This window comes from Enterococcus sp. DA9, from assembly GCF_008000875.1.
Classification (GTDB): Bacteria; Bacillota; Bacilli; order Lactobacillales; family Enterococcaceae; genus Enterococcus_B; species Enterococcus_B lactis.
The window spans coordinates 2,002,230-2,059,900 of record NZ_CP042839.1 but is presented as its reverse complement, the minus strand read 5'-3'; the positions used below and the strand labels follow the sequence as shown (position 1 = coordinate 2,059,900).

At 37.4% G+C, this 57,671-nt stretch carries 54 protein-coding genes, 1 pseudogene and 1 riboswitch (2 of these 56 cut by a window edge); of the genes and pseudogenes, 15 read left to right on the top strand and 40 right to left on the bottom strand.

All coding sequences use genetic code 11. From position 1 onward, the window contains the following. The 11 genes from FTX43_RS10875 to FTX43_RS10825 form a co-directional block, all read right to left on the bottom strand. Positions 1-30, bottom strand: the beginning of a protein-coding gene (locus FTX43_RS10875; protein ID WP_002290778.1) for a DUF6530 family protein. It extends 450 nt beyond the left edge of the window; the window shows 30 of its 480 coding nt (coding positions 1-30); its start codon is at positions 28-30; its stop codon lies beyond the left edge, outside the window. 234 nt (positions 31-264) lie between these two features. After that, a complete protein-coding gene (locus tag FTX43_RS10870; RefSeq protein ID WP_147607058.1) occupies positions 265-1,113 on the bottom strand; it encodes a DegV family protein in 849 nt (282 codons plus the stop codon). A 157-nt stretch (positions 1,114-1,270) separates the two neighbouring features. Continuing rightward, complete coding sequence (locus FTX43_RS10865) at positions 1,271-2,881, bottom strand: polysaccharide biosynthesis protein (protein WP_002306714.1); 1,611 nt, start codon at positions 2,879-2,881, stop codon at positions 1,271-1,273. A 242-nt stretch (positions 2,882-3,123) separates the two neighbouring features. Continuing rightward, a complete protein-coding gene (locus FTX43_RS10860; protein ID WP_002290769.1) occupies positions 3,124-3,441 on the bottom strand; it encodes an AzlD domain-containing protein in 318 nt (105 codons plus the stop codon). Then, a complete protein-coding gene (locus tag FTX43_RS10855; protein WP_002306712.1) occupies positions 3,434-4,213 on the bottom strand; it encodes an AzlC family ABC transporter permease in 780 nt (259 codons plus the stop codon). Before FTX43_RS10855 ends, FTX43_RS10860 begins: the two co-directional genes overlap by 8 nt. A gap of 132 nt (positions 4,214-4,345) precedes the next feature. Continuing rightward, entirely contained in the window at positions 4,346-5,281 is a 936-nt protein-coding gene (locus FTX43_RS10850) for a cation diffusion facilitator family transporter (protein ID WP_002306710.1), read from the bottom strand. A 74-nt stretch (positions 5,282-5,355) separates the two neighbouring features. Then, complete coding sequence (locus FTX43_RS10845; protein WP_002316261.1) at positions 5,356-5,748, bottom strand: DUF4430 domain-containing protein; 393 nt, start codon at positions 5,746-5,748, stop codon at positions 5,356-5,358. After that, positions 5,729-6,247, bottom strand: coding sequence for a membrane protein (locus FTX43_RS10840; RefSeq protein ID WP_002309234.1), 519 nt, complete (start codon positions 6,245-6,247; stop codon positions 5,729-5,731). Before FTX43_RS10840 ends, FTX43_RS10845 begins: the two co-directional genes overlap by 20 nt. 147 nt (positions 6,248-6,394) lie before the next feature. Continuing rightward, a complete protein-coding gene (locus tag FTX43_RS10835; RefSeq protein WP_002344237.1) occupies positions 6,395-7,468 on the bottom strand; it encodes a hypothetical protein in 1,074 nt (357 codons plus the stop codon). Then, on the bottom strand, positions 7,461-8,378 hold the full coding sequence (locus FTX43_RS10830; RefSeq protein WP_002306703.1) for a hypothetical protein: 918 nt from the start codon (positions 8,376-8,378) through the stop codon (positions 7,461-7,463). The genes FTX43_RS10835 and FTX43_RS10830 overlap by 8 nt, the downstream gene beginning before the upstream one ends. Before the next feature lie 213 nt (positions 8,379-8,591). Further along, positions 8,592-8,783, bottom strand: a complete 192-nt coding sequence (locus FTX43_RS10825) for a hypothetical protein (protein WP_002290760.1) — start codon at positions 8,781-8,783, stop codon at positions 8,592-8,594. 158 nt (positions 8,784-8,941) lie between these two features. Here FTX43_RS10825 and FTX43_RS10820 point away from each other — a divergent pair, with 158 nt between their 5' ends. The 3 genes from FTX43_RS10820 (at position 8,942) to FTX43_RS10810 (ending at position 12,664) form a co-directional block, all read left to right on the top strand. Beyond that, positions 8,942-10,450: a DUF1846 domain-containing protein gene (locus tag FTX43_RS10820; RefSeq protein WP_086307267.1), complete on the top strand. Its 1,509-nt coding sequence runs from the start codon at positions 8,942-8,944 to the stop codon at positions 10,448-10,450. 386 nt (positions 10,451-10,836) lie between these two features. Beyond that, a complete protein-coding gene (locus tag FTX43_RS10815) occupies positions 10,837-12,018 on the top strand; it encodes a NupC/NupG family nucleoside CNT transporter (protein ID WP_002313745.1) in 1,182 nt (393 codons plus the stop codon). A gap of 88 nt (positions 12,019-12,106) precedes the next feature. Beyond that, entirely contained in the window at positions 12,107-12,664 is a 558-nt protein-coding gene (locus FTX43_RS10810; protein ID WP_147607057.1) for a guanylate kinase, read from the top strand. A 193-nt stretch (positions 12,665-12,857) separates the two neighbouring features. On the opposite strand, the gene FTX43_RS10805 is transcribed toward FTX43_RS10810, so the two are convergent. The 14 genes from FTX43_RS10805 to FTX43_RS10740 all read right to left on the bottom strand — a co-directional run bounded on the left by FTX43_RS10805 (position 12,858) and on the right by FTX43_RS10740 (position 27,779). After that, positions 12,858-13,370 (bottom strand): GNAT family N-acetyltransferase, encoded by a 513-nt coding sequence (locus tag FTX43_RS10805; RefSeq protein WP_002335053.1) that lies wholly within the window; start codon positions 13,368-13,370, stop codon positions 12,858-12,860. 6 nt (positions 13,371-13,376) lie between these two features. After that, positions 13,377-14,372 (bottom strand): sce7725 family protein, encoded by a 996-nt coding sequence (locus FTX43_RS10800; protein ID WP_147607056.1) that lies wholly within the window; start codon positions 14,370-14,372, stop codon positions 13,377-13,379. A 5-nt stretch (positions 14,373-14,377) separates the two neighbouring features. Beyond that, positions 14,378-15,067 carry a hypothetical protein gene (locus FTX43_RS10795; protein ID WP_002336404.1) on the bottom strand — a complete coding sequence of 230 codons (690 nt, stop codon included), beginning with the start codon at positions 15,065-15,067 and terminating at the stop codon, positions 14,378-14,380. Between the two features lie 123 nt (positions 15,068-15,190). Then, positions 15,191-15,850: an amino acid ABC transporter permease gene (locus tag FTX43_RS10790; RefSeq protein WP_002306693.1), complete on the bottom strand. Its 660-nt coding sequence runs from the start codon at positions 15,848-15,850 to the stop codon at positions 15,191-15,193. Continuing rightward, complete coding sequence (locus FTX43_RS10785) at positions 15,850-16,686, bottom strand: transporter substrate-binding domain-containing protein (protein ID WP_002306692.1); 837 nt, start codon at positions 16,684-16,686, stop codon at positions 15,850-15,852. The genes FTX43_RS10790 and FTX43_RS10785 overlap by 1 nt, the downstream gene beginning before the upstream one ends. Positions 16,687-16,707: 21 nt before the next feature. Then, a complete protein-coding gene (locus FTX43_RS10780) occupies positions 16,708-18,159 on the bottom strand; it encodes an amidase (RefSeq protein ID WP_002306690.1) in 1,452 nt (483 codons plus the stop codon). A 134-nt stretch (positions 18,160-18,293) separates the two neighbouring features. Beyond that, a complete protein-coding gene (locus tag FTX43_RS10775; RefSeq protein WP_147607055.1) occupies positions 18,294-19,238 on the bottom strand; it encodes a dihydroorotate oxidase in 945 nt (314 codons plus the stop codon). 83 nt (positions 19,239-19,321) lie between these two features. Beyond that, entirely contained in the window at positions 19,322-19,969 is a 648-nt protein-coding gene (locus tag FTX43_RS10770) for a PepSY domain-containing protein (protein ID WP_002336406.1), read from the bottom strand. A 233-nt stretch (positions 19,970-20,202) separates the two neighbouring features. Then, positions 20,203-21,369 carry a cyclopropane-fatty-acyl-phospholipid synthase family protein gene (locus tag FTX43_RS10765; RefSeq protein WP_147607054.1) on the bottom strand — a complete coding sequence of 389 codons (1,167 nt, stop codon included), beginning with the start codon at positions 21,367-21,369 and terminating at the stop codon, positions 20,203-20,205. A gap of 150 nt (positions 21,370-21,519) precedes the next feature. Beyond that, positions 21,520-22,335, bottom strand: a complete 816-nt coding sequence (locus tag FTX43_RS10760) for a maltodextrose utilization protein MalA (protein ID WP_002309215.1) — start codon at positions 22,333-22,335, stop codon at positions 21,520-21,522. A gap of 12 nt (positions 22,336-22,347) precedes the next feature. After that, the gene (locus tag FTX43_RS10755) at positions 22,348-23,199 is read right to left on the bottom strand and encodes a sugar ABC transporter permease (RefSeq protein ID WP_002290731.1); all 852 of its coding nucleotides are present in this window, start codon (positions 23,197-23,199) and stop codon (positions 22,348-22,350) included. A 3-nt stretch (positions 23,200-23,202) separates the two neighbouring features. Then, positions 23,203-24,504: a carbohydrate ABC transporter permease gene (locus FTX43_RS10750; protein ID WP_002290728.1), complete on the bottom strand. Its 1,302-nt coding sequence runs from the start codon at positions 24,502-24,504 to the stop codon at positions 23,203-23,205. 147 nt (positions 24,505-24,651) lie between these two features. Beyond that, entirely contained in the window at positions 24,652-25,911 is a 1,260-nt protein-coding gene (locus tag FTX43_RS10745; protein WP_002306680.1) for an extracellular solute-binding protein, read from the bottom strand. Positions 25,912-26,012: 101 nt separating this feature from the next. Then, on the bottom strand, positions 26,013-27,779 hold the full coding sequence (locus tag FTX43_RS10740) for a glycoside hydrolase family 13 protein (protein ID WP_147607053.1): 1,767 nt from the start codon (positions 27,777-27,779) through the stop codon (positions 26,013-26,015). A gap of 407 nt (positions 27,780-28,186) precedes the next feature. Here FTX43_RS10740 and FTX43_RS10735 point away from each other — a divergent pair, with 407 nt between their 5' ends. The 5 genes from FTX43_RS10735 (at position 28,187) to FTX43_RS10715 (ending at position 31,844) form a co-directional block, all read left to right on the top strand. Then, positions 28,187-29,035, top strand: coding sequence for a YitT family protein (locus FTX43_RS10735; protein ID WP_147607052.1), 849 nt, complete (start codon positions 28,187-28,189; stop codon positions 29,033-29,035). A gap of 103 nt (positions 29,036-29,138) precedes the next feature. Continuing rightward, complete coding sequence (locus FTX43_RS10730) at positions 29,139-29,573, top strand: VOC family protein (RefSeq protein WP_002306675.1); 435 nt, start codon at positions 29,139-29,141, stop codon at positions 29,571-29,573. A gap of 176 nt (positions 29,574-29,749) precedes the next feature. Beyond that, on the top strand, positions 29,750-30,160 hold the full coding sequence (locus FTX43_RS10725; protein ID WP_002290719.1) for an organic hydroperoxide resistance protein: 411 nt from the start codon (positions 29,750-29,752) through the stop codon (positions 30,158-30,160). A 56-nt stretch (positions 30,161-30,216) separates the two neighbouring features. After that, the gene (locus FTX43_RS10720) at positions 30,217-30,657 is read left to right on the top strand and encodes a MarR family winged helix-turn-helix transcriptional regulator (RefSeq protein ID WP_002290718.1); all 441 of its coding nucleotides are present in this window, start codon (positions 30,217-30,219) and stop codon (positions 30,655-30,657) included. A gap of 149 nt (positions 30,658-30,806) precedes the next feature. Continuing rightward, complete coding sequence (locus FTX43_RS10715) at positions 30,807-31,844, top strand: AI-2E family transporter (protein ID WP_002319949.1); 1,038 nt, start codon at positions 30,807-30,809, stop codon at positions 31,842-31,844. A gap of 134 nt (positions 31,845-31,978) precedes the next feature. Here the strand turns inward: FTX43_RS10715 and FTX43_RS10710 are convergent, their stop codons facing one another. Continuing rightward, a complete protein-coding gene (locus FTX43_RS10710; RefSeq protein WP_047937572.1) occupies positions 31,979-33,151 on the bottom strand; it encodes an LPXTG cell wall anchor domain-containing protein in 1,173 nt (390 codons plus the stop codon). A 147-nt stretch (positions 33,152-33,298) separates the two neighbouring features. On the opposite strand from FTX43_RS10710, the gene FTX43_RS10705 reads away from it, so the two are divergent. Next, entirely contained in the window at positions 33,299-34,852 is a 1,554-nt protein-coding gene (locus tag FTX43_RS10705; RefSeq protein ID WP_002345939.1) for a helix-turn-helix domain-containing protein, read from the top strand. Positions 34,853-34,962: 110 nt separating this feature from the next. Here FTX43_RS10705 and uxuA read toward each other — a convergent pair whose 3' ends face one another. Then, complete coding sequence (gene uxuA / locus FTX43_RS10700; RefSeq protein ID WP_002306671.1) at positions 34,963-36,048, bottom strand: mannonate dehydratase; 1,086 nt, start codon at positions 36,046-36,048, stop codon at positions 34,963-34,965. Further along, positions 36,048-37,685, bottom strand: a complete 1,638-nt coding sequence (locus FTX43_RS10695) for a mannitol dehydrogenase family protein (RefSeq protein ID WP_147607051.1) — start codon at positions 37,683-37,685, stop codon at positions 36,048-36,050. Before FTX43_RS10695 ends, uxuA begins: the two co-directional genes overlap by 1 nt. 183 nt (positions 37,686-37,868) lie before the next feature. Here FTX43_RS10695 and FTX43_RS10690 point away from each other — a divergent pair, with 183 nt between their 5' ends. The 6 genes and pseudogenes from FTX43_RS10690 (at position 37,869) to FTX43_RS10665 (ending at position 43,333) form a co-directional block, all read left to right on the top strand. Next, a complete protein-coding gene (locus FTX43_RS10690) occupies positions 37,869-38,528 on the top strand; it encodes a GntR family transcriptional regulator (RefSeq protein ID WP_002316279.1) in 660 nt (219 codons plus the stop codon). Between the two features lie 144 nt (positions 38,529-38,672). Next, a pseudogene (gene ahpC, locus FTX43_RS10685) lies at positions 38,673-39,235 on the top strand (alkyl hydroperoxide reductase subunit C). A 9-nt stretch (positions 39,236-39,244) separates the two neighbouring features. Continuing rightward, entirely contained in the window at positions 39,245-40,774 is a 1,530-nt protein-coding gene (gene ahpF, locus FTX43_RS10680) for an alkyl hydroperoxide reductase subunit F (protein ID WP_147607050.1), read from the top strand. A 277-nt stretch (positions 40,775-41,051) separates the two neighbouring features. Continuing rightward, complete coding sequence (locus tag FTX43_RS10675; RefSeq protein ID WP_147607049.1) at positions 41,052-41,402, top strand: DUF2200 domain-containing protein; 351 nt, start codon at positions 41,052-41,054, stop codon at positions 41,400-41,402. A gap of 98 nt (positions 41,403-41,500) precedes the next feature. Next, entirely contained in the window at positions 41,501-42,028 is a 528-nt protein-coding gene (locus FTX43_RS10670) for an HdeD family acid-resistance protein (protein WP_147607048.1), read from the top strand. A 153-nt stretch (positions 42,029-42,181) separates the two neighbouring features. Then, positions 42,182-43,333: a cation:proton antiporter gene (locus tag FTX43_RS10665; RefSeq protein WP_002319954.1), complete on the top strand. Its 1,152-nt coding sequence runs from the start codon at positions 42,182-42,184 to the stop codon at positions 43,331-43,333. 96 nt (positions 43,334-43,429) lie between these two features. Here the strand turns inward: FTX43_RS10665 and FTX43_RS10660 are convergent, their stop codons facing one another. The 12 genes from FTX43_RS10660 to FTX43_RS10605 form a co-directional block, all read right to left on the bottom strand. Then, positions 43,430-45,466 carry a penicillin-binding transpeptidase domain-containing protein gene (locus tag FTX43_RS10660; protein WP_047929759.1) on the bottom strand — a complete coding sequence of 679 codons (2,037 nt, stop codon included), beginning with the start codon at positions 45,464-45,466 and terminating at the stop codon, positions 43,430-43,432. A 130-nt stretch (positions 45,467-45,596) separates the two neighbouring features. Beyond that, positions 45,597-46,481, bottom strand: a complete 885-nt coding sequence (locus FTX43_RS10655; RefSeq protein ID WP_002309184.1) for an LCP family protein — start codon at positions 46,479-46,481, stop codon at positions 45,597-45,599. Positions 46,482-46,573: 92 nt separating this feature from the next. Beyond that, positions 46,574-47,737, bottom strand: a complete 1,164-nt coding sequence (locus tag FTX43_RS10650) for an FtsW/RodA/SpoVE family cell cycle protein (RefSeq protein ID WP_047929758.1) — start codon at positions 47,735-47,737, stop codon at positions 46,574-46,576. A 124-nt stretch (positions 47,738-47,861) separates the two neighbouring features. Next, positions 47,862-48,028: riboswitch (M-box (ykoK) riboswitch) on the bottom strand. Between the two features lie 223 nt (positions 48,029-48,251). After that, positions 48,252-48,458 (bottom strand): hypothetical protein, encoded by a 207-nt coding sequence (locus tag FTX43_RS10645; protein WP_147607047.1) that lies wholly within the window; start codon positions 48,456-48,458, stop codon positions 48,252-48,254. Between the two features lie 15 nt (positions 48,459-48,473). Further along, on the bottom strand, positions 48,474-49,088 hold the full coding sequence (locus tag FTX43_RS10640; RefSeq protein ID WP_002306657.1) for a flavin reductase family protein: 615 nt from the start codon (positions 49,086-49,088) through the stop codon (positions 48,474-48,476). Between the two features lie 147 nt (positions 49,089-49,235). After that, on the bottom strand, positions 49,236-49,919 hold the full coding sequence (locus FTX43_RS10635; protein ID WP_002316285.1) for an N-acetylmannosamine-6-phosphate 2-epimerase: 684 nt from the start codon (positions 49,917-49,919) through the stop codon (positions 49,236-49,238). A gap of 114 nt (positions 49,920-50,033) precedes the next feature. Further along, positions 50,034-50,492 (bottom strand): ASCH domain-containing protein, encoded by a 459-nt coding sequence (locus FTX43_RS10630; RefSeq protein ID WP_002336418.1) that lies wholly within the window; start codon positions 50,490-50,492, stop codon positions 50,034-50,036. Positions 50,493-50,576: 84 nt separating this feature from the next. After that, positions 50,577-52,340, bottom strand: a complete 1,764-nt coding sequence (locus tag FTX43_RS10625) for a 1-deoxy-D-xylulose-5-phosphate synthase (protein WP_047929757.1) — start codon at positions 52,338-52,340, stop codon at positions 50,577-50,579. Between the two features lie 232 nt (positions 52,341-52,572). After that, the gene (locus tag FTX43_RS10620) at positions 52,573-54,033 is read right to left on the bottom strand and encodes a hypothetical protein (protein WP_002316287.1); all 1,461 of its coding nucleotides are present in this window, start codon (positions 54,031-54,033) and stop codon (positions 52,573-52,575) included. A 206-nt stretch (positions 54,034-54,239) separates the two neighbouring features. After that, a complete protein-coding gene (glsA, locus tag FTX43_RS10615; protein ID WP_002309179.1) occupies positions 54,240-55,166 on the bottom strand; it encodes a glutaminase A in 927 nt (308 codons plus the stop codon). A 22-nt stretch (positions 55,167-55,188) separates the two neighbouring features. Continuing rightward, entirely contained in the window at positions 55,189-56,616 is a 1,428-nt protein-coding gene (locus FTX43_RS10610; protein WP_002336421.1) for an amino acid permease, read from the bottom strand. Between the two features lie 30 nt (positions 56,617-56,646). Beyond that, a protein-coding gene (locus FTX43_RS10605) for an ammonium transporter (RefSeq protein ID WP_002313728.1) crosses the window boundary here: on the bottom strand, positions 56,647-57,671 show its 3' portion. Its footprint extends 190 nt past the window's final position; 1,025 of the gene's 1,215 nt are visible here — the last part of the coding sequence; its start codon lies beyond the right edge, outside the window; it ends in the stop codon at positions 56,647-56,649.

Here is a 57,671-nt window from a genome sequence, read left to right as displayed (position 1 = left end):
TTTATGTTTTAAATTTGTAGGTATTTCCATGATTTTAACTCCTCGTCTTTCTATTTTTAGTAAATTAGTAAATCAGTAGTTTACTAATTTACTAAACTATATACGACATTATAAATGACTGAAGAGAGAAATGCAAAGAAAAAGAGCCTGTTTGTTAGAAACACATAAAAACATCATCTTGCTCTTCTACACGTACATTTATCACGTGAATAAAGAGCAAGCTGATGTTAGAATATTTTTGGTATGTTTTTTGAATAAAAGGAATTATTGCGCTGAAATGGCGATGCCGATGGCTTTTTCGCCTAAATGTGTACCAATGACTGGTCCAAAATGACCAACTTCGATTTCTGCATTTGGATACTTTTTCTGCAATTTCTCTTTTTCCGCAATCGCTACTTCTAAATTGTTTGCATGTATCACATAAAGTTTGACTGGCGGTTGTATTTCGTTATTTCTTTTGCCAATGATTTCTTCAGCCCGAGCAAATGCTTTTTTACTTGAACGGATTTTTTCGAATAAAACAATTTTTCCTTCAGAAAATGTCAGGATCGGTTTGATTTTCAATAGGCTACCAATCAGTGCAGCGCCATTGGTCAATCGCCCTCCCCGTACTAAATTGTTCAAATCATCTACAATTAGATAAGCGTAAGTATTATCTCGAATTCGATCGACATGCGCAAGTATCTCATCAAGTGGCTGACCTTCATCATTTAAGTCTAAGGCAGCTTCTACCATATGTCCCATCGGCATACTAGTGATCTTAGAGTCATAAGGAATGACCGTTACTCCACTGATATCGTCTTTCATCGCAAATAAGGTGTTGACGAAACTAGAAATACCTGAAGAAAGATGGATACTTAAAATCGTGTCATAGCCTTTCTCTTTCAATTCCTCATATAAAGCCAAAACTTCCCCTACGACAGGTTGTGAAGTAGTAGGAAAATCTTTACTGTTTTTTAAAAGTCCATAATATTCATCCGCTTCGATATCGATTCCTTCGTTATAAATTTTCCCATCCATAATCAAAGGGATTGGAATCACGAATAAGTCGGGATGGTTCTTGATACGTTCCGGCAGATACGCCGAACTATCTGTAACTACTGCAAGTTTCATGTGTTTAATTTCCTCGTTTCAAAGAATTTTTCCAGACCTCATAACTATATCATAAGTAAGATTAGATATGAAACTAAAATTGGAAAATAGAAAAACGACAAGCGTAATCATACGAGTTGCCGTTTTTCTAGTGACAGCAAAAAGACGACTAGTTAGCCTATTCTTTGCTTCCGCTACGATGTTTAACATTTTTCAACATTCGGAACCCATTTTTTCCGAATTGAGAAAATAAAAATACTAAACCCCCAATACTTCCTAAAGCCACACAATAAACCATTGCATAACTTTTTGATTCCATTGGCAATCGCTGATTCAGCAAAAAGAAAATGATGAAACATACCGCAAGCATAATCAAGGTAGATCGGAAAGTTTTTAAGAAAAAACTGCTGATTTTTGCTAAAGGTGCTATTCGGTATTCTTTGCACATAAAGTGATACCCACGAACAAAGACGATACCGAATGCCAAGCCATTTGATAAGCTCATCCCGTATCCGCCAACTAGACCTAGTCCGATTACTTGGAAGATGACTTTCAGGATAATTGCTTCTACAGTTAGTCGAATCGCAAAACGATGGTGGTTCAGAGATTGAAGCATCGTTGATAGGATCGTGAATAATGAGAAAAACAAAGAAGCTAACAAAGCCATTTGGAAATAACCAACACTTTCAGGATCATAACCAAAAAACAATGTGTATAACGGTCCAGCTAATAAAGACATCCCGGTCAATGAAGGAAGAAGGATCAATAACGCAATCGAAAAACTGTCTCCTACTGTCTTTTCGATTTGTAAACGATCTTTTTTCTTCATTGTGCTTAGTATTGGCAAACTACTTATAGCAACTGTTCCTACCATGGAAATCAGGATCAATGTCAGTTTGTTTGGATTAACAGAAGCACGACTGAATAAGAATTCCAGTTGCTGATCTGCAATCTCTGGACGGAAAAAGTGAAGCAGTGGTTTCATCGTTACTTGGTCGATCATTTGAACGATAGTAATGACGGAGCCGACAAAAATGAACGGTAGTGTTTCCCGAATGATAGAGACAGAGGCAGATCGGTTTTCTCTTTCGAAGTAACGACTGGAAATCAAAAAGTCTTTAAGTTCAAAGAAGTCTTTTCTGCGTCCGACGATATACATATGGATAATCGCAGCTAACCCACCGAAGAAAGAAGCAACTGTACTGATCAATACAGCTTCTAATATGGTTCCGTCAGTCAATACGCGCAAGTAATAAGTACCAGCCAAGATAACGATCACTCGTACAGCTTGTTCAATAATCAAAGAAGTTCCATAAGGTCGTAAATCGTTTTTCCCTTGGAAGTATCCTCTCATTGCACTCAAAATCGGGATAGCAACCAAAGATGGGCATAAACTTCGGATAGCTAATATCCCGTTGTTAACGTTAGCGATTGGACTGATTCCGGCTAATAAAGGAGCAAATAAATACATCAACGCAGCAGAGGCGATACCGATGACGAACATGATATTGATCGTACTTCGAAAAATCAGCCGACAAGCAGCGTTATCTCCTTCTTTTGTTGCTACAGCTACTTTTTTTGCAATCGCATTTGGAAATCCGACTGTACCAAGCATCAGGAACAATCCATATGGAAGATAGCCAACATTGTATAATGTCGTAGCAAGCATACCATCTTGATTGTTCCCCATCATACTTAGCCAGGGAATCAAATAGACTACCCCTAAAACTTTACATAGAAGATTAGCAAAGGTTAGCCAAAATGTTCCTTGCATCAATTTTTTATTCATCTAATTTCCCTCAACTATTCTTTCATAAAATAAACATCTTCCCTATTATAGCAAAAAAACATAGAAGGACAAATCCCTCTTTAATTCTTAAAACAAAAAAGAGCTTGCATCATAAGTCAACACTAATCTTTTTATCCGAACAAATGAACTTGCATCCACAATTGGCTGATGCAAATGCAGTTTGGATAGATCAGTTTGAACAACTTATGTCGCAATCTCTGTTTTTTAGGGAATAAAACAGTTTAAAGCATGGACAGTAAAAAGACAGACGCAAGTCCTGTCAAAACTGACAACGCCATCGAACGTGTTTTGTAAGCCACACCTGCTACTAGAATCATTGCAGCTATTTTGATATTCCAAGCAATATCCAGATGTTCATGAGTAATGAAGACATCTTTGAAAGCTAACGCCGCAAACAATGCTACTGGTACATACTTCATCCAGTCACTAAACCAAGATGGCACTTTTCGATGAGTAAAATAAAGCATCGGGAACAAGCGCGGGATATACGCAACGATGAACAGACAAGCAACTAAAAACAGCAAATATAGTTTAGTCATGATGGTTGGCCTCCTGTTCTGGGAAGTTGAAGAGCGGTTCATTGACATCTTTGCCGCGATCCCTTAGTTTCTTGGCTTTTTCTTTTTTAAATGCCTTCTCCAGCATGAATCCGGCAAATGAAGCAATAACAGTAGCTGCAATCAAGCCGAATGTGTTTTGGAATAATACCATGAAGATCACCCCTAATACACCTGAAAACAAACCTGTAAAGATCAGTAGTGCGTTTTTCATTTGCATGACAAACATAAAAATGAACATAGCAGTCAAAGCAAAATGGACAAGGTCAGCATCTACTCGAATCACCGAGCCAAAAAAATTACCGATCATGTTGCTACCGGCCCATGCAGCCATTGAGAACCAATTGACATATAAAGCCTTTCTTTTGTTCCAAGAGGGGTCAGTTGAGAACTTTAAGTAGTTCACCGCATAGTTTTCATCATTCAGTGATTGAGAAAAGACAGCTAAAAACGTCCGCTTTTCTTTTTTCATAAAACCGGCAAGACTTGCTCCTAATAATGTATAGCGTAATTCTAAAAAGAAAACCATCAATAATGTCGTTGCAAATGATGCTTGCGTCGTAAGCATAGATGCAACTAAAAACTGCGCGCCGCCGGAAAAGACCAGAATCGATAACAGCCCTGATAAGAGAGGATCAAATCCAACTTTTTGCAACAATACTCCACAAGCTAATCCCACTGGTATATAGCTTATACAAAGCGGCATCACTGCATGCAAAGCTTGAAGCCATGGCGCACTCTTCTTTTTGTTCATTAAAATATCTCCTTTAATTACAACAAATAAACAGCGGACTCATTGTAACATAAATTCGCTAAATTGTAGCCGTTTTATTTAAAAACAAGATTATATTTTTCTCATTTTTGCTTCAATTCATGAACATACGTTTTATTTGTGAGAATAATTTGGGTCATATTTATCTGTTTCAATGTATATATACATCTTCTTGTCAGGAAGAGACTGGCGCATATTTTTTTCAATATCATTGATGATCGAATACGTTTCATTTTCTTTGTTTCCAACAATATCTGCTTTTGCAGCGACTAAAATTTCCGTTGGACTTAAATGAACGGTTTTGATATCAATTAGCCGACTGATCTCAGGTCGTTCAAAGGCTAACTTGATTTTTGATAAATCGCTTGCTGTCACACTTTCACCAATGATCAGACTATAAAATTCTTTTGCTAGGAAAATCGCAGCTCCCATCAGTAAGAAACCGATCATTAATCCGCTGATAGCATCAAATGCAGCGATCCCGGTTGTATAAGTCAAGATTGTTCCCGCTAAAGCCAAGACCAAACCGATTACAGCACACAAGTCTTCCGTAAATATAATCAGTATTTCACTATGTCGACTTTCGCGCAAAAAGCGCATCGTGGAAAGATTTTCAGTATTCAATTCTTTGATTTCCTTCATTGCGACACGCAAAGAACTTCCTTCGATTACCAAACCAAATAACAAAATGGCAATGACAATGATTGGATTACCAACTTCATGGGATGGATGCGTCAATTTTTCAAAAGCTTCCATCACCCCTAGTGCTCCCCCACCGAAGAAAAGCATCATTGCGACGATCGTACTAAAAAAGTATTTTGCTCGACCTTCACCAAATTGATGCAAGTCGCTCTGACCTTTATTAGCTTGTTTATCGCCAAATAGCAGCAAAATCTGATTACTACAATCAACGATACTATGGATGCTTTCATTCAGCATGGCGGCACTGCCACTGATTGCATAGCCGACAAATTTGCTGATAGCAACTAGAATATTAGCCCCTAGAGCAGCAATTACGGAAAACATTCCGCTTTTTTTAAAATTTTCCATATTCTTTTCCTTCTTTCATCAAGTGAACTGACTAAAGAGTAGCAATATCCGCCCTTTAACAGTTTTTATGAAACTTATAATTTAGATAAATTGAAAATGACCGATTGTCCATTGTTCAATTCGATCTCTTTTGCCCCAGTAGTAGCACTTTTCCCATCCACAGTAAACATCCAATAGGTTTGATTCTTTTCATCCTGAGAATGCCCTTCAAGCGAAGTGATGAAGCCATCATTTTCCTCGACTTCAAAATTTTGTTTCAAAATAGTCAGTAAAGTTTCTCCTTTTTTGAAAGTCACTTCTTTTTTCAAAAAGTTTTGACCATTTTCTTGTAACGTGATCGTTGCTTTTTGCGATGTTTTTACTTCCTCCTTTTGGTTTGAAGTCGATGGTGTTTTGGTTGTACTACAACTTGTCAACATGAGTACACTGACACTCATTGCAAGCAGACTATAAATTATTTTTTTCATTTTTTCCTCCTGAATGATTGTAAAAACGTTTGACGACTGGCAGAAAAATAAGGAAGAACACAACATTACCTATACTGTGCATCAGATCAAACGACACCCCTTGAAGGTAATAGACCCAAGGTTGAGGTAAATGATAGAGCAGCGTATCGAAAACAGTCATCCCTATTCCATAAACTATACCTGCTAGAAAAAAGCAGGTTCCTTTTAACCAGAGACTCCTTTGAATTGTTCTTCTCGAGTAGAAAATTGAAAACAACGCCAGAACGACGGTATAGCTGAGCCACTGACCGATGACCCATGGACCCACACCAAAATAAAAACTGCTGATTGCGATAGAAAGACTCATGACAATTAGCGCATCTTTCAAGCTTAAGTAAAGTACTATAAATAAAAAAATAGCAGTCATTGGCTGGAAATTCGGAATAAATTGAAAAGCGATCCTACCTGCTACACAAGCAGCAGACAATAAGCTAAGCTGGGCGATTTTATTTGTGGTCATTCTTGATGTAACTCCTCCTTCACCAGCAGATGATTCACGTTCATTCAGTACATACAGAAAAGACTTGTGACAATTATTCTGGATAACTGCCGCAAGTCCTTTGGAACAGAATTATCTGAATGACCTCTGGTAATCCAACTTATCCAATCAGGACTTTCTCACCATTAACGGAACCAAGAATTCGTAATTGATAAAGAAATCAATGACGGATCGTGGGTAATCTCCAGATGAGATCGACAAGACCGTTTGATCTTTTTCGTTTGTTGCTATCGTTAAAGACTGTCCTTTATCTAATCGTACTTGATAAGTAGTTTCGTTGATCTTTTCCATATCATAGGAGGGATTTTTCATCGCCACGATAAAAATATCATCCAATACTTCATTCGTCAATTCAAATTCGCTCTGAAGGTTCAAACGAAGTGGCTTCGTATTGTCTAGTAGTGTCTGATTAACTGTAAAACCAAGCATTCTAGCATGGGCTAATAATTGATTCAATTTGTGATTGAAGATCGTAATCTGTCCTGCTGAGAATACTCGATCAACTGACCAGTATCGGATCAAAGAAAGCACTCGATCATCCTGGACATCGATTTCCATCGTCTCTGGTGATACATTTAGAAGACTCATCGATTCCACTTGGTATCGTTGATCGATGGTCGGTAATACAAAGGAAAAGACTAATTCGTTTTGTCCATTCAACGTATAATTGATAGAGAAATGTCTTGTTTTCCATGTGTCATAAGCTGAATTTGATCGTTCCAGACCAATATCATTCAACGGTTTCAGTAATTCATATGTGAAGTATTCGATCAGACTTGTTTTTCCAATCGTTGAGATCGGTTCTTCATTCAATATAAAGCGGTCATATGATTCTAATAATTCGGGAAAATCTGATTCAATCAAATATTTTCTCATACGTAAATCCGCTAATTCTGCTTCCGCTGTTTCAATCAAACTGACGATATCTTGATAATCTTGCTCTTTTCCTTCTAAATATCCGGGATTTTCAGATACTTCATAAGCATGGGTGTTTTCTGAAGTATCCGTATTTGTCGGAGTTACTTTTTCTTTTTCATGGATTTTTGTTTCTTCTGGCATAGGGACTTCTTCTGTGTCATCCAGTGGCTTACTGGTTTGTTCCTCTAATGAAGTGTTCGTTTCTTCATGATCTTCTGTCTGTGATTCATTTTTTGTCCATTCTGCTTCATCGTGTTCATTCATACTCGGAACCTCCTTCATTAGATTGATTATTAGGATTTTCATTACCAAGATAATTCATCAAGAATTCATGGATTGCTTGACCAAACCCCTCTTTGCTACCGAAATAGCGACTGATTTGCCGTTGCTCTTTTTCTACGATGGCTGCGCGAAGTTGGTCCGCTCTTGCTTCTTGTTTCAATGCTTCTTTTTGCTGTTGGATTGTTTCAGGTGTCTCGATATAAGGAAGCCAGCCTAATTTTTCATTAGATAGCACTTGCTTCTTCTTCTCTAATTCTTGAATTTCTTCCTCGATTTTCTTACGATTCAAGAATCCTTTATTATCGTCCAAATCAGTCATCTGCCGATTGATTTCTTTTATCTGTTCGTTTAGACGTTCGATCTCTGTCTGAGCTGTGATCACCTTTGCGTCTAGCTCATTGATTTTTTTGTCATAGTCCGTTGTCTCCGGTTGGGAATATTTCTCCCACTCTTCATCGATCTTAGGCAAAACAAAAATTTCTGGCAAACTTGCATCGATACCAATTGTAGGGCGATCATGGTAATAAGTGCCGATTTTGTAATAGCTCATCGTTGGTGAGATGCTTTCTACTTGTTCCATAAAAGGAAATTCTTGCAAAAAACGATCATGGATCTTACGCATCAGCAATTGGTCAATCTCGTGATTTTCATTTGAGCTTCGTTTTAATTCTTCGTTCAATCTGCCGTTGTACAAACGGTAGATCTCAGGAATATCTTCTTCGCGGACAGCTTTTTCAAAAGCTTGTAAATCTTCTAATAATTGGGAAAGATTCATGCTTGCTTTTTCTTTGATATCATAAAAAGAAGACGATTCTTTTGCTGTATCCTGATTCGTGCTCGTCTCCTCTAGTTCGCCTTGCTCGTAATTTGTGTTTGTATCTGGCTCTTTCATACTACTTGCCTCCTCTTACTCATCTGATTTTCACTTATTAATACTTCAATAGTACCATTTTCTGTAAAAAATTGTTATAAAAAAGAGCGGGCAATGCTCCATAAAACAGGCTGCACCAAAATTTGGCACAGCCTTTTTTTCGATCAACTAGTCTTTGATATCTGATTCATCTGATAGGACAGAATCGAATACAATGACTTTTATCATATTCTTTTATTTACTAGGCAGATCTCTTGTTGTGAAATGAATGCGCTGATGGTCATCACGAGTTAGTTGCGTTTCTTCGTTTAAATAAGTAAACGTCAATTGTTCTAATTCGGGATCTTCAAGCATTTTTTCATAACCGGTAAAAATCGAACGGATATAGTGTTTATATGCGTTTTTCTTTTTCTGTCTTTTTTTCATGTAGCACCTTCCTTATCAAAAACTATCATACCAATGAATAACTATCTAGACAAGTTGGTTTAAATCATTTTCTTTGTTTTTTTGAGGAATTTTACTCTTCCAGTTGACGAATCCAAAAAAAAATGAAAAAATGCTTTAGTACTTAAGGAGGGAACCCAGTGAAAAAAATTGGTTTTGATTCAGAGAAATATATTGAAGAGCAGTCCGCGTATATTTTGGAACGAGTGAACCACTATGATAAATTATATTTGGAATTTGGTGGAAAGCTAGTGGATGACAAACATGCAAAACGTGTACTTCCAGGATTTGAAGAAGATGCGAAAATCAAATTGCTACAAAAATTAAAAGATCAGGCTGAAATACTGATTTGCGTCTATGCCGGAGACATTGAACGTAATAAGATCCGCGGTGATTATGGGATTACTTATGATATGGATATCTTGCGACTGATTGATGAATTACGCGGTTATGGATTATTGATCAACAGTGTCGTTATCACTCGCTATAGCGGCCAGCCTGCCACGAAAGTCTTTATCAATAAACTAGAAAGACGAAATATCAAAGTCTATAAACATTCAGAAATCGAAGACTATCCAGTCAACGTAGAAAAAATCGTTTCAGAAGATGGGTTTGGGAAAAACGAATACATTGAAACAGCTAAACCAATCGTTGTAGTGACAGCTCCTGGACCAGGAAGCGGAAAACTCGCTACTTGTTTGAACCAACTGTATCATGAAAGCCAAAAAGGACATGCAGCTGGTTACTCCAAGTTCGAAACTTTTCCAGTATGGAACGTTCCGTTGAAACATCCATTGAACATTGCCTATGAAGCAGCCACAGTCGATTTGAAGGATGTCAATATGATCGATTCCTTCCACTTTGACGCCTACAATAAAGTAGCTGTAAATTATAATCGAGATGTTGAAACCTTCCCTGTAATCAAACGTATTATTGAAAAAATTACTGGTAAAGAATCTGTTTATCAATCTCCTACTGACATGGGTGTGAATCGTGTAGGATTTGGTATCGTGGATGATGCGGTTGTCCAAGAAGCTTCTAAACAAGAAATCATCCGCCGCTATTTCCAAACAGAGTGTGACTTCAAAAAAGGATTGATTGACGAAGAAGCAGTTAATCGAATCAAACTGATTATGGAAGAAGTCGGATTACGCCCTGAAGACCGAAACGTTGTCGTTCCTGCCCATGATTATGCAGATAAAATTCAAGCACAAAGTCCTACAAAAGATCCTTCTGCTGTGATTGCCATCGAATTACCAGATGAAATCATTATTACTGGACGTACAAGCTCATTGATGGATGCGTCAGCGGCAGTCATCTTAAATGCAGTAAAACATTTAGCGCATATTGCAGATGGCATTCCTTTATTATCACCATTAGTTCTTGAAACAATACAAGGATTGAAGTCAAAGACACTTCATTCCTCTTTGGATGCACTAAGCATCAATGAGGTTTTGATCGCTTTATCAATCAGTGCAGTAACGAATCCAATCGCTCAAGTTGCTTATGATAAACTAGCTGAACTTGAGGGAGCACAAGCCCACTCCACTGTGATGGTCAATAAAAATGATGAACAAACATTGAAAAAACTAGGAATCGATATTACTTGCGCACCTGTTTACCCTTCAGAAAATCTATACTACCAATAGAAAAAACTCACTTATAAAGGTTGAAAACGAAACTATTAGCATTAGCTTAAACAATAGTTTCGTTTTTTTATAGCCATTACTAAGTGGATACACTTCTTGTCCCTTCTTGAGGGATATTCAGTTTGAAAGAAAAAACAAGAATAGGATAAATTTTATTTCTCATACTTTCACTTACTTTCCCTCTCTATTTGAAATACGAAAAAACAATGGAACATCAGTTTTTTTAGCGTCTTTTATCTGTTTTTTTAATTTATTTTGGTTGCTTTGTATTCTAATGGGAAATGAATGCGTTTTACTCTAAAAAAGTAATGAAAATTTCACTAAAGATTAGTATTTTATTTACAAAACAGGTAAAATAAAACGGAATTTGGAATAGGAGTGATTATTTGAGTTATTTATTAGGTATGATTGGTTTATTTGTCACATTAGGTCTTGCTTTTTTGATCAGCAGCAACAAAAAAGCAATCAAATTGAAACCACTAATTGTGATGTTCGTTTTACAGCTTGTTCTTGGTTTCGTATTATTACGTACAACTTTTGGTACAGCGGTTGTTTCTGTATTGGCAAAAATGTTTGATCATCTTCTTGCTTTTGCTGGGCAGGGTGTTGACTTTGTTTTTGCCGGTGTAGCAAATAAAGGAAGTGCACCTTTCTTTCTTTCCGTATTGATGCCAATCGTATTTATTTCTGCTATTATCGGGATTTTACGTTACATCAAAATTCTTCCATTGTTTATGAAAGCCGTTGGTCTTGGGTTAAGTAAAATCAACGGAATGGGCAAATTAGAATCCTACAATGGAGTAGCTTCTGCTATTTTAGGGCAATCGGAAGTATTTATTTCCATAAAGAAGGAATTACCTTTCTTATCTGAGAAACGTTTATTCACCATGAGTGTCTCGGCTATGTCTACAGTGTCTATGTCAATCGTCGGATCTTATATGGCACTAATCGATTCTAAATATGTGATCACTGCCCTTGTTTTGAATTTATTTGGCGGATATATTCTGGCTTCGATTGTGAATCCCTATGTATTAGAAGAAAAAGAAGACGAACTAATTATTGAAGAAAACAAAGAACAGACCTTTTTCCAAATGTTGGGAGAATACATTCTTGATGGTTTCCATGTGGCAATCACGGTTGCTGCTATGCTTATCGGATTCGTTGCCTTGATTGCCATGATCAATGCTATCTTTCACGGGATATTCGGTATTACTTTCCAAGAGATCTTAGGTTATATCTTTGCCCCCCTTGCCTTCATCAGTGGAATCCCATGGAAAGAAGCAGTGGATGCTGGTAGTATCATGGCGACTAAATTGGTTACAAATGAATTTGTTGCTATGACAGAATTAGCTAACGGTCATTTCCATTTTACTGAACGCACAACAGCGATCATATCTGTTTTCCTTGTTTCATTTGCCAACTTCTCTTCTATCGGGATCATTTCTGGCGCGATGAAGGGATTAAATGAAGAAAAAGGAAATCTTGTCGCAAAACACGGATTGAAAATTTTGCTAACAGCGACTTTAGTCAGCTTTTTAAGTGCTATTGTGACTGGATTACTGGTATAATAAACAAAAAAAGCGACGTTGCTTTCAAAAGCTTTGGAAATATTTCCAAAGCTTTTTCAGTTGCTCAAATATCAAAGGAGAAATGATGATGAATTATTGCTATGTGTTTATCGGACCTTCTGGTTCTGGGAAAACTTCACTCGCAGAAGCTGTTTTTCAGCCCGAACAAAAGATCATTACTTACACGAATCGATCACCAAGACCTGGAGAAAAAGATCAAGAGGATTATTATTTTGTATCTGACGATGCATTCAATCAGATGATCAAGCGAGACGAGTTTGCAGAGTGGGATCAATATGCTCAATATAAATATGGTTCCAGCAAAGCAGAGATTACCAAAAAACTGAAGGAAGGAAATTGTTATGCCGTTTTGACGGCAAATGGTTTTTGGCATTTATACGAGTATTTTGGCACGGTAGTCCGTCCGATCTTTATTACGATTTCTAAAGAAACATTACAATCGCGCCTGAAAAAGCGTGGAGATTCACCCGAACAGATTTTGGCCAGAATGGCAGTTTATGCGAAAGACTTAGCTCAACTGGAACGGTTGGCAGCTATTCCCACACTTTTAGTCGTATCAAACGATGGAGCGTTCCAAGAAGCAGTAGATAAAATAAAAAAAGGATTATTGATAGAAACAGATTAGCTAAATAGCCATAAGATAAGCTGAGAGGCCGCGACAAAAATGGTGTCACGACCTCTCGATGAACGGTGTTTCAGAAGTAGCTTCATCGAAAATTATTTCTTGAAGCTCACCACTACTGTCCCAATCTCTTAGCAATCAGCTAGTTGTTTTTTCATATTATTAAGTCTTCATCCTTGTGAAGATGCTTTTATACTCACTTGATTATTTTTTGATACGCTTTTCTTTCACCATGTTCAAAAGGGAATTCAATCATTCCTTGATAAGTGAATCCAGCAGAATAGATGGTCTTTTCCATCGGTTCATTAGCTGGATAAGTATCGATACGGACATCTTGAATATCTTTGCTGGCTGCAATCGTCAACAAATGTTCTAAGAACGGTTTTGCTAGTTTTTTTCCTCGAGTACTTTCTGCTAAAGCAACACGATGAATCGATAAATAAGGACCAGTTGATTCTTTCCAACTACCATCTATTTTTGTGTAAACGGGATCCACGCCTGAGACTAATGCAGCTGTTCCAACAATTTGATCTTCGACTATTAATACATAGCTTTCTTTTCTTTCAATATCGTTCAAAATCGTTTCTTTTGTTGGTTTCTGCCCGTTCTGCCATTGGGGAGAGCCTTGCGAAGCAATAAATTCCGCTGCAGCATCAATAATTTTTACCACTTCTTCTACTTCTTCTTTTCTTGTTAACCGAATATACATATCCAGTTACCTCTTTTCTGTTTCTTTTTCATTTATATTCTCTAATTTTTGAATCACTTCATACAGTTCAGGAACTTTTGAATAACTTCTAAGCCAATTTTTTGGATGATCCAGTAGTTGACTGATAAGTTCCAAATGATGCATTAGGGACCATTTTTTCAATACTCCGAGTCCTGGAAATTTTTGTTGCTGGTAGAGAGCCAGTAATTCAATCATTCCTGATGTGATTAAGAGCTGATGATGGTGACGCATGATCCATTTTTTCATTTTATCTCCTGCTTCAAGAAACTTCAATGCTTGATCTTTAGCGGAATCATTACTGTCAGAGACAAAATGCTTTACGCGGATATTACCGTAAGCATCGATATACGTTAGATGGATAGCAAGCGCTCGGCTAGGAAACCCTTTATCGAAATAACGGCTGCCTTCGATCGTGAAATCAGAAAATCCACTATATCCGTCTTCGTGGAAAAAAAGATAGTCATCACTAAAAAAAGCGTCTGCTTTATCTGTATAACTTTCAACATGCTTTCTCGTTCGAAAAGAGTCACGGATCACAATTTTGTTTTCGGGCAGCCAGATACGAAAGCGACTAGCATCTGGTATCAAGAATTTCGAATCGACTCCTGCCAGCTGTTTCCACACCTCTGCGTCTTTTGGATAGTGTTGTCCATCGAATACAAGAAATGTTGGAGGTGAATCCAGTACGTCGTTAAGATTTTCTGGCGTTAAAATCTGTGCAGAGACGACAGAGCTATGTTCTTTGACTGTCCAACTGTGCACATGCTGATCGAATAATTTGAATTGTCCTACTTGGGGATTTTGGATCACAGCAATTGGATGGTGCTTTTTTTGAAATAATTCGATCACGTTTTTAAGCGTAGCGGAATCACGTACTGGTTCGATTACCGGTTGGATTTTATTGGAGAGCAATCCTCGCGACAATGCTTCTTTTAATGCTAATAGGTCAAATTGTTTTCCTCTTAAATAAGGATAGTACATATTTTTCACTCCAATGGCTCTGTGGGCAACCGCCGGATCTGCTGTTGTTGCCTTAAGTATTCATAATCATGTTGAAGCGCAGCAACTTCTTCTTGCAATTCATTGATTGCCTGACTAGCTATTTCCTCTAAAAATCGTTCATAGTATCGTTCGTTAGAAAAGGGATCTTGGTTTTCTGAACGTCTTTTCAATTCTTTGTACAATTGATCTGTTGGAAAATATTTTACGCCTCGCTCCATTTGCTTTGCTTTTCTTACTTCTCTGAATAAAGAAGCCATAAAACGGTTTGTCAAAGCTTCTTCCGGTACAGCAAGCTCCTTCTTTGCTGCTTTTTTCGCAATCATAAATGTACCAGATGCAGGCATTTCCTCTTCGATCGTGTACGCGCGATATACTAGTACACCTATTCCTGTAGGGATTTCTGTTTTCACTTCTTCATATAGTTTACTTGGCAAAACAAAATAATTATAATGCCCGACAAATGACAGTTTGGCTGTAGAACGAAAATCTGCTTTTGTCACTTTCAGCTCATAGCATCGCCATTCTCGGCTTCCATCAAATTTTGTCAAGCAGCTAAGCGTATCTACAATTCCTTGGTCATCAGGCATCGTGACTTCTTCTACGACTAAGCCGCCCTGCTCGATGCAATATTGGTATAATGAGGATTCTATTTCGATGGTTAGCGGGGTTTTCATGTTTTTACCTCCGAACATATTTTCGTCTTACATTTTACATGAAATGATTTTAAAATACTAGACAGAATACACAAGAAACAAAAATAGAAATGATGCTTGCCACGCTAGCACCATTTCTATTTTTCAGATTGACTGATGGACGGAACGTTTTTCTAAATACTGTTGCACTTTTTCGATCCCGATACAAATGATCCAATAAATCAGTGCAACTAAAATATAAAGAGAAAAATAGTCGAATGTCCGACCACCTATGATCTTTGCTTTTTGAAATATTTCTGGCACTGTGATCGTTGCCGCTAATGAGGTACCTTTCACTAAATCCATAGCTACGTTACTGAGTGCCGGTACCGAGATTCGAAAGGCTTGCGGTAAAACGATATATTTCAATACCCCAAAGAAAGAAAAACCAGAAGCTAAACCAGCGTCCCACTGACCTGAAGAAACGCCTGCTAGTGATCCTCGATAGATTTCACCAATAAATGCACTGCTGGTAATCGTGAAGCAGATGACTGAAGCCGTTAAGGCACTTAATTGATAAGGTAACCCGAAATATAACAAAAACAGCAAGACTAGTGCGGGAATACCTCTAAAGAACGATAAATAAAAACGAATAAATACATTCAGAGGTAGCCAATCCAAAAGACCTAGAACTGTCAAAAGCAACCCTACCAAGTTTCCTAAAACAAAAGACACGAAGCCGATCCCTAATGTGTATACCAAGCCTTGCAGTACGAAAGGAAGTGAAGTCCACATGAGGGAAAAATCAATGAGAGGAAAGTACATCAATCACTCACCGACTCAGTCATCGTTTCTTTCGGTTTGACTGAAACATCAGTTTGAAAATATTTTTCAGATATTTTCTTTGTCGTCCCATCTTCTTTCATCTCTTTTAATACGCCATCGATTTTCTTTTTCAAAGCATCATTTCCTTCTTTCAATAAAAAACCACTTTCGTTTTCATTGAAATAAACGTTCTCCAAGATTTTTACGGGGATATCTGGTAAAGCAGATACGGCCATTTTCTGCAAATAATAATCATTTAGAATAACGTCTGTTCGACCGTTTGCTACATCGCTTAAATATTGATCATTCGTGGCGTTATCGTAAGTAACTAATTTAGCTCCGTGTTTTTCCGCTAAACGCATATAGCTAGTATTGGGTTCGCCAGCTGCTTTTTTTCCTTTAAGATCATCAAGTGAGTGGATTCCTGAATCATCTTTTTTTCGTACGATCATACTGTCAAATGAATATTTGAAAGGCTCTGAAAGGGAGAATTTTTTTTCTCTTTCTTTTGTGATACCAAAATCGTTCGCAGCAAAATCTGATTCTCCTTTTGAAACAGAAGTGATTTGTCCATCCACATTGTATTCTTTAAAGGAGATTTTGACATTTAAACGTTTGGCTACCTCTTTCGCCAAGTCTACGTCATAACCAACTAATTCATTTTGATCATTATAATAAGAAGCGGGAAATAGTGTGCCAGAAGTTGCTACTACCAATTCTTTCTTTTTTTCCACATTACTCCAGCTGTGATCTTCTTGGTTAGCGGCAGCTGTACCGCAAGCGCTTAAAATAAAAAAGACGCTAGTTATTAGAGCAAACAATCTTTTTTTCTTCATTTTTTCTTCTCCTTGTTTCTGCTATTTCCATGGATTTGGTAAATGGAACTGGTGACTTGCTTCAAATAGATAGCCGATTTGAAGCAGCAAATCTTCTCTTCCTCTGGCGGACATAAATTGAATCCCGAGAGGCATGTTTTCTTTTGTCAAATGAGTAGGCAAGCTGATTGCTGGTTGTCCAGTCAGATTAGCCAATTGTGTATAAGGTGTGATCTTCAAGCTGTCCTCAAACATAGAAGAAACAACTTCTAAAGCTTGTACTTCAGAACAATCATGGATGTGTTCCATCTGTGCTCTTATCGTATCACTTTGCAAATCTTCGCTGATTTTAGGGGCAGTAAATGCAGTCGTTGGTGAAAGGAATAAATCATATTCTTGATGCAAGTGTTCCATGACAATTGCTGCTTCATCCCATACATGCAGAGAATCAATGTAAGTAGCGGCAGAAAGTTTCTGACCATATTGGAACAAAGTCCAAGAGATCGGCTCAAGTTCTTCTTTTCTGACAGTTCGCTGGATGCCTGCTTCAATCGAGTGGATCATTGCTGCTGTCTCTGCGCCATTCATCTGATAATAAGACCTAATCAGTTTACGACCATCTAGTGGGTAAGGAATCTCCGTCAAATCATGTCCTTCTTTTTCAAGGAAATCTACAGCTTTTTTTACAGCAAGTACTGCCTCTTCACTAATCTGTGAGTGGATCGGTGAATCAACACAAAAAGCTATCTTCAAATGTTTTTTTCTTGGATGTGTTTGCCACTCAACTGGCGATACTTGATATGGCGCACCGGAATGGATGCTTCTCATCCCATAAAATAAAGCCTCCGTGTCTCTCATAGAAACCGTCAAACCGAAATCAATAGCAGCTCCTTGCCATCCTCGCCAAGCATATGGACCAACTGGCATCGTCCCTCGCGAAGGTTTCAGCCCAATCAATCCGCAAAACGAAGCGGGTATTCTAATAGAACCACCACCGTCACTAGCGCCAGCTAAAGGAACGATTCCCGCTGAAACTGCAGCAGCAGCGCCTCCACTTGATCCGCCAGGTGTACATTCAAGGTTCCAGGGGTTTCTTGCTGGGCCATAGATGACGGGGTCTGTAATATTTTTGAAACCAAACTCTGGCGCATTGGTTTGTCCAAAAGGAACTAGCCCTATCGCTTCTGCTTGCTGTACATAATTGGATGTATGAGAAGCTCGATGTGTTTCAAATAAACGAGATCCTGAAGTAGCTAGCCACCCCTTTTTTTCTTGACCGAGCATTTTTAAAGGGAATGGAATACCTGCCAATGGTCCTTTTTCTGACTGGGGAATCAATCGTTCAGTGGAACTATTCTCGAATGGTTCAAGTGCAACAAATGCATTCAATTCATGATTTTGTTTTTTTATTTTTTTCTGTACATCCTCAGCTAATTCTTGAAAACTAAATTCTTTTTCTTTAAGTCCTTTCGCTAATTCTGTTGCATCTTTCATAGTATCCTCCTTTTTGCCCCTGTTATTTTCCCACAAGTTCGTCTAACATACAATGAGTACGCTTGCACATGAATGAACAGACGAGTGTTTTTTATAAAAAAAGACGAAGATCAATCATGACCTTCGTCTTTTTGCTATGAAATGTTGCGTAATTTGCCTTTAAATTCGTCAATTGACGTATATCCTTTTTCTGACATAATCTGCGTTAATTCTTTTATGATTCTAGAAAAAATTTCCGGCCCTTCTTTATGAAGCTCGGTACCAATCTGTAACATGCTTGCGCCACATAGCAGATGTTCAAATGCATCTTGTCCTGTCCGAATCCCACCTGTACCAATGATTTGGATTTCTGGTTTCAAACGCGTATAAAAAGCGCGGACATTTGCTAAAGCAGTCGGCTTGATATACTCTCCCCCAATGCCGCCGAACCCTTCTTTTGGTTTGATGACCACTGCTTCTTTGTCTGTATCGATATACAACCCGTTACCCACACTGTTGATAGCATTGACATATGTCAACGGGAACTGATTCAAGATATCTGCCATCTGATCAAAATGAGCAAAATCAAAATAAGGAGGCAATTTGATCCCTAACGGCTTAGAAAAGATGCTGAATACTTCTTTCAATGTTTCATAAGTGGCCTCAAAATCGTAAGCTAGTTGTGGTTTACCAGGCACATTTGGACAAGATAAATTTAGTTCAGTAATCCCCTTGAATCCACTTTTTTCTATTTCCCCAAGCATTTCCAAGTTTTCTTGGACACTCATCCCGGCGATCGAAAAAAATAATGGTTGATTTGGTTTTTTCTGCGTTTTTTCATACGCAAGAGCATACTCTAGATAATAAGAAAAGCCTAAGTTTGGAAGCCCCATAGAATTGATACTGCCTAAAGGAACATCAAAATAACGTGGTTCGGGATTTCCTTTTCGTTCATTGATTGTACAGCTCTTAGTGATAAATGCTCCTGCTTCTGAATGAGCCAGCTCGTCTAATTCCTGGGTAGTCATGCAGTGTACACCAGATGCATTCATAAAAGGGTTAGCAAAGGTATGATTGGCAAAGGTCGTTTCTAAACTCAAGTAAATCGCTCCTTCAAACAAGTTATTTTATCTAGTGTATCATGACTAAAAGAAAAATCAACTCTTGTTTTTCAACGTATTTCTTAATCATCCTGTTCGGTTGATAGCACTTCCCCTGTTTCACTATTAATCTTGACTGATGTACTTTGATTACCATTTTTTACTTTGACTTCCCAATAAGTAGTACCTAGATCTTTATCCAGATCCCAATCTGTTGCTGTACCGCTTCCTACTTTATCGACAGCAATCTTTGCTGCTTCCTCAATTGTAATTAATTTATCAACAGCTAGACCATCTTCTTTTTTCTTTTGACCATTTTGATCCTCTCGATCTAGCGTTTCTGGATTCTCTGTTTCCATTTTTTCATTCTGAGCATCAATTCTTGCTTCATATTCTTTTTGATCATCGACACCTTCTATCTTGTAGAAGTAAGATCCCCAATCACTATCTAGTTCCAAACTAGTAATAGCAGTATCTGGATACTTATCTTTAAACAATTCAATCGCACGAGCTGCAGACACTTTGATAGCTGACTGGCCCATTGCCTCGCTCGAATTCTTTGTTTGGCTAGACGAAGATGTACTTGCGTTTGTTGAGGATTCCGATACCTGAGAAGAGCGTTGTTCACTACTTGAAGATGTATTCCCAGATGTTCCTTGATTGGTGTTTGATTGACAAGCAGCTAAAAACAAAGCCGCAAATAAACTAGTATAAATAACAGTTTTCTTCATTGATTTTATCTCCTTTATTATAAAATAGTATTCTATACAAGTATAACGAAGAAAAAAATTTCTGTCATGTTTAAAAATTAAAGAACAACGTTATTATTATGAAAATAAAAAAGAAGCTAAGCTTTAGAGACAACCCTAGAAGTTAGACTAAAATCTCACTTCGGGAGCATCATAAAACTTAGCTTCCATTTATTAAATAATTAAATAGCTTTTAAACTGCCTTTTTATATCAATTATGCACGATGCATTGGGATATCATTATTTCCAGGTTGAACAAGCAAATATTGAATTACATCGATATTGCTTGACTCAAATGACGCTGCACAGGCTTGTAAATATAGATCCCACATTCGATAGAAGGAATCACCCATTTCTTTCGTGACTTGATCTTGGACTTGATGGAAATTTTTTGTCCAATGCTCTAATGTCAATTGATAGTCACGACGCAAACTTTCTAAATCGATCAATTGCAAATCGTTTTTTGTAATATTATCAACTAATTCAGTAACACCAGGAACATAACCGCCAGGGAAAATATATTTATTGATCCAAGCATTTGTCGCACCGCCTTGTTGTCGGCTGATTCCATGGATCAAAGCTGTTCCTTTTGGTTTCAATAAATCTTTTACGACTTTGAAATAACCTTCAAGATTTTCAGAACCTACATGTTCGAACATACCTACACTTGTGATATGATCAAACGTTTCGCCTTTTAGTTCACGGTAATCCATTAATAATACACGGCATTTATCTTCTAAATGTTCTTCTTTGATTTTTTTTGTGATCAAATCGTATTGTTCTTCACTTAGAGTAATCCCAGTTGCTTTGACGTTATATTCTTTGGCAGCAGTGAACATCAATGTTCCCCAGCCGCAACCGATATCAAGCAACGTTTCGCCTTCTTTGATAAAGAGTTTGTCTAAAATATGATGGACTTTATTGATTTGTGCTTGTTCCAACGCATCTTCAGGTGTGTTGAAATAGGCACAAGAATAAGTCAAAGTTGGGTCTAGCCAAAGTTTATAAAAGTCGTTACCTAAGTCATAATGCGCATGGATATCTTCTTTGTTTTTTTGTTTTGTATGTTTTTCTTTCTTTGGCAGCCATTTTAGATAATCTTTTCCTCGTAAAAAGCTGTTTGCTTGCTGATAAGCATCGTTGATTAATGCTTGGATACTTCCCTCGATCTCGATTCGATGATCCATATAGGCTTCTCCTAGTGCCAAAGAAGCGTTGCTTGTAATCTCTTTCATTGGGATTTCTTCATGGATATTGATTTTGATTTGGGGAGGAGTGTCCGTATCTCCGTATTGTTTCGTTGTACCGTCCCAATAATTTACTTCGACAGGGAGCGAGAAAGAACGTGAAAATAATTGGTTGTATAAAGTTTTCTCTAACATGATTTTCCTCCTTAAAAAAACTACCCTATTACGTTAATACTAAAAAAGAAAAGAATCAACTAAGAAGTTTAATTTTTTCAGAAATTTTTCAAAAACTACTTTATTTTTCATTTTTTTCACATTCATTGTCGCACAAATCACTTAAACTTGTCATTCGACACGCTTATCTTTGAATTTTGTCTTAGCAAAAACCCATAAAAGCAGCAAGACAGTTATCATTGTTTGGACACTTAGCATCAAGATAAAGTCAAAGTGGATAAACCCTACAACTGCTGCTACCATGGATCCTATCCCCATCACATTCAGCATCAAATTTGCACTCTCTTTGAATGTATGAATGGATGAGAGTTGGCTTTTTCTTGTCATCCACAAGAAAAAGGAAGCACCGAATAAAATGAGACTCGTCATGATAAATAGGACAAGACCAAGACTTAAACTATAAGATAAAATGATTGTTGGACGATTACTGGCATAAAATTCTCTTTCTAAAAATCGTTGGAAATCTTCCGGCGTACGTACAGAATCCGGTTGGAAAGATGGACTATAATTCATCGTATAGCGGCGTATACCAGATTTATCCTTTTGTTGGATCACCCATTGTTCCTTCTCAAAATCAATAAAAGTTCCATGATCGGATTGTTGTTTCTCAGATAAAGACACACCTACCAAAATTTCAGGGGTCACAGCTATCGTTTGTTGCGATGATTGTAACCCAGTTTCAGATAATTCAAGTTCAGAAAATTTTTTGGTTCCTTGTTCATCGATCAACGAATGAACGGATAGAAATTGTTCTAATGGAATCCCTTGGATCTGATTGGCATAAAAAAGAGTCACAGGCATGACCATCAAGGAAACTAAAAATACAAATATCAAGAAAAATTTGGGCCATGATAATAGTTTGCGTCCCGCAAACACTTGAGTTGGCGTACGTAAAGTGGAAAAATAATTTAACGGAAATGTTTGCATGATCCTCTGCTCCTATCCTTTTGTCCCGCCAGATGTCAGGCCGGTAACAAAGTTCTTTTGTAAAAAGAAGAATAATAGACAAATCGGTAAAGCAATCAAAATTGCTCCAGCAGCAAAGAGGGAGACCCTTTGATTTGTCACGTCAGAAATAAATGTTTGCAGGCCGACAGCAACAGTCTGATTTTCAGGTGTTCGGAGCAGGAACTTCGCTAGCATGAAGTCGCCAAAAGGTCCCATGAATGCCCATAATGCTTGAACGGCGAGCATTGGTTTGACAAGAGGTAATACAATCTGGAAAAAAATCCTGAAATGCCCTGCCCCATCAAGTTTAGCAGATTCATCTAAATCTATTGGTACTGTGTCAAAGTATCCTTTCATCAGCCAAGTATTCATTGGAATCCCACCGCCTATATAAATCATCGTCAAGAACCAATACTTATCTAGTGCCTCTAATAAGAAAGCCATGACATAAAAGGCAGTCAATGCTGCCATAGTCGGTACCATCTGAATCACTAAAAAGAACATCAAACTTGATTTGCGGCCGATAAAACGATAACGGCTATACGTATAACCAGCTAAAGTTACTACAGTTACTTGTACGATCATCGTTAGGACAGAGATGATTAACGTATTTTTATACCACGTCCCGTAAAGTGTTTCACTGAACAGCCGCGTGAAATTCCCTAAAGTCCAGTCGCTTGAAAAATCCAAACTGAAAGCCGCAATGTTTCCTGACTTGAAGGCAGTACTTGCTGTGATCAAAAGTGGATAGATAATAATGACTGATAACAGTAAAAGAAAAAAGTAAGTAAAAAAGTGAGAAAGCCGTTTTTGGAATCGTGCACTCGAATGAAATTTTTTCATTGTTTAATCCCCCATATTGAACGCATTTGTCTTTTTGAACACTAGCAAAGATACGCAGATAACGATGATGGAGATAATCAACGTAATGGCTGAAGCCATAGAATACTGTGGAGAAGTTCCAGTCGTAAGTTTATAGATCCATGAAATCAGGATATCTGTAGAACCAGCTCCTCCACCCACGCTTCCGGGCCCTCCATTGTTAAATAGGTAGATCATAGAAAAATTATTGAAATTCCCAGTATATTGGGTAATAAACGTTGGTGCCGCAACTAGAAATACAGCTGGCAGTGTGATATTTGAGAAACGTTGCCATGCATTTGCTCCATCGATTTTTGCTGCTTCATACAAATCTTCAGAAATCGACTGTAAAATCCCTGTAACCATTACATAGATATAGGGAAATCCTAACCATCCTTGAACTAAGATGATTGCCACTTTAGTCCAGTTCGGGTCCGTTTTCCAAGAGATTGCACTGATATCTACAAATGGAAGCTGGTTTATGAAAGGAATAACTTGAGTATTGATGGCACCTACGCTATCGTTGAATATATTCGAAAAACTCATGATAGTAATAAACGCTGGGACCGCCCACGGTAATAAGAAAATGATACCGAAAATACGTTTAAATTTAATAAATTTTTGGTGAGCAACAACCGCTGTGAGAATACCAAGGGTGATTTGTAAAGTTGTTGCACATAACGTCCAGATTACGGTCCATGAAAAGACTGCAAAAAAAGTATTGCGATATGAACTCAAGAAGAAGATGCTAAAAAAGTTTTTAGCCCCTACCCAATCAATCAAACTGGCTGGTGGAATATGATTAAAGTCATAATTGGTAAATGCAGTAAATAATGTGACTAAGACTGGGAAAATGATGGTAAAAATCATGAGAAGATACGCGGGAAGTGTCAATAGATAAGGAAAACCTTCATCACCTATATTATGTATGACTTCCTTCATCGTTCGATTGATTTTTTTCCCTTCTTTACGCATCCTTGCTACTCGATAGGCGTCTAGAAGATTCAAAGCGTAAAAAATCAAGAAAATGATTGTAATGATGAATTGCAAAGTGCCTTCAATCAAAATAAATAATGAATGATCTTCCATTGGTATACTTCCCAAAGTAACCAATCCTATCAATGCATGAAATCCGCCCAAGAACATCTGACCAATGAATAGGACGAATATTGCGAAAAAAACGATACCTTTAAAAGTTTGGCCATTTACAAACTGCCCCATCCCCGGAATAAGTGAACAAAGCGTGATTTTTTTTTCGTTGATCTGGCTTGTTTTATCTTGCTGCATCTGAATGCCCCCTCTAAACTTGCTAAACCGCAAACTACTTTTAAGATAATGGCAACAAGAACAAGATAATTTTCCATCTCGCTCTTGCCACCTCTATCTGAAGCACCTGTTCCATTTTTTTATAAAAATGGACGGTTATCATTTTAATCAGTATTTTTGTTCTATGGCTTCACTGATTGTTTTCACTGCTTCATCTGCGGATTCTTTTGGTGTTTTTGAACCTGATGCTGCATCGAACATCAAGTTTTCTGCACCTGTCCAAACTTCACCCATTTCTGGGATGTTTGGCATTGCTTGAGCTGTTTCATATTGTTCGATCACAGCTGTTGTTAATTCATCGTTTTTAGCCTTGGCTGTTTCCCGAGCTTGTTGATTTGCAGGGATTTCATTTACCATTTCAAAGAATTTCTCTTGATTCTCCTGATTCGTTACATAATCGAGCCATTTTTGAGAGAGATCTTTATTTTTAGCATAATTGCTGACTACCCATCCTTTTCCTCCGCCAAATGGTTGATAAGGCTGTCCATTGTTTAGAGTAGGAATTTTTGCAACACCATAATTGATATTGTTTTCTTTGTATGTTTGCGCTTGCCATGGGCCGTCAATAATTGCTGCAGTTTTGTTGGACATGAATTGCTGGCTGGCGAAGTCTCCTGCACTTTTTATGTCTTGCATTCCCTTAGGCCAAACATTTTGGAACCAATCTGTTGCATAAGAAATTCCTTCTACAGCACCTGCATTATTCAAACCGATATCAGAAGGATCTGTACCATCATCACCGAATACATAGCCACCGTAACCTGCAATCAAACCATAGGAATAATAAAAGTCAGTCCATTTAGCTAAAAATCCTGTATTTTTTCCTGCTTCTGACTCAAAAGCAAAACGACTGTCTTTGGATAGATTTTCCAAATCTTTAAACGTCGCTGGTGCTGTATCGACTAAATCTTTGTTATAGTACAAAACAAGGGTCTCGATTACTGCAGGTTCTCCATAGATTTTTCCATCATAAGTCACTTGGGCTTTGTCTGTTTCATCGTAAGCTGATTCATTTCCCAGTTTTACTTCCGCCAGATGTCCTTGCTGTCCTAACGCACCGATCCGGTCATATGCTGCCATCATAACGTCAGGTCCCTTTCCAGCAGGCCCATCTAACGCTAATGATTCTAACTGATCGAACATGTCCTTTTCTACCAGCTTGATCTTCACATCGTTTTCTTTTTCGAATGTATCTTTTATTTCGTTTATATAATCTTTATATCCAGAATCAACGGAGACTGTTAACGTTTTCCCTTCTTCCGCTTCCCCTTCTGCTGAAGAATTACCATTGCCACAAGCCGCTAATCCGCCTAAGATTCCTAAAGAGACTAACCCTAAACCTAACTTTTTCGCGCTTCTTTTTTTCATCTTCATTTCCTCCTGTGTATTCAACGTGCTGTTACACCACTATTATAATGGGCACAAATCTTTATTTGCAAACGCTTTCTTGCTGTTACCGGTAACAGTTTTCAACACATAATCAAAAATCCGTATTGCTGTATCTCTGCTTTCCCATCTTCTAATAACTGACAATTTTGACTAAGAATAACCTCATTTTCCTGTTCTACTATCCAAGGTTCTGCTGACTGATTGAAGTAAATATGGATAATCTGCCCCTCTAGTTCACGTACAAAATAGAGCTTATCTTCACGATCATTTACTATTAACCATTGGGTAGCCCCTTCAGAAAGAATCTTAGACAACTGTTTCCTAAGAGAAACGAGTTCTTTTATAAAACCAAACAGTTCTAGATCTTGTTTTTCTTTTTCCCAGACCATACATTTTCGACAATCCGGGTCTTCTCCACCAGTCATCCCTACTTCTGTCCCATAATAGATACATGGAGATCCTTTTTGAAGAAACATAAAAGTCATCACAGATTTCATCAATTCCTTGTTCCCATTACAAAGAGTTAAGATCCTTGCAGTATCATGAGAATCTAATAAGTTAAATGTCCCTTCGTTCACCTGATCTCTGTAAAGCATTTGCTGATGATTCATTCCACTGACCATTTGCGAAGCTGTAATTTTCTTTTTTGCAAAATAATCTTTAATTGAATCTGTAAATGCGTAATTCATTACTGCGTGGAATTCATCCCCTTGCAGCCAGGCCTGTGAGGAATGCCAGATCTCTCCCAGGATATAGATATCAGGTTTGATGGCTGTAACTTCTTCTCTAAATTTTTTCCAAAAATGATGATCCACTTCATTAGCAACATCTAGTCGCCATCCATCAATATCGAATTCTTTTATCCAATAGGTGGCAATATCTAATAAATATTTTTGAACCTCTGGATTTGCTGTATTTAGTTTGGGCATGAATGGAGTAAATGCAAAAGTATCATATGGGATATTTTCAGCAGTTTCTGGCACATCAGTCATCTGATAGGAATCTACTGGGAAAAAGCGGATATGGAACCAGTCTTTATAGATTGATTTTTCTCCGTTTTCGAGTACATCTTGCCATTGGGGCGAATGGATTCCCATATGATTGAATACAGCATCAAACATGATACGTATCCCTCTTTTATGTGCTTCATCAATTAAATTTTTTAAAAGTTTTTTATCTCCAAACGCGGGATCGACTTCATAATAGTCGATCGTGTCGTACTTGTGATTGGATGTAGCTTTAAATATGGGACAAAAGTATATTCCGTTGATACCCAGGTCTGTCAAATAATCCAGATGATCCATCACACCTTGTAAATCCCCGCCAAAGAAATCTTCACGATCTGGATCTTTGCTTCCCCAAGCCAAAGTATGATCGGGATCATTTGCTTTATCCCCATTTGCAAATCTTTCAGGAAAAATTTGATACCATACTGTTTCTTTCACCCATTCTGGTACAACGAAGCGATCAATTTGATGGAAATAAGGCATTCGAAAATAAAAATTTGGTTCAGCAATCACATTTTTTCGATAAGGAAAAACACCTTGATCACCATAGAAACAATCCGTGCTGTCTTCTCCAATAACATGGAACGCATATTGTAATCGTCTTGTTTCACTTGTCAATTCAACTTCCCAATAATCATGAACATTTGTACTTAAACACTTTTTCATTGGTCGTTCTTTTTCATACCATTTTTCAGTTGTTATGGTATACGGATCTCCGCTTAACACATATACTTTTTTGATATCATTCTTCCGAGTACGAAGCCGGATACGGAATTTTGTATTCGTATATAGAAATGCATATTCACTTTCCGGTCGATGATAAATTGCAGCTGTGTCCATTGATTTCCTCCTTGCGATTTAATATTACGTCCTCACTATAAGTGATAGAGATAGAAAAGACAACGCTTTCAAAAATGTTATCGGTAACAGTTTTTTTGGCACTTTTCTATTACTTTTTAAGCGAATTCAACAGATAGATTCAAAAACTTTTAAAAGTTTTTGAATCTATTTTCTACCTATTTCGAGTTCTATAATTATCTTAGTTTATCTGTTTCTCTGCTCTCTATATTCGATCCTCCTAATCGAAAAAGTTTTTTAAGAGTTTTTGCTTGATCGAGTGATTTCAGATAAGATGAGTTTCCTAAATTAGCCAAGCCTAATTTTTTTCTTAAACGAAGTTAACTTATAGTGAAAAATAAGTTATAATAAGATAAGAATACTATTAATCAACTAAAGGAAGTGGATAAATGAAAGAAACAAGACAATTTATATGGACATATGTCAAAATTATTTTTGCCCTCTTTATATTAGGAGTCGCTATAAATATGTTTTTAGGGCCTCATCATATCGCTGCTGGTGGTGTCAGCGGACTAGGAATATTACTGGAAGCTGCTTTCGGTTTTGACCGTGCTATAGTCATTTTAGTATTGAATATCGCTATGTTAGTGCTAGCTCTTCTGTTTTTAGGTAAAAAACCTTTTTTCAAAGTGCTTTTTGGAAGCTTAGTTTTTCCTTTGATCATCGCGGTAGTACCAGAGATGATGATTACTTCAGATCGGTTGTTATCTGTCATTTTTGGAAGTGCGATTTTTGCTTTAGGAGCGGCCATCTTATATAAAAATAACTCTTCCAGTGGTGGCACGACGATCCCTCCCCTCATTTTTAAAAAATATTTCCACTTGAACACTTCGATCGGCCTGTTTCTTACAGATGCTTTCGTCGTTTCTCTCAATCTGTTTGTTTTTGGAATAGAAGAATTTCTTTACGCTATCTTATCTATTGCAATCACTTCAATCGTCATGACCTATATCGAAACAGGGATCAATCGGAAGAAATCCGTCATGGTTATGAGCGAACATTCTTTGGAAGACATTCGCCTTCGCTTAAGTGCTGAAATCGGACGCGGGCTTACCTTGCTGGAGGCAAAAGGCGGCTATAACCGAAAGTCAAAAGAAGTGTTATTGATCGTTGTGACCGATCATGAATTCTCTCGAATGAAACCTCTGATAGAAGAAATTGATCCAAGCGCCTTTGTCATTGTCAACAGCGTAGCAGAAGTAATGGGACGCGGATTTACTTATCATCCAATCGAATGAGTTGGTAAGTAATCAACCCTATTATTTTGAATGCGTTTTCTTTAACTGGTATAATAATAGAAGAAGTAAGTAAATGTTCGATTGAAAAAGAGAGGAGAATTTTATGCATAAAGGAACAGAAATCGATTTTGTATTAAATGACAGTTTGAAAGCTCTAAAACTTTATCAAACGATCTTTGATGAAATAGAACTGATTGAGGCAACAGAGTATCCTAGAGGCAATAATGAAGTCATTTTTTCCTTGTATGGCACGCGGTTCCATATGCTGGATGACAATCCGCCCCTTGGTCTGACTGCCCCTACTGCTGAACATCCAAATACGATCTGGTTCAATATCATCGTCTCTGACATTAAGGACACACATAATAAAGCATTACGAAATGGCTGTGTAGAGATCCAAGAAATGACAGAAATGATGGACTTTGGTGTGACCAATTCGATGTTCAGGGATCCTTTTGGTTATTTATGGATGCTTCATCAGGTTCATCGTGAAGTAAGTTTTGAAGAAAGAAAACAACTTTTTGAAAAATATATGTAAAGTTTATGATGGGATTAGTTCTTGTCACTGATATTTTTTTGTAAATATTCTTATTAGAGGAAGCAAGTTTGTTCCATGTGCTTTCTCTTTTTTCTTGAATAATCAATTTCTTTGCTTTTTATAATTAAATTGTGTACAATCTAATTGCATCAAATATAATAAAAGGTGGTAATCTTATGAAAAAAATGTATTCTACAAAAATGATCAACACAGGCGGACGTTCTGGAGAAGTCCATAATCCTGATCACACATTCGAATTAAATATTGCAGCTCCTGGTAAACGTGTTGAAAACGCAACAAATCCTGAACAATTGTTTGCAGCTGGTTTCAGTGCCTGTTTCAACAGTGCATTGGAGTTGATTAAACAACAAAAAAATATTTCTGGCGCTTCTACTGTCAGCGCACAAGTTTCTCTTTATTCCGAAAGTGAAATGAGCTTTGTCTTAGGCGTAGAGATTGAAGGATCTATCGAAGGCCTTTCTCTAGAAGAAACCCAAGAATTATTAGAAGCTGCACATAAAGTGTGCCCTTATTCAAAAGCGACAGCTGGAAATATCGAAGTTACTCTGAAAGCTGTTAGTGAATAGACTTTTTTGTGTAAATCCGCTATGATACACTATAGTGAAACAGCGGAGGTGGAAAAATGGAAGATCTATATTTAGCTAATCAAGTATGTTTTCCTTTATATGCCGCCTCTAAGGAGATCATCAGGCACTACACTCCCCTTCTCAAACCGCTGGATCTTACCTATACCCAGTATCTTGTGATGCTAGTTTTATGGGAAAAGAAAAAGACTACAGTGAAAGAGCTAGGAAATGATTTGTGTCTGGATTCTGGTACGCTAACCCCCTTACTGAAGAAGTTAGCAGAAAAAAATTATATCAAGCGTCAGCGTGAAACGGATGACGAAAGAATCGTAAATGTTACGCTCACTTCTCAAGGAGTTGCGTTGCAAAAACAAGCAGAAGGTATTCCACAAAAGATCAAGTCTTATCTTCCGCTTGAACAGGAAGAATTGGATACACTGCAACATCTGACCCGAAAAATGCTAGATAATTTTCATCAAGACCAGAAAAAGGGCTGAAACTGCTAGATGAACGATTTTATGAGGAAAACCAACTCATAAGATAACGTCATTTAGCGGTTTTTCTTTTTGCTCTTTCCCTTTCTTATTTTCGTATTCCATCATATAATGAATAACGTGTTTATTTTTGTTATTTGGAGGTTGTCAAATTGTCCGTTTATCAGCGTTTTTTGGCGAATGAAAAAATACGCCGCCTCACGGTTTTATTATCTGTCATTTTTGTACTTTTCTTAGTAAGAAGTATGATTACAACCATTTTACTCACATTTATCTTTACTTACTTGATGATCCACCTTGTTCAAATCATTCAGCGATTTGTCCGAATCCCTACAGGTATTTTAGCCATCATGATTTATACATTGATCGTTTATCTTATCTATCTGGCATTCACAAAGTATATCCCGATGCTTATTCATCAAACATTCGATATGATCCAATCTGTTATTGATTTTTACGAGCATCAACCAAAAGATGCAGATCCAGTTTTACAATACATCCACAATTATATCGAGCGGAACGATTTCTTTGAACAGCTTCAAAATGGCGCGTCAATTGCGCTTGGCTATTTACAAGATATAGGAAAACTGGCAGTGGCGTTCGCTATGTCGTTCATCTTAAGTTTCTTTTTTATGATTGAAAAGCAAAAAACGATTTTTTTCTCACGGTTATTTCTAAAAAGTGAGTTTTCTTGGTTCTTTCAAGATCTATATTATTTCGCCGATAAGTTTGTCAATACATTTGGCTTAGTATTAGAAGCTCAATTTATTATTGCTCTTTTAAACACCCTGCTCACAACTATTGCCTTGGCCGCATTTGGCTTTCACCAACTGCTGAGCTTAGCAATTATGATATTCATTCTAAGTCTGATCCCAGTAGCAGGCGTTATTATTTCTTGTATTCCTCTATCTTTCATTGCTTATTCACAAGGAGGAATCAGAGATGTTGTTTATATCCTGATGACGATTTTGGTTGTGCATCTGATCGAATCTTATGTACTGAACCCAAAATTAATGTCTAGCAAAACAGACTTGCCGATTTTTTATACATTCGTGGTCTTGCTTGTTAGTGAACGATTCTTTGGCGTTTGGGGATTGATTGTCGGCATTCCGATCTTCACCTTCTTTTTAGATGTGCTGAAAGTGAAAAAGATTCCGAATCATTCACCAAGAGAAACAGATCTCCTTTAAATTAAAAATGAAGAAAGATAAAAATTAGAACGACCCTAAATATCAGATTTAGAATCTGCTATTCAGGGTCGTTTTATTAATATTACTTTTTCGTTTGTAAAAATGTGTTCTCCGACATTCTTCAAATGTCAGTGTCATCTATTTTGTTTAAATCTTTTTACAGAAAACATCATTGTTATGCCTAATAGAATGATTCCGCTCCACAGTATGACTTTATTTTGTGCTTCTCCGGATTTTGGCAGCTGTTTATTTTTCGTATCAGGACTAGCAAGGATTGTATCTTTGCTACTTTTTAAAGTCTCAGCTGGGTAAGGGTTATCAAATCGTTGTGTTTGTGTATTCTGCTTCTCTTTATTTATTTGTTGAATGGTTGTATCTATTTTTTGACTCTCTTTCTTTTCATCCTTTTGGGTGCTTATCTCTTTTGCCGTTATATTTGTTTCAGGTGTTTTTTCTGGCATTTCTGGGGACACATCTGGCTTTTCTTCAGGAACCCTATTTGGTGTTTCTGGATTCTCGGTTTCATTATCCGTGTCTGGTTTTTCTTCTGGTCTTGCTTCGTTGCTAGAGTCTGTATCTGGTTCTGGAGTCACATCTGGTTTCTCTGGATTCTCGGTTTCATTATCTGTGCCTGGTTTTTCTTCGGGAGTTGTTTCAGGTTTTGATTCATTGTCTGGCTCCGGCTTCATTTCTGTATCAGGCTCTTCACCAGATTCTATTTCCGGTTGCTGTTCTCCGTCTGGATTTTCTGTAGGCGGTATATCAGGCTTGTTTTCATTTTCTGGTTTATCCGTTGGTTCCCCAACAAGATCTCCTCCTCCTGAGTCGATTGCTGAATCTTGCTCAACTGTCTGCCGTTGACTATACGGCGTCAAATAATGAAGATCGTTCGGTAAGCCATCTGCTACTTTGACAGTAAACAGTGCTGGTTTTAGCAAGTCCTGATTTAATGTGACGGTGAAAGTAAATGTTGCTTGCTTGTGTTGGATAGACAAAGTATTCTCGTCGTAACTGATCAATAAAGCAGGGTCAACATTCTCAAATGTAACAGCTGATTGTCGTATCGGTGCTAAGTCTCCCGAATAATCAACTGTTGCTTTGATGGTCGCTGTTTGTCCTTTTTTCAATTTTGTGACACCTGAATTGAAGGAAGAAAATTCATCTTGGAAAGTAATTCGATTAACATTGGCCCATTTGGTTTCTGCCCAATTTGCTGTTCCTATCTCCTCTGTATGCACTGTCTGATTTATAGTAAGCGATAAGCTTAAGGCTGTAAATGTTGAGATTAAGATGGTTGGATATCTCATAACTCTCTCACTCCTTGATTTTTTTGTATGCAAGAAATAAGATAGTAGAGATTGTGCCTATATGTTTACTGTCTTTTTGTCTAGATTCATGAAAAAAACAGTAATATTTTCAAGTTTTAACAATTTAAGTAAAAAGGAGCGCCCTTCATGCAAACCCAAGAAGCGATAAAAACGTATCTTTTAAAGAAAAAAAGCAATACAAAATTAGATATTTTTCTTTTCCTGTCTGAACATCGTTTCTTTATTACTACACAATATTTAGCAGATCATTTCCATATGTCTGAATCAAATTTTCTATTATACATCAAAGAATTAGAACAAGATTTTGAGCGTCTAAATCTAACAGAATTGCATATTGATAAACAAAAACCTTTTTTGAAGTTGAATTTTGAAGGAATTGATCCGGCTTATTGCTACTATCGTCTATTTGGAAGGTACTGCAACGAATCGGTCAGTTATGAGATCTTGACTTCTTTGTTCAGTTGTCAGACAAATTCGATTATCAGTTTAAGTCAGCAAACGAACTATAGTGCCTCTTATCTGTATACGAAAATGAAAAAAATCAATGCATTTTTAGCATTGTATGGTTTGTCTGTCTCCTTTTCTAATAATGGAAGAAAGTCCTTTTCTGGAAAAGAAGTACAAATCCAATATGCAGCATTAGATATTTATTGGAATATCTTTTCAAGTACTGCTACAGATTTTTATGATGAAGAACCACAGGTAGTTGCTTTTATGATGAATACTTTTTTTAAAAAAGAGGTACTTGACCGACTGAATAGCGGTATGATGGATAAATTATATTTGCTGTTGAAAATATGTAAAGAGAATTTTCCGGCTACTTCTGTAAAAGGTGTGCAAAGAGAGTTTGAGGAGTATGAATATATTGACTTTTTTATTGATCCCTCTGTCGATATTTTGCGTCCCAATCTGCCAATTTGTCGCGAACAACGCATCCTAGTGAATATTTTAGCTCGGCTCTCTATCACGAAAATCGAATCAGAAAAAACAAGTTTGGAGCAATACGAACTTTTAAGAAAAGCAAATGTTCCTCATGTTCTTTATTCAAGAAAAATGGTGGAATCCTTTTGTACTGTATTTGATTTGCTTATGCCTGAAAAAGAAAAGATTCTTTACTCGTTGGCGTTCGCACGAAATAAACTTTATAATGGATTTCTTAACTTCAATCAACCAAATACGCCCCTTCCTACTTTTATGCTTTATCAAGAGCATAACGTATTGAAAGAAATCCAAACAGCTATTGAACGTTTTTACATGGATTTCAGAGAACAAAATCAACATATGCTGCCAGATATTTTAGAAAAAGAAAATGTGCTATGGATGGTCGAAGATCTAGTACATTTATATGATCGTTACAAAAAACAACCGCTGATCGTGATTGGTGTGAACTATACGCGTGATTTTTATATCAGTAAAGATTTGATTGTTAAGATAGAACAAATTTTTTCAAATGAATCGATCAAAATACAAAACGATTTTATGGAGAACTGTAACATCGTTATCAGTGACTGCCCTTTGAAACAGTTGCCTTCCCACATCAAAAAAATATATATTTTAAAGGGAATCATCACACCAGAAGATTGGAAAAAAGTGATTATGAGGATTTCAGAATATATTTTTGAATTAAAAGAAGAGGCTCTTATGAACCAATCGGAAAAAGAAAATCAAGATAACCTCTAGTTCCTAGACCAAAGAAGTGACATAAATCCGTATACTGTTGAAAAGCATACGGATTTATGTCACAAAAATTTGAATATCTTTTTCGTTTACATAATAAAATTATAAATTATTTACTGGTTTTCTTTACGTTCGTTTCCTTTTTCAATTGCTTCCCATAATCCATTTAGATATACCGCACCTAATGCTCGATCATATAAGCCATATCCTGGTCTTCCTGTCTCATTCCAAATCATTCTGCCATGATCAGGGCGGATGTATCCGTCAAATCCGTTGTCATACATTGTTTTTAGTATACGGTACATGTCTAATGAACCGTATTCTGATTTATGCGGTGCCTCATAGAAATCTCGATTATCTAAAAACTTGATATTTCGAACGTGAGCAAATGGGATCCGGTCTCTTTGGCAAAATTCTGCTAAAATTTCATACACATCATTTTCTGGATCTTCTGCAATACTTCCTGTACAAAGAGTGATTCCGTTAGAAGGACTGTCTACTACTCGGCACAACCAATCTAGGTCTTCTCGATTCTTTACGATTCGAGGTAATCCAAAAATCGAGTACGGCGGGTCATCTGGGTGTACAGCCATTTTGACCCCTACCTCTTCACATGTCGGGATGATTGATTGAAGAAAATAAGCAAAATTTTCTCGAAGTTTTTCTTCGTCTACTGATGCATACGCTTCAAGCAAAGATTTGATATGAGCTAAGCGTTCAGGTTCCCACCCCGGCAACTCGAATTCATTGCTGGACTGTTCGATGCGTTCGACGATTTCTTTTGGATCAGCTGGAATATCAGCGGATATAAAAGCTAACGTAGATGAGCCATCTTCTAAGCGGTAATCAAGATCAGATTTGACCCAATCAAATACAGGCATAAAATTATAGCAGATGACTTCTATTCCATATTCTGCCAAGTTTCGAATCGTCTGCTTATAGTTTTCGATATACTGCTCACGGGATGGTAAACCAATTTTAATGGCATCATGCACATTGACGCTTTCGATAACCTTTAGTGTCAATCCACGAGACTCAATTTCTTCTTTTAATTCTTTGATCCGTTCCCTAGGCCACACTTCTCCTACTGGTATATCCATCAATGTGCCTACAATACCTTTGACTGCAGGTATTTGTCTGATTTCATCTAAAGCAATCTTTTCCTCTTGTGAACCGTACCATCTAAAAGTCATTTCCATTATAAAGTTCCTCCATGTTCTTGTAAGTAATTCTGTAATGTTTTTCGTACGGCATTGGGTCCTGCCAACATTTTGATGAACATTCCTTCTATTTTTCTGCCAATCTCAGCTTGATAAAGATCTACACCAAAAATTTCTTTATTTGACAAAATAGGAACAATTTTCTCTTGGATATGTGAGGTATCTTGCGTACCCAATTGAATATCAGAAAGCCTGTGCTGAAGTTCCACCAACAAAGGATCTGGACTCGGTGTGAATGGTTTTCCTTGATCATCAAGGCCAATAAGGTATCGAAGCCAAGCAGCGAGAATCAATGGGATGAACACAAGAGTCTGCGGGTCCTTATTTTCTATTTCCATATATTTTTTAATCGTCTCACCGTAACGAATCGCCACCTTTTGAGAGGTATCCGTGGCGATTCGCTGAGGCATGTCAGGAATATTTGGATTAGAAAATCGCACAGTGACTACTTCTTCAAGAAAGGTCTTTGGATCAATGATTCCAGGCGATTCTACGACTGGAAGACCTTCATTGTACCCGATTTCAGAAACTAACAGTGACAAATCTGGATCTTTCATCTCTTCAGCTATACTCCTATAACCCAGTAAACAACCCATAATAGCTAAAGCCGTATGCAAAGGATTAAGACAAGTCGTCACTTTCATCGTATCTGCTTTATCTACCGTTGCACGATCAGTCAAGAACACTCCAGCTTTTTCGAATCTCGGACGTCCGTTTGGAAAATGATCTTCCATGATTAAATAATGGATATCTTCTGTATTGACGAATGGCGCAATATTGGTTCCCTTTGCGGTTTGCAAGATCGACATATTTAAAAACCCTTCTTCTGCCAACATTCTGCTAACTGATATGGAAGGATTCGGAGTGATACGATCAATCATTGTCCATGGAAACGCAACGATTTCTTCATTCGATAAGTATTGGATAAATGTTTCTGGTACATAACCTTCCTTTTGCCATTCTTTTGCGATCGCTAGCAACGAAGTACGTAATTGACTGCCGTTTTGTGAAAAATTATCTGTAGAGACAAGTGCAATCGGCCAAGCTCCCGATAAAAACCGTCTATAAAGTAGTGCAGCAAGAATACTCATCGTATGTGATGGCTTTTTCGGACCATTTTTTATATCAACTGCAATCGGTCCTATATATTTCTTACTTGTATCTTTCAATCGATAACCTTTTTCAGTAATAGCAAAAGTAACTAATTGTAAACTCGGATTTTCAAAGTGACCAATCATCTTAGCAAAGTGTTCCGAACAATCTGGATGACAATACAGACTGTCAGCTGTCGCAGCTAATACACGTTTGACAAATTTTCCACTGCTTGGCATGACCACTTCAAGAATCAAATCATCAAAAACTCGGTAAGCCTTTTCAATTATTTCTTCATCGAATGTTTCACAAACAATGACACCAGTGGGCAATTCGCCTTGATCCGCTAAACAATGAGCGATTTCTGCATGAAATCCTCGATAAAGATTTCCGCCACCAAAATGGATCCAGACAGGATTTCTTTGTCCAGTTTCTCTTAATGATGCACGGTCAAAATGAGGTATTTCTACTTCTTTTTGAGATAATTCAGGAATAAAGTTCTCCCAGTTGTTTAAATCAATCATTTTTCCCCTCCTAAACTAACATATCAGTTTTTGTCTTAAAATGAATTTTATGCAATAAAAACCGCTATGTCAATCAAAATTTTACTATTTGTACAAATCTACGAGTTAAAGTGACATATCAGATTGTTTTTCAGATCTCTTCTGTTATACTACGTTCATAGAAATGATTTTGGAGGTATAAAAATGAAAAGTAGCTTGCAATCTCAAGCTTACCAAGCGATTCGTAAACAAATCATCTATGCGGACCTAGAACCTGGAAGAAAAATATCTGAAAAAGCGCTGGAGGAACATCTTTCTATCGGCCGGACCCCCATTCGCGAAGCATTGATTCAACTACGTCAGCAAGAACTCGTGTACACAGTTCCTCAAAGTGGTACGTATGTTTCAAGAATCAATCTCTATTCTGCAGAAAATGCTCGATTTGTTCGAGAACAATTAGAACAGCAAATCATGATTGAATGCTGTTCCAAATTGGACCATCAAACACGAATAGTGTTAGAAACGATTTTAAAAGAACAAGAAAAAGCAGCCCAAATAAAGGATGAACGTGCGTTTTTTCGTGCAGATAATTTATTTCATGAAGCTTGTTTCGAAATTGCCGGCAGAAAAGAAGTTTGGAACTGGTTAGATGACCACAATACCCATTTAGAACGTTTTCGTTGGTTAAGAGTGACCATACAAGGGCTTCCATGGGAAACGATCATGGAACAACATGAAGATTTATTCAGAGCATTAGTCGATAAAAAACCAGAAGAAGCTCGTTTTCAAACGGGATTGCACTTGCACATGATGCTGAAAGAACAAGAAACTGTCACTCAACGTTATCCTGAGTATTTCAAGTAGTTGTATTTTCTTATGCCTCTTCCATTTTATAATTAACCAGCGTTTTTGAGTAATCTTTATTAAATAACAAAATATTCATTGACTTTCTAACTCCAACTAAATTACAATCATTATAAATAAATAATTATTATTGGTGGTTTTACTATGTCATTGATTGGGAAAAAAATCGAAGAATTTAACGCTTAAGCTTATCATCAAGGAGAATTTTTAGAAATTAGCGAGAAAGACCTTATGGGGAATTGGAGCATCCTATGTTTCTACCAGCAGATTTCACTTTTGTTTGCCCCACTGAACTAGAAGACTTACAAGAACAATACAGCACCTTGAAATCTTTGGGTGTTGAAGTCTTTTCTTGCTCTACAGATACCCATTTTACTCACAAAGCATGGCATGATACATCAGATGCTATCGGTAAAATCGAATACACGATGATTGGCGATCCTTCGCATCGGATTTCTCGTATTTTTGATGTGTTGGATGAAGAACAAGGATTAGCTCAACGAGGAACATTTATTATTGATCCAGACGGCATCGTTCAAGCTATGGAAATCAATGCAGATGGAATTGGCCGTGATGCTAGTGCACTGATTGATAAGATACGGGCTGCTCAATATGTACGTACCCACCCAGGTGAAGTTTGTCCGGCAAAATGGAAAGAAAGTGGCGAAACATTGAAACCAAGTTTTGATCTTGTTGGAAAAATTTAGGTGGTCGACATGTTAGATAAAGAAACTAAACAAAACCTCGAACAATATTTAGCACTGATTGAATCTCCTATTGTTTTTTCTGTTAGTTTGGATACTAGTGAAAATAGTCAAAAATTAGCAGAATTTACGAAGGAAATATCAGAAATGTCTCCTAAAATCTCTTGGGAAAAAAAAGAGTTGATGCGGACACCTAGTTTTTCTATCAGCCCTCTTGGCAAAGAAAGTGGAATTATTTTTGCTGGTATCCCCCTCGGTCATGAATTTGCTTCTTTTTTACTAGCACTGTTACAAATTAGTGGACGGGCACCAAAAATCAGTGAGTCTTTGAGTCTCAAAATCAAACAAATCAAACAAAAGCTGCATTTTGACAGTTATGTTAGCTTGACTTGTCACAATTGCCCGGACGTTGTACAGGCATTGAATATATTAGCTGTATTAAATCCAAATATTACTCATACGATGATTGAAGGCGGTATGTTCCAAAAAGAAATTGATGATAAACAAATCATGGCAGTGCCAACAGTGTTTTTAAATGGTGAAGAATTTAGTAGCGGACGCATGACGATCGAACAAATCGTTGAAAAAATCACTGGTCCTTTGGTTGAAGAAGAATTATTTGAAAAAACACCTTATGATGTATTAGTGGTCGGTGGCGGACCAGCAGCTAGTAGTGCAGCTATCTATGCAGCACGTAAAGGAATCCGCACAGGGATTGTTGCTGACTCCTTCGGTGGACAAGTCGTTGAAACACTGGGAATTGAAAACATGATTGGTACCCCTTACACAGAAGGGCCAAAATTAATGCAGCAAGTAGAAAATCATGTGCGTAGTTACCCTATCGATATTATGATCAATCAAGAGGCTGTTTCCTTAAATAAAGAGCAAGATTTTATCAATATCGGCTTGGCTAACGGTATATCACTTCAAGCAAAAACTGCAATTATTGCGACAGGTGCGCACTGGCGTTCTATCAATGTACCGGGCGAAAAAGAGTTTAAAAATAAAGGAATTGCTTATTGTCCACACTGTGACGGTCCTCTATTTAAAGGAAAAGAGATTGCTGTTATCGGCGGTGGTAATTCTGGTGTTGAAGCAGCAATCGATTTGGCTGGGTTAGCAAAACATGTATATGTTCTAGAATTCTTACCAGAATTAAAAGCAGATCAAATCTTACAGGATAAACTAGTCTCTCTTGCGAATGTCACTGTTATCAAACATGCAGCGACGAAAGAAATCAGCGGTACGAATCAGGTAGAATCTCTCTCCTATATCGATCGCCGTACGATGGAGATGCATACACTAGCTGTTTCAGGAGTATTCATTCTAGTCGGCTTACTCCCTAATACGGATTGGCTAGATGGAACGATCGAAATGAATCCAAGAAATGAAATAGTGACCGAGAAAAATGGCGCAACGAATATCCCCGGCGTTTTCGCAGCTGGTGATTGTACAGATAGTCCATACAAACAAATCATCGTTTCAATGGGTTCAGGAGCTACTGCAGCTTTAGGAGCATTCGATTATCTGATGCACACTTGAACTATAAAGATTGTATAAAAGACAGATAGAGGTTGTGAGCCTGCCGTTCAGCTCCGAGTCACAAGGAACAATTTCAATAAACAGTTTCTCATGTTTGTTGAATATTGTGACTTGTGGCTGAGGAGTAGGCATGAGAACACCGTTTATTCGAAAAAAGGATTGTGATAAGAATTTTGTCACAATCCTTCTTGTCTTTTTTTTGAATAATCACTTTTTCTTCTCTTTTTCTTATATACTATAAGTAGTAAATAGTTTGAGAGAAGAAAGGTGACTGATTATGGCGCAAAATCGTATTTTTAAGACAAGTTTTGCAAGCGTTTATCCTATGTATGTAGCAAAAGCAGAGAGAAAAGATCGTACAAAAGAGGAAGTAGATGAAATCATTTGCTGGCTGACAGGTTATTCCCAAACAGAACTAGAAGAGCAACTACAAAAACAAGTGACTTTCGAACAATTTTTTGCGGAAGCCCCTGCCCCCAACCCTTCTCGTTCTTTGATTACAGGTGTTGTTTGTGGTGTGCGAGTAGAAAACATCGAGGATAACTTGATAAAAGAAATTCGTTATTTAGATAAAATGATCGATGAGCTAGCAAAAGGCAAAAAAATGGAAAAGATCCTCAGAAAATGATCTTTCTTAAGAAGCTCTTCTCCTTCACTCATTTTGTAACGTTTGATTTGGTAAAATGACTAGTTCACGTTAAAATAAGTCAAAGGAGGTTTTCTTATATGTTTGAGACGATTAAACAAAATATTCAAAAATATGCCTTATTAAGAGCTGCTGTTTATATTATTTCTGGGATTGCGATTGTGCTAAACCCTTCTGCTGTTTTTCATTTTATCGGTTATCTGATCACTGCCTATCTTGTTTTGCTTGGGGTGTTGAATCTTTTTGAGGCTTACCGTTTTAAAAGGAAAACAGGTTCTTGGAGTATCGGTCTGTTTAGTGGTCTTTTTTCCCTGATCTGTGCGCTGATCGTTTATGCTTTTGCACCTGCAATCGTTTCTATCCTGCCGATTCTTCTTGGATTAGCTGTTATCATCAACAGCTTGTTCCAGTTGTTCTTCAGCATGAATACAAAAGCTAAAAGTTGGAGTGTTTATAGTATTCTGTTGTTGATTGGCGGATTCGTCTTATTGTTTAATCCATTCAAAAGCTTGATGGTTCTATTTCAAATATTCGGTTTCATCTTGATTTTCATGGGCATCCAGGAAATCATCAATTTTATCAGAGTAAGAAAAATGACTATACGTTAATCGTTTTTAGTTATTAAAATAGACTGTTTAAAAACCAACAAACCAAAAAATACTTTTGGATTGTTGGTTTTTTTATGAGTATATTTTCCTATTTTTTCAATAATATATGTTATGCTAAGTTCGGGCTATATTTTATAAAAAGGAATGATGAGAATGGAATTTATTGGTATTTTATGCCTGATATTGATTTCAACAACGATTGGCTCACATATCTCTAGGAGATTAGGTATTCCAGCAGTAATCGGACAATTACTTGTTGGTGTTTTGCTAGGACAAGCTGGATTGAATTGGGTCAAACCGGATATTCTAGTCCATGACTTCTCGGAGATTGGTGTAATCTTATTGATGTTTTTAGCTGGTCTGGAAAGTGATTTATCTCTTTTGAAAAAATATTTCCGACCAGGCATGTTCGTTGCTTTACTCGGAATCATCTTCCCTGTTGTTTTTGGTTGGCTAACAGGCGAAGCATTCCAAGTTTCGGGAAATGAAGCGATTTTCTTTGGGATTATTCTTGCAGCAACTTCTGTCAGTATTTCAGTTGAAGTATTAAAGGAACTAAACGTGGTGAATACGAAAGAAGGCTCAACTATTTTAGGTGCTTCTGTTGTAGATGACATTTTAGTCGTTTTAGTCCTAAGTTTCAGTCTATCTTTTCTCACTGGAGAAGCTTCTAGCAATGCTTCTTTACCGCTTGTTTTGATTGAACAGCTCGTTTACTTTGTTTTTATTTTCTTATTAGTCAAATGGATTGCACCCTTCTTGCTTTCATTTGCAGAAAAAGTGTACGCAAATTCTTCTATTATCATCGTATCGCTAGTTATTTGTTTAGGTATGTCTTACGTAGCGGATCTTGTGGGTCTTAGTTCTGTCATTGGTGCCTTTTTTGCTGGGATAGCAGTCAGTCAGACAAAGGTCAAAGAAGAAGTATACCACAATGTTGAAGCTTTAGGATATGCAGTATTTATACCAGTATTTTTTGTCAGTGTAGGATTAGAAGTTGATTTTTCTGACTTTGGTGAGCAGCTTCTCTTTATTTCTATATTGACGCTTGTAGCAATTTTGACCAAATTGCTTGGAGGGTATTTTGGTGCTCAGATTGCCGGTTTTTCTCAACATAGTTCATTGATGGTCGGTGCTGGTATGATTTCGCGTGGAGAAATGGCTTTGATCATTTTGCAAATTGGACAGCAAAGTCAATTGATCGAACCACAGTACTATTCACCTTTAGTAATCGTGATTTTATTAAGTACACTTATTTCTCCACTTGTTCTGAAATATTTTACAAAAAAAGTTTATGAAGTGTGAGTGACCCAGAAAGTGGTCGTGAACCTGTCGTTTATTCGAAAAAAGGACTGTGACGATACCGTCACAGTCCTTTTACTATAGTTATGAAGTCGTTCTTTATTGATAATTTTGGTTGAGGTATTGTAATAGTTCGGGTGCTCGTTTAGTTGCTGAATCATCATCTTCTTTATTTTCCAACATGCTAACCATCATATATCCTTGGTTATCAGGGTTGAAAGCAAACAAGAAACTGTTCTCTTTCCCTTTTTCATCCTGTTTTTCTTTGATTTCCGCTGTACCAGTTTTCGCTGCCAATGGAATCCCTAAAGCAGAAAGAGAATGTGCTGTACCATTTACATCTTGCACAACTTCTCTCAGATCTGGCACGATCGTTTGTACTGCTGTTTCGCCGATGACATTCTTCTTATCTTTTGTCTCTTTATCTGCAATCAATTTAGGATAGACAAGTGTGCCATTGTTGGCAAAAACAGAATACATTGCTGCTTGCTGGATAGGATTAATTAGAAGTTCGCCTTGTCCATATCCAGTATCAGCTAGCAAGATATCTGAATTAAAGCTCTCTTCATTAGAAATTTGTGCTGGATTCATACTGATTGGCAAATCAAGGTCTTCACCAAAAATGAATTTATCCAAACCTGCACGGAAATTCTTCTCCCCCATTTTCAACGTTTCTTGTGCCATATATATATTATCGGAATAAATCAAAGCAGTTTTTAAGTCTACTTGTGACACATCACTAACACGAGTTACTTGATACGATCCCCAAGAACTATCTTTTTGCCATTTAAGCCCGTTGATCGTCAACACTTCATTTGGATCGATAGTGCCGTTGTCGAGACCGATTGCTGCTGTGATCATTTTAAACGTAGATCCAGGAGCATAACCTGTCGCAAATCGGCTGATGAATGGTTGTTCAGGATTTTCTTCATAAGCTTTGTAGTCTTCTTGTGAGATCCCGTTTGTCATTTTGTTTGGATCATAGCTTGGAGAGCTAGCAAGCGCAAGAAGATCACCGGTTTTTGGCGTTGTCGCAACAGTCGATCCAGCTTTTCCTCCTAGACTGTCGAAAGCTGTTTTTTGTGCCTTTGCATCGATTGTCAATTTGATATCTTTGCCGTTTTGTACTTCATGCTCGATCAGAACCTTTTTCTCGACACCGTCTGCATCTGTGATGCTTAATTTTCCACCTGTAGTCCCACGAAGATCCTTATCAAAAGCCATTTCCAAACCAGATCGTCCGATTTTTCCACTACTGCTTAATTCTGGATTTTTATCAATATCTTCTGCTGTGATATCTCCCACGTAACCAATCAGTTGAGCAGCTGCTTCACCCAAAGGATAATATCTGCCGTCTACTTCTTGGATGGTAGCTCCAGCTGGAAGTTCTGGCGTTGCTCCATCAATGATTTTCAATGGGACAAAGTAATCGTGTTGTACCCAACTTTGTGAAATAGCCTGATTGATAGCATCTTCTGTTAAGTCGAATGCAGAAGCAATGGCTTTGATATTGGCTGTTTTTTCGTCCCCATCCCCAAGTTTGCTTGGAACGACTCCTAATTGTTTTAGTTTGCCGGTTGTTGCTAATGGTTCCCCATTTCGATCTAAAATGTTCCCTCTTGTTGCTTCTTGCGTGGTCAGACTTACTTTGTCATTTCCTTCCATTTCTGGAAAAACCAAGTTAGGCTGCCAGTTGATCGTGGTTTTTCCATCATTTCTGTCTAATGTTCCTTTATAAGAAAGATCTTTCAATTCACCTAATGAGGTATTCATCTTTGCTTTATATGAAAAGCTATAAGTAGAATCATCTTTTTTATCTACTTTTAGATTTGATATCTCAAGTCCTTTGACATTGGCAGCACCGTATATATTTTGGTATTTTTCTAAGATCTCTTTTTCAGATAATGCACTTTTATTTGCTGCCTTTTTCGATGCCATTCCTGCAGCTTTGTTATAATCTCCTTTGTTTAAAGCTTGGACAAATTGCTCAACCGTCTTTTCTCCAGCTTCTACTGCTTGGGTTTCTTGGTAGTGCCGGTAGTAAAAATAACTGCCACCTGCAGCTACTATTAAAATCACTGCGCCGGCAATATAAGCGCCTGTTCGATTTTTGCCGTGCTTGTCACTTCTTTTCATTTTTTCCTCCTTCTTTTGCTTGTTATTCCTTTATTTTCACTATTTATACCTGTTTATTCTAACATAATAAAAGAAGTCAGAACATAACATAAATTGTTATTTCTAACTTCTTTTATTTTATTTTCTTTACTTAATTATTCAGAAATTTTTTGATTGCTTCTTGGTTTTTGGTCAAATCTAATTCCAGAACACTTCCGGAAGGCGTATTGTCGTTGAAGTCCCAACTGCCGTCTACTGGTACGGATAATGTATCGATCTTTTTATTATCGTCTTTGAGGAAATCCATACCGCAATCCAGTAGCACACTCTCAGGAAGGTTCGTTTGGATACTGCCAAGTAGTTTTCCCACTGCTTTCGGTAATTTAAATATCGAAGTGACGTCTTTCAGCTGCTGAGAGATAGCTTTAATCACTTGTTGCTGTCTTCTAATCCTCCCAAAGTCCCCTTCTTCGTCTTCACGGAATCGAGCATACTGCAGTAACGTATTGCCATCCATTACTTGCTTCCCTTTTTTTATATATACGCCATCTAAATCTAAAGATTTTTCTGCATCAATCTTTACTCCATCAGGAAACAGTTCATTGACGCAATCGATAAAATCTTGAAATGTGATACTTGCATAATACGGGGCTTCAAATTTGAAATTTTCCTTTAATGTTTGGTTCAATAAATCAACTCCTCCGTAAGAGTACGCTGCATTGATTTTATCCATTCCGTAACCTGGTATATCGACATATGAGTCTCTCATGATAGAGATTAGTTTTGCTTGTTGTGTTTTCTGGTCGTATTGTGCAACCATAAGTGAATCTGAGCGACCATTTTCGTCTTTCGAACGGGCATCCGAACCAATCAAAGCCACGTTTAGTGTGGTAGGGACACTTTTCGGATCTACCTTTTTTACAGTTGAGGTCTGTTTTGCAGACGAAAATCCATGGACAAATTCAATCGAAAAAAAGCCGACTACTAGTGTAAGCAGTAACAAAACAGATAATATGATTTTTTGAAATACTTTCATTGCGAATTCCTCTTTCTAAAAAGAATCTCTCGCTTGAAAAATAAAAGATAGTCCTTTATGATAATTCAAACTGAGAGATTTTCAGTTTCTCTTTATTGTTTTTCAGGTCGATAGAGCGGCAATTCTTCGGCCTGTATCTTCGAAGAAATATTCAACGTGATCCCGATTCCTAAAGAAAGGATCAGATAACTTGTTCCTCCATAACTAACAAATGGTAATGGCACGCCAGTCATTGGCATAAGCCCTGCGATACTTCCCACATTCATTATCGTCTGAACGAATAGCAAAGTTCCGAATCCTAAAAGAAACAATCCAGCTTGCTGATTTTTACAACGACTGCTTAAACAAAAGATTCTCATGCATAATGAGAATAATAAGAAAAGTACACACAATGCACCAATTAGCCCAAGCTCTTCTGTAATGATCGAAAAAATAAAATCTGTTTCTGTCTCTGGAAGATATCCCTTTTTTGTGATACTGTTTCCTAATCCTCTCCCCCATATGCCACCATTGTATAGTGCATAAAACGAATGAGTCATTTGATAGCCCGCACCATGACTATCTATGAAAGGATCTCTTAAAGTTGCAATCCTTTCATAAGCATGATTGAACATCTGGGGAAGCCAGCCTTTGTTTCCTAAATATAATACTCCGCCGGCTGCTCCAATCAATAAGGCAGAAAAAGTAACAATCAGATAGATTCCTTTTTTAAATGGAACTGCTGCTGCCCAAAAAATGACCCACGCAATCGAAAGAATCATCAATGCTCCAGCAATCTTTGGCTGGAATAAAATCAACAAAGTTATGCTTACTGTAATCAGAAAAGGTTTTTTTAGATTTTTTGGCGGATTATTTCCGTCACGAAAAAACCAGCTTAGATAAAAAATCAGAAAAAGATTTGCTAATTCTGAAGGCTGGAATTGAATGCCAAACAGAGAAATCCAACGTTGTGCGCCATTGACAGTGATACCGAATATTCCTACTCGTACTAAGATCAAAAAGAAAATCGATAAAGCTAAACCATATCCTGCTATTTTAGGGTGAAGTAAATAGTGCAGTTTGATTGAACGAGCTAAGAAGATTACGCCCCAACTCAAAAATATGAAAATCAGTTGGCGCAATAATAGACTTTTTGTATTTTCATCTGCTTGCAATAAACGATAAGAACTAGCACTGTATACTTCTAAAAGACCGATCATGGACAAAGTCAAATAAGGACCCAAAATCCACCAATCGATCTTTTTTCTTTTTTTCACCGCATCTCCTCCTCCCACGGTAATCCACTTGTCAGGTAAGGAGCGAGTTTGTCTCTTCAAATAAGTCAGTCTTGAAACTATAAAGAAAAGGCCAGAAACCTTTTCGAACAAGAATTCTGACCTAGCATCATCTCATCGTCCGAGTTTTAGCACTATACAACGTAAAGAAAACATTCTTAGCTATTGGAAAAAGCCTTAATCCGACAGTTTCTGTTTTACCCATTGGCGACTTTCGACGTTTCTGGGCAATAGCCTATGTTTGTATAGGAGCCTCACCTAACAAGGTTATTACTATATTCTATTTACGAGTCCATGATAGACTTTTCCTAATGAATAGGCAATGAAATTTGAAATGAAATAGTGAAATTTAACAATCTTTAATATTTTTTAGGAAAAAATAACAAATAACGTAAAAAAATCCCAGCGCAGTTTCGTTCAATTGTGCTAGGATTCCTTGATAATCTTTTTATTTTTAGTGTTTTTTTATATGATTTTCACTTTTCAGAATAAATGTTTATTTGTTTAAGTAATTGAATAACCCGCTAATCGTCTGGTCTGTTAATCCTATTTCTTTGCCGTATAAAGTAACTTTGGTGACGACAAAATGATCTTGTAATGGCGGAACTTCTAAATACTGCCCTTGCAGAAAATCATTCACTGTCTCGTATTCTTTTCCCATTTCTTTTGAATCTGCTGATGGTTTATAACTTATTTTTAACATAACTATTACTCCTTCTTATTGGGGACGTGCGATCGTGAAAATTTCTCCTATTGCTGCATAATCATTTCCTGCCAAACGGCTTATAGCATTCAATTCTCTTGGATCGATTCTTCCCGTCTTTTCATCATAGACTGTTTCATTCAAATGATATTTCTGTACTTCTAGCAAAAATAAATCAGCTGTTACTTTATTTTTATTCCGTATCTCGACATGTTCATATAAGGTTGTCTCAAAACGAACTTTTGCTTCTGTCAATGCTGGTACTGAAATGATTGCTGAATCCGTTAAAGTCAATTCAGTCAAGTGTAGTTCGCTTTCCTCATTAGGCAGATTAGCTGCTGTTTTATTTGCTTCTTCTACGTTGTCCTCATCAAGGATATGGATGACCGCTTCTCTTGTCTCAAGAATATTTTTTGCTGTGTCTTTTACTGTATCTTGTTTTCTCTGGATCGCCAAGGATAAGATAGGTGGATTCGAACTGACAATATTAAAGTAACTGAAGGGTGCGATATTCACTATATCATTTACGGATTTAGTCGTTACTACTGCAACCGGCCTAGGGATAACCGAACCAATCAGCAACTTGTAATTTTCACGTTCTGTCAATTCTGAAGGACTTCGTTCAAACATGGTCTCGCCTTCTTTCTATAAAATACGCTAAAAAGCAGATCTTCGAAGACAAAAGGAAAAGCAACACTTTCCTCTTCTTCTTAGAATCTGCTTTAAACTATCTATTAATTTTTCTTTTTTGTCAAGAATCTGTCCCGTACGTGTTTTTTAGTTCTTTGCTTTATTCGCGGCTTCGACATATCTTTTAGTGATGAATTGTGGACGGGTGATGATAGATCCAATCACGACTGAAAAAGCACCTAATTCATAGGCTTTCTCTACGTGTTCTGGAGAGTCAGTATGGCCTTCCATGACTACTGGTATATTGACTTGTTCTATGATCTGATTCAACAAATCAAAATCAGGCTCCTGTGTTTTTCGAGAATATTCTGTATATCCTGCTAATGTCGTAGACAAAAGATCAAAACCATCTTCTTGCGCTTGAAGCGCTTCCTCAAAAGTCGAAATATCTGCCATGGCTAATCGACCGTGATCGTGGATCATTTGGACAAGCTCAGCTGTTGTTTTTTCTGTCGGACGTTTACGAGAAGTTGCATCCAGTGCAATGATCTCAGCTTGCGTCTCCAAAAGTTCTTTCACTTCTTTTTCTGTCGCAGTAATAAATACTTCTGACCCATCGTAATCTCTTTTTATAATCCCTATTACCGGCAAATCAACGATTCGCTTGATTTCATTGATATCTTCTGTTGTATTTGCGCGAATACCAACTGCTCCGCCTTCTTTTGCAGCCAAAGCCATTCTCCCCATGATAAAAGAACTGTGTAATGGCTCATTTTCCAAAGCTTGACAAGAAACGACAACCCCACCTTTTATTTTTTCCAGTACATCCACACTATCTCCTCCAATGACGTTCTCTAGAAATACATCTTCTTATAAAAATGTAACCCTTTTCTATCCAAGAGTCAATAAAGTAGCTATCCTTTCTCTTTTAGCAAGCCTTTCTTGCTAAAAGAAAATTACTTCAAACTCTTCATATACGATTAGCTTCTCTTCTGTAAATGCCATGTTCAGTGCTTCTTTGTAGACATGCTTGAAAAAGTCAGTATGGACTTTCCGCCAATAGGCTAACGTTCGATCTCCTTCTCCTTCTTTCCAAGCATGTTCTTCCGTGATTTCACTAAAAGGCAAGATAGTCACATTTATATTTTTGATGATACAAACTGGTTCATTTTTTCCATTCAGAACCACATCTAACTGGCCCACTTTTGGCAAAGGTTCCTTCTCTTTTTTATATAGATCATATCCACTTGATGTACCGGTTTTTATTTTTTTTACAACTAACTCACTCAATTCATCTGCCATTTCTTCTGTATTCCCAAATGAAAAAAAGCTTAGTTCTTCTGATTGATATCTAGGATATTTTTCTTGAAACTTTTCGAAATATTCTTCTACTTTTTGATACATAATAGCATCTACTCCTTTGTTTCGTATAATAAAAACCATCCAGATACTAGTATAAACGATTATCTGGATGGAAAATACGATGGATTATTGAATATTTAAGACACGTAGACTATCCTCAACGATTTGGCTTGGTGTCAAATGATAACGTTCATAAAGTTTAACTGTTGGAACACTATCTGTGAATTCTTTCTTTGCACCGAAATTCAGCACATGCATTGAAGAATCACCATAATAACGACTGATTTTTTCACCAAATCCGCCTGATAAACTACCATCTTCTAATGTGATGACTAATTCATGGGCTTCTTTTAATTTATCTAATGTTTCTACATCATTTTCTGTGATTGTTCCTGGATTGATCAATGTTGCTTCGATTCCTTTTTCTCTAAAAGCTTCCACTGTTTCTTTTCCTAGTCCAAGAAAACCACCTAAAGCTAAAATTGCCACTTTTTCGCCTTTATTCACTGTCTGATAGGCTGGAATACTGTAATCATTTGCGATAGCTTTACCATGTTCCACACCATGAGTAGGGATTCGAATAGCTACAGGCTGTGCTGTTTGCTCAAAAGCCCAATCTAGCATAGAGATCATATCTTCTTTTGTTGCTGGAGCAAGATATTTGATATTCGGGATACTTGATAAATAAGGAATGTCAAACGTTCCTTGGTGTGTTCGATCACTAGCAGAGATCGTTCCGCCACCAACTAAAATGATGACTGGATTCTCGTTGATTGCTAAATCATGTGATAATTGATCATATGCCCGTTGCAGGAAAGTACTTGATTGGAAGACGACTGGACGTACTCCCTGAGAAGCCAAAGCAGAAGCAAACGTAATGGAATGCTGCTCGGCGATCCCCACATCAAAATAATGATCTGGATGTTTTTCTTGGAATGTTTTCAGTCCAAAGGCGCCTGGTATTGCTGCATTGACAGCGGCAATAGGTGCTGTACTTGTTTGCACTTTTTTATCCAGATAATCCATGATGATCGTATTGAATGTTTCTCCAGAAGCTGCCTGTTTTGCTTCTCCTGTAGACAGATCAAATGGGACGTGCCAATGATATTTCATTTTATTATCGATCGCTGGCTGATAACCGCGGCCTTTTTCCGTATGTACGTGAAGTACGATTGGATGATCAATATCTTTTACTTCTTCAAATAAACGGATCACCGTTTCTAGGTCGTTTCCATCATCCACATAGCGATAATCAAATCCCATAGCTTTAAATAGGTTATTACTGCTTTCACCGTGAGTTTGACGAAGCTCTGCTAAGTTCTGATATAAGCTACCGTGGTTCTCATCAATAGACATCTCATTATCGTTTACTAATACGATTAAATTGGTCTGTAAAGCGCCGCCGTTGTTCAGCCCTTCAAAAGCTAAGCCGCCACTTAGTGAGCCATCTCCAATAAATGCTACCACATTTCCTGATTCTTTCTTCAAATCTCTGGATTTAGCCAACCCAGTAGCTAAGCTGATAGATGTAGATGTGTGACCCACTGTAAAATAATCATGTTCACTTTCGTGTTGATTGGAATACCCGCTTACTTCATGGTAATGTCCTTTTTCAAAGCCATTTTTCCGACCAGTTAGCAGCTTATGACCATAAGATTGATGGGAAACATCCCATACGATTTTATCCTTAGGTGAATCAAATACATAATGAAAAGCGATCGTTAATTCGACTACACCTAGATTCGGACCAACGTGCCCACCTACATCGCTGTCCTTTTGCAAGATCTTTTGGCGCATTTCTTCTGCCAGCTGTTTCATTTCCTCAACAGATAACTTTTTGACATCTGCTGGACTATTGATTGTATCCAATACATGTAATGCTGTACTCATTATACATTCTCTCCTCCGTACTATCTTCTTTTTAGTTGAAAATAGATTTGTAACACTTTATCTATTCTACTCCTTAGAGTTGACTCTAAGTCAATAGTATTTTTAAAAAAATTCAGAGAAAGTTTGTTATATAAGTAGTTCTTCGCACAAAACAGATCACAAATAAAAAAACTTCTACAGTCTTTTAAAAAGCTCTGTAGAAAGTTGATTTTTGTCTTGCTTTAAGATTTCCTCAAGAAATATGTTTTTTTAATAAATGAAGCTCTTGAGCAATACGATACAAAAGGATGTTTGCGCCTTTTAACGAGATAGGATAGACCTTTGTTTTTTCCGTTTCCAAACCAGTTTGATAGCTAGCAGCATCGCATAAAACCACTCGTTTTTTTGAACACAAACATTCATCAGGTAATTCTTCTAAAGAACGAAATAGAATGGGGTTTATTTCAGCCATATCTTCTTCAGCATACAAATGAAATTGAGTTCGATAAAAAAATTGTTTGACTGAACTTTCTGAAACAACAAATATTTCTATCTCTTGCTGTATCATCTGTTCTCTGGTAATCAAAGAAAGACTCTTAACAAATTTTCGGATGAAATTATCATTCCATCTTAGATGAATTTGGTTTTTCTTTTTCCAATCGTCTAGCACTTCTACTATTTTTCTGTATAGAAGCTGTTCTTTTTCTGACAGTAGATAGATTCGTTCCGGTAAAAATACTTGACCGTCTGCCCACAACGTACGGACAAATTGTAAAAAGGATTGCTTAAAAATAAAATTGTCTGCATCGTCGATTTCAGCAACTGGGAGAATCTGTAAAATCAATTCATTGAGTGACAGGTCATTGAGAACAAAATTTTTATACACAACTTCGAAATCTTTTCTTAACAGCTCCATGTTCTCATTGGTATAATTTCTGCTATTGAACAAAGAGAAAATATAATAGATATCTTCTTCCTGTAAGTGTAACATCCCTTTTTGCTCTTCCAATCCTTGACAGACTAATTGAAATAATGGCTTCGTCTCCGCACTTTTCTTATCTTCTTCTTTCAGTTCAAGGGGAAACGTCTTTCTTCCAATTGCAATCTCTATTCCCCGTATGATAAAGGACTTTTCATCTTCCGAATATCTCCTTTTAAAAAAATGAGTCTCTACATAATCGATCAGCTCGTTACAAGCTTCTTCTACATGTGGATTTTTACTCTCATATCCTTCCCAATTGATATAACGTACTAAAGCTAGCAGAATATTCCGCGAATCAAATTCTGGAATAATGATTTCTTTATTTTTCAAATAATCATTTTCTTTGAAAAAATCCAAGACGCTCTTTTTGATCGTATATACTTTGCTCAAAGAAATAAATTCAAGATCAGCCAGTTCTGTACTCGTGAATATGCCCTTGAAATAATAACTTAAAAACTTTAAAAAATAAGATTGACCATACAAAAATTGCGTAAGCTCAGAAAGAGCGATCCCACGTTTAAATATAAGTTTGTACTTATGCTTCTCTCTTATTTTTTCTTTTATGCAATATTCCAAACACTCGGCTAGACTTTCTAGATCATGAAGGATCGTCGGTGTGGTCACCCCTAGTGAAATAGCTGTTTGTTCGATATCTATTTCTTGGAATTCAAATAATTGTTCGCATAGATACACTTTCCTAAATATATTTCGCTCGATGTATTTTTCCAGCATTCCTGATACACGCCTCCAGTTTTTCTTATAGTTTTATTTAAACATATCCACGAATCGCTTTTTTATTTACTTTTTGTTTAGAAAACCCCTTTCAAAAACCAATAAAAAAGAAGCCGGAACAAAAGTCGATCAAGCTTACAATCCCAGCTATCGTTTAGATAACTTGGCATCGCTTGGACTTTTACCCCAGCCACTTTCAAGAAAGGTTATTCGAAGATATCAGCATCTAGTTCTTTGACTACGTCCTTCAGTAATTGGATGCCAGCTGCACTGTTACCGAATGGATCTAATGCTGGACTGAAGACGCCTATACCGTAACGATTTGGCACAGCTGCCATCAAGCCGCCACCTACCCCGCTTTTGGCAGGTACACCAACATGGACGGAAAACTCGCCTGATTCATCATACAAACCGGCAGTTGTCATAATCGATTTGACGATCGTTGCACTTTCTTCAGTAATGAGCCGGTTGCCATTCCAAGGAGCGATCCCTTTATTTGCCAATACAGCAGCTAATTTTGCTATACCTGTAGCGGTGACATTGACGGAACATTGTCTGAAATAGGCATCGAGTATCTCTGGAACGTCTCCTTCGATCATTTGATTGCCTTTCATGTAATAAGCAAGAGAGCGATTGATATCACCTGTTCTTGATTCAGAATGATAGATTTCTTCATTCAATGTGATATCAGGATCATCACAGATTTCTTTCATAAATGATATGATCCGTTCAAATTTTTCATCTGCATCTTTTCCCGCAATCAAAGAGGTTGTTGCAATCGCTCCTGCATTAACAAAAGGGTTCATCGGATGTTTGCGATGATTGATCTCCATATTCATGATAGAATTGAAAGCAAATCCGGTGGGTTCTGTGTTGATTGTTTGAAAGACTTTTTCAATTCCGTTATCTTTGATTGCTAATAACAATACGGGAACTTTTGACATGCTTTCGATGGCAAAACGTACATCTGCATCTCCTCCCTCGATCAGTTGTTTTGTATCAAGATCATAAATCGCCATACCTAATTGTTTTGGATCCACTTCAGCTAATGCTGGAATGTAGTCTGCCACTTGTCCCGTTTGATAGTAGTGGAAATTTTTTCCAATCAATTGTTCTAATTCTTTTCCTTCCATTTGAATAACCAGCTTTCATTTTTTATTTTTCTGCATGCTGGAATTTATGACGGCATGCATAGATCGTAAATGGAATAACTACGACGATAAGATAAGAAACGATCAGAATCGTTTCATAAATCCCATGCTGTCCAGCTGCGATACTTGCAGGTGGAACAAATGAGATACAAAAAGCAAAAAGTGAAGTCAAAAGACCTAAACAAGCAACGATTACTTTTACAACTTTTCCGCCTGGAACCTGATAGGCTCTTTCAAGACTTTCATCTTTAAATACTAACTTCAAATAGCCCGCGAAAAACATAAAGTACAACATTAGGTAAATCACAACAGTCAATGACATTGCTGCAAGAAACGAAAGATTATTCCCCCCGCCACTTAATGTAAAGACGGCTGCCCAGATTGTCGCAACAATCCCATTTGCAATCATCAAATGCGCAGGAACACCATGTGCATTTTCTTTCGCAAAATATTCAGGAAGTAATCCTTCTTCTGCCGCTACGTGAAGTGCTTTTGAAGGAGAAGTTACCCAAGAAGCTATTTCTCCGATGACACCTAAACAAACAAGGATCGCAAGGATTTTCGCAACCCATGCAAGACTTGGATCAATGTGTCTTAATAAAAATTCTAACGATTGGATCACTCCTGTATTAAGAGACAAACCCTGTTGAGGGACTGTAGTAGCCACAGTCAATCCGCCAAAAGTGTCTAAAATGATGGCCAGAATGACCAATACAAACATTGCTAATGGATAATCCTTTTTAGGGTTTTCCATTTCATTTGCATGACTAGCAGATGTTTCTACTCCCATATACGCTAAAATAAAGGAAACAAAAACAACCAGCGTAGGTAATTTTGAAAAATCAGGAATCAATGTTTTCATAGAAAGTGTCGTTTGTAGTGGAGCACCTGAAGAGACATAGTGGATCCCTAAGCCAAACAAGACTAATGCAGGCAATAAGATCCCAGCTACAAAACCGATTCGAGCAATTAAAGAAGTGTATTTGGTTCCTTTTAGCTGAGAGAGCAAAATAGCCCAGAAAATAATCAATAAGATGGCCAATTTCAGAAATTTATTGTTTTGTATAGCGTCGATTCCCGTTGCATAGGATAATGCACCAGTTAAGAAATACAGCATAGTCAAGTAACCAACAGTTATCTCAAACCATTGGAAAAAGATAGCGGCAAATCCAAATCGTTTTCCCAATGTCCGACTGACCCAAGTATAGACACCGCCTTTTTCCCAGCCTTTCACCGTTGCCATCTCTGCTGCACACAATGCCACAGGGATAAACCATAGCAAACCGCCTAATAACAAGAAAAATACTAAACTGAAGCCAGAGGTCGCAAATGTGGGATATTCATATAGTGAAACGACCATTGAGATCGTCATGGCTAAAAAGCCGAAGAACGTTAATTTTTTTGCAGGAATTTTCGTTTTGCTTTGTTGCATGAATCTTCCTCTTTTCTATTTGATTTTGTTTCAATTGCGTTTGTTACCAAAGAAGAAAAAGTCTAATCCTTCTTCCTGCTCTTCTTTTGTAGTAGTGATCGTTGTGAAATGCATGGCTGATTTTAGAATCGCTGTTGTTAGCACATAGGCATACACGGCAGTAATGATGACACCAATCACTTGGATTCCTAAGAAGTACCAGCTGCTTGGATTTGTTAATAAATGGCTGTTAGATGCAAAAATTCCGATCAGAATCGTCCCTGTGAATCCGCCCATTCCATGGACGCCCCACACATCAAGTGCATCGTCCCATTGTTTCTTTTTACGAAAATCAACAGCAGCATGACAGACGATTCCAGCAATGATTCCGATCAACATAGCACTTTTTGCTTCTACATAACCAGCACAAGGCGTAATGGCTGCCAATCCAGCAACGGATCCTGTTAGTACGTCGACAAAATCAAAGCCATTTCCTTTTACTTTTGCAATAATCAACCAAGTAACCATCGCAAATGCAAGAGCGATGAATGTTGAACCAAATGCATTGACTGCTTGATTATCTGCTCGAAGTGCACCACCAGAGTTGAAACCGAACCAGCCAAACCAAAGTAGACCTGTACCGATAGCAGCTGCCATAAGACTGCTATGCTGATTTCTTTCGCCCATAGGAATCTTCCTCTGTCCAAGTGTGAGGATGCATGCCAATGAACCGAATCCAGCTGTCGTGTGGATGACTGCTCCGCCAGCGAAATCTCTAAATCCCATCTGATCCAAAAATCCGCCGCCCCATATCCAATGGCAAACAGGGAAGTAAATCAGCAGGTTCCAACAAACAACAAGGATAATATAGCCTTTTAAATTCAGTCTCCCTGCAAAAGCTCCTGTCATCAAAGGAACAGTAATCACGATAAACATCAGTTGATAAAGAAAGAACATCAAAAATGGGATCGTCGCTCCATGGAACATGTTGGGAAAGCTTGTAACATGTCTCATCAAAAAGAAATCTGCCGGATTTCCAATCATACCGCCAATATCTCGTCCAAATGCCAATCCGA

Excerpts from the sequence above, each read along its gene's own strand:
- FTX43_RS10870 (WP_147607058.1), bottom strand. The coding sequence starts at position 1,113 with ATGAAACTTGCAGTAGTTACAGATAGTTCGGCGTATCTGCCGGAACGT.
- FTX43_RS10865 (WP_002306714.1), bottom strand. The coding sequence starts at position 2,881 with ATGAATAAAAAATTGATGCAAGGAACATTTTGGCTAACCTTTGCTAAT.
- FTX43_RS10860 (WP_002290769.1), bottom strand. The coding sequence starts at position 3,441 with ATGACTAAACTATATTTGCTGTTTTTAGTTGCTTGTCTGTTCATCGTT.
- FTX43_RS10855 (WP_002306712.1), bottom strand. The coding sequence starts at position 4,213 with ATGAACAAAAAGAAGAGTGCGCCATGGCTTCAAGCTTTGCATGCAGTG.
- FTX43_RS10850 (WP_002306710.1), bottom strand. The coding sequence starts at position 5,281 with ATGGAAAATTTTAAAAAAAGCGGAATGTTTTCCGTAATTGCTGCTCTA.
- FTX43_RS10845 (WP_002316261.1), bottom strand. The coding sequence starts at position 5,748 with ATGAAAAAAATAATTTATAGTCTGCTTGCAATGAGTGTCAGTGTACTC.
- FTX43_RS10840 (WP_002309234.1), bottom strand. The coding sequence starts at position 6,247 with ATGACCACAAATAAAATCGCCCAGCTTAGCTTATTGTCTGCTGCTTGT.
- FTX43_RS10835 (WP_002344237.1), bottom strand. The coding sequence starts at position 7,468 with ATGAATGAACACGATGAAGCAGAATGGACAAAAAATGAATCACAGACA.
- FTX43_RS10830 (WP_002306703.1), bottom strand. The coding sequence starts at position 8,378 with ATGAAAGAGCCAGATACAAACACAAATTACGAGCAAGGCGAACTAGAG.
- FTX43_RS10825 (WP_002290760.1), bottom strand. The coding sequence starts at position 8,783 with ATGAAAAAAAGACAGAAAAAGAAAAACGCATATAAACACTATATCCGT.
- FTX43_RS10810 (WP_147607057.1), top strand. The coding sequence starts at position 12,107 with ATGAATTATTGCTATGTGTTTATCGGACCTTCTGGTTCTGGGAAAACT.
- FTX43_RS10805 (WP_002335053.1), bottom strand. The coding sequence starts at position 13,370 with ATGTATATTCGGTTAACAAGAAAAGAAGAAGTAGAAGAAGTGGTAAAA.
- FTX43_RS10800 (WP_147607056.1), bottom strand. The coding sequence starts at position 14,372 with ATGTACTATCCTTATTTAAGAGGAAAACAATTTGACCTATTAGCATTA.
- FTX43_RS10795 (WP_002336404.1), bottom strand. The coding sequence starts at position 15,067 with ATGAAAACCCCGCTAACCATCGAAATAGAATCCTCATTATACCAATAT.
- FTX43_RS10790 (WP_002306693.1), bottom strand. The coding sequence starts at position 15,850 with ATGTACTTTCCTCTCATTGATTTTTCCCTCATGTGGACTTCACTTCCT.
- FTX43_RS10785 (WP_002306692.1), bottom strand. The coding sequence starts at position 16,686 with ATGAAGAAAAAAAGATTGTTTGCTCTAATAACTAGCGTCTTTTTTATT.
- FTX43_RS10780 (WP_002306690.1), bottom strand. The coding sequence starts at position 18,159 with ATGAAAGATGCAACAGAATTAGCGAAAGGACTTAAAGAAAAAGAATTT.
- FTX43_RS10770 (WP_002336406.1), bottom strand. The coding sequence starts at position 19,969 with ATGAAGAAAACTGTTATTTATACTAGTTTATTTGCGGCTTTGTTTTTA.
- FTX43_RS10765 (WP_147607054.1), bottom strand. The coding sequence starts at position 21,369 with ATGTTAGAGAAAACTTTATACAACCAATTATTTTCACGTTCTTTCTCG.
- FTX43_RS10760 (WP_002309215.1), bottom strand. The coding sequence starts at position 22,335 with ATGCAAACATTTCCGTTAAATTATTTTTCCACTTTACGTACGCCAACT.
- FTX43_RS10755 (WP_002290731.1), bottom strand. The coding sequence starts at position 23,199 with ATGAAAAAATTTCATTCGAGTGCACGATTCCAAAAACGGCTTTCTCAC.
- FTX43_RS10750 (WP_002290728.1), bottom strand. The coding sequence starts at position 24,504 with ATGCAGCAAGATAAAACAAGCCAGATCAACGAAAAAAAAATCACGCTT.
- FTX43_RS10745 (WP_002306680.1), bottom strand. The coding sequence starts at position 25,911 with ATGAAAAAAAGAAGCGCGAAAAAGTTAGGTTTAGGGTTAGTCTCTTTA.
- FTX43_RS10740 (WP_147607053.1), bottom strand. The coding sequence starts at position 27,779 with ATGGACACAGCTGCAATTTATCATCGACCGGAAAGTGAATATGCATTT.
- FTX43_RS10735 (WP_147607052.1), top strand. The coding sequence starts at position 28,187 with ATGAAAGAAACAAGACAATTTATATGGACATATGTCAAAATTATTTTT.
- FTX43_RS10730 (WP_002306675.1), top strand. The coding sequence starts at position 29,139 with ATGCATAAAGGAACAGAAATCGATTTTGTATTAAATGACAGTTTGAAA.
- FTX43_RS10725 (WP_002290719.1), top strand. The coding sequence starts at position 29,750 with ATGAAAAAAATGTATTCTACAAAAATGATCAACACAGGCGGACGTTCT.
- FTX43_RS10720 (WP_002290718.1), top strand. The coding sequence starts at position 30,217 with ATGGAAGATCTATATTTAGCTAATCAAGTATGTTTTCCTTTATATGCC.
- FTX43_RS10710 (WP_047937572.1), bottom strand. The coding sequence starts at position 33,151 with ATGAGATATCCAACCATCTTAATCTCAACATTTACAGCCTTAAGCTTA.
- FTX43_RS10705 (WP_002345939.1), top strand. The coding sequence starts at position 33,299 with ATGCAAACCCAAGAAGCGATAAAAACGTATCTTTTAAAGAAAAAAAGC.
- uxuA (WP_002306671.1), bottom strand. The coding sequence starts at position 36,048 with ATGGAAATGACTTTTAGATGGTACGGTTCACAAGAGGAAAAGATTGCT.
- FTX43_RS10695 (WP_147607051.1), bottom strand. The coding sequence starts at position 37,685 with ATGATTGATTTAAACAACTGGGAGAACTTTATTCCTGAATTATCTCAA.
- FTX43_RS10690 (WP_002316279.1), top strand. The coding sequence starts at position 37,869 with ATGAAAAGTAGCTTGCAATCTCAAGCTTACCAAGCGATTCGTAAACAA.
- ahpF (WP_147607050.1), top strand. The coding sequence starts at position 39,245 with ATGTTAGATAAAGAAACTAAACAAAACCTCGAACAATATTTAGCACTG.
- FTX43_RS10675 (WP_147607049.1), top strand. The coding sequence starts at position 41,052 with ATGGCGCAAAATCGTATTTTTAAGACAAGTTTTGCAAGCGTTTATCCT.
- FTX43_RS10670 (WP_147607048.1), top strand. The coding sequence starts at position 41,501 with ATGTTTGAGACGATTAAACAAAATATTCAAAAATATGCCTTATTAAGA.
- FTX43_RS10665 (WP_002319954.1), top strand. The coding sequence starts at position 42,182 with ATGGAATTTATTGGTATTTTATGCCTGATATTGATTTCAACAACGATT.
- FTX43_RS10660 (WP_047929759.1), bottom strand. The coding sequence starts at position 45,466 with ATGAAAAGAAGTGACAAGCACGGCAAAAATCGAACAGGCGCTTATATT.
- FTX43_RS10655 (WP_002309184.1), bottom strand. The coding sequence starts at position 46,481 with ATGAAAGTATTTCAAAAAATCATATTATCTGTTTTGTTACTGCTTACA.
- FTX43_RS10645 (WP_147607047.1), bottom strand. The coding sequence starts at position 48,458 with ATGTTAAAAATAAGTTATAAACCATCAGCAGATTCAAAAGAAATGGGA.
- FTX43_RS10640 (WP_002306657.1), bottom strand. The coding sequence starts at position 49,088 with ATGTTTGAACGAAGTCCTTCAGAATTGACAGAACGTGAAAATTACAAG.
- FTX43_RS10630 (WP_002336418.1), bottom strand. The coding sequence starts at position 50,492 with ATGTATCAAAAAGTAGAAGAATATTTCGAAAAGTTTCAAGAAAAATAT.
- FTX43_RS10625 (WP_047929757.1), bottom strand. The coding sequence starts at position 52,340 with ATGAGTACAGCATTACATGTATTGGATACAATCAATAGTCCAGCAGAT.
- FTX43_RS10620 (WP_002316287.1), bottom strand. The coding sequence starts at position 54,033 with ATGCTGGAAAAATACATCGAGCGAAATATATTTAGGAAAGTGTATCTA.
- glsA (WP_002309179.1), bottom strand. The coding sequence starts at position 55,166 with ATGGAAGGAAAAGAATTAGAACAATTGATTGGAAAAAATTTCCACTAC.
- FTX43_RS10610 (WP_002336421.1), bottom strand. The coding sequence starts at position 56,616 with ATGCAACAAAGCAAAACGAAAATTCCTGCAAAAAAATTAACGTTCTTC.